Here is a 57671-nt window from a genome sequence, read left to right as displayed (position 1 = left end):
GTTTGAATCCCTTGGCCGGACTCTGGTTTATGTAACAATAGACGGACAGGCGGCAGGGCTGCTTGCCGTTTCGGATAAAATAAAAGACGGTGCGGCGGTCCTCGTGGAATATGCCGGAAAACTGGGCATGGAGGTATTCATGCTCACCGGAGATACAAAAAAGGCAGCCGAAGCCGTGGCGCATGAGGCGGGGATAAGGCATGTCATAGCCGGAGTTCTGCCGGACGGCAAAAAGGACGTAATCGAAAAACTTAAGGCAGACGGCAGAACCGTTGCCATGGTGGGGGACGGAATAAACGATGCGCCTTCTCTCGCCCTTGCGGATGTGGGGGTAGCCATGGGTACGGGTACTGATGTGGCCATAGAGACATCGGGCGTTACACTGCTTAAGGGTACGATGAAGGAGCTCGGAATCGCCCTGAAAATAAGCAGAAGCGCAATGACTAACATAAAGCTCAGTCTGTTCTGGGCACTGATATATAACATAATGGGAATCCCCCTTGCGGCAATGGGCTATCTCAGCCCGGTTATTGCGGGTGCGGCTATGTCGTTCAGCTCGGTTTCTGTGGTGCTGAATGCGCTGCGGCTTAAGAGGTGGAGCCCTGATAAATATTTAAGGAGAGTGCATTAATGGAAAAAGCGGAACTTAAAGTTGACGGAATGAAGTGCGGACACTGCAAAATGGCAGTGGAAAAAGCCCTCGGCGGCGTTGCCGGTGTGGCATCGGTTAAGGTGGATCTCGCCTCGAAGTCGGTAGAGGTTGAGTTTGACGGAGCAAAGGTGAGCCTTGAGGAGATTAAGGAAACGATCACTGACGAAGGTTATGAGGTAAAATCTTGAAACACGCCGATACTCTGGACAGGCTGAAAAAAATTCAGGGGCAGATAGGCGGCATAATCCGCATGGTGGAGGACGGCTCATACTGTATAGACATAGTGAACCAGATCTCCGCCGTGCGGGGCGGGCTTGACAAGGTCACGCTTATGGTTCTGGAAAAACACCTGAAAAGCTGCGTTTCCTCCGCCATCAAGGAAGACCACCCTGACGCCGCCATCGAAGAATTGATGGGCACTATCCAAAGATATATAAAATAATTAAAGCCCTACAGTTCCATGGATGGAACTGCGCCGTGCGCAGCGAAGCCTTGCTTTGCAAGGCGCGAGCGTGTATTCAAAATTTCCATGGATGGTAAATTTTGAATAATCAGGGAAAGAGTCTGCGCCGTGCGCAGCGAAGCCTTGCTCTGCAAGGCGCGAGCGTGTGTAAAATCAGGCAGGATGCACTGATTTTACTATCAAGTCGAAGAATTGATGGGCACTATTCAAAGATATATAAAATAGTTTAACCTCCGCAGCCCTCACAAATGAGGGTCTGCGGAAGATTTTTCAGATACTGCTGCTTTCTGCCCTAATTAAACTGATAGCCGCATACTTTGTGTGAGCCGCTGTAGTAATCCTGCCACCCGGTAGTCTGGGTCTGAATCATCTGGGCTACGCCGTCCACAGTTTCGGATACGCCGATGGATGTGAGATACTGCTTCACGCTTGTGGCCGTTGTTCCGTAACGGATTACAGCAACAATAAGATCCCCTATGCGGCTGTTGGTATCCCCGCCCATTTTATGGCCCGCAATGGAGATATTAAACTTAGAAGCGTATTTATAAGCCTGTCCGGCAGAGGCAAAGGCAAATCCCCACCATGAGCCGCCCACAAGTGTTTCCTGAGCGATGAGCTTGATCAGATAAGCCGCATCGCTTATCGCAGACTGAGCAAGGGCGCTGCCGGGTCTCTGATACCAATGGATATTCCAGTGGTCCGCCACCTGTCCGTGTACAGCCCATTCGCTTACGGCAAGTCTTATACCTCTGCCGAATCTGGGGGTTCTGAGGCTGCTCCACGGGCTCTTGTTGCATATCCCTGATGTTGCTCTGACAGATGTATCATCATGGGAGTGGAGATCCTCCATTGTGATTTTCTGATAAGGTGTCCGCACAGTCCTTGCCGCAGTTGTCCCGGAGAGAGCTGAACTTCCCGCTGCGGAAAGATTGTCTGATAAATCATAGGTTCCTGTGGCGGTAGCGCAGGATGATTCCCCGTCCACCAGCACAATTTTCCCGTCTTTATCATGAAGACATGCGGCTCCGTGCTCGTCCCCCTCATTTGCGCCGTCAAGGTCATCGTTATATGTATGGGTGTAGTATTCGTAATCCGTATCAAGATACCCGCCGCCTGTAATATTGGGTATTATGAGTGCTGCCTCCGGCATGAGCGCATCAACAGCCATAAGGCAGTCAACGTCTTCATTCATTTTAGCTGTTCCGTGTATCCTTCCGAGGGTTGATGAAACCAGGTTTCCGGAAGCGCCGAACACAAATTTTGCGTCATATGAGGGGATCTGATGGCTGTTCAGATTTTCCAGAAACCATATAATCAGCCCGAAGTTCCGCGCGACTGCTTTTTCCTCCTCCTCGCTGACTGTATCGCTGTTTTTCGTGAGGAGTGCTCCTGCGTGGCTGTTGCTTAAGTCATCCACAAAGAAAACAAGGCTGGCGCTTATTGCATAATCCCATTCCGCTGCGGCAGGGTTGATAAATTCGCTGAAACTGTCATCTGCCTCAATCTCAGTTACTGTATCAGAACAGGCAGAGAGATCAGGATTCTGCGATGTAAGCTCAAAAGGAAGAATAATGTTAAGGGTAATGACCGATTTCTGAACTCCGGTTTCGGTGTAAACCCCGTCTGCCACGGAGATGGATTTAAACTCAACCGAGTGAAGGGTATTCAGGGATGCTATATCATTCACACCGCTGAAAAGAGGGAAGTTTCCGACAGCCTGATGGAGCTTGGCGGTCACCGAAGGGTGAGTGAATATTTCGTCAATAAATTCCGTGATGCTGTTCTCGTATCTTGCTGCTGCGCTTTCGCCCAAAGTTTCTTTAAGGGCTTCCCTGTCAAGTCCGAACGCCCAGCCTGCCATATTATCTCTGGCTGCGTATGAGGCGTAATCAGATAAGGGCGAATCGCCTATCTGTCCGCTGAGAAGGCTGGTCTGTGTGAGGTTGAAAAGGCCTGATGAACTGAATGTTGCGGTATGCCCCGTTTCCGGTTCAGGCAGCATGGAATATACTGACTTCTCACCTTTTGAAGAGCCCGATCCTGAGCCGCATCCTGCGATAAGTATTTGCAGACAAATTAGAAAAGCAATGAAGACATTGACGTGTTTTCTGTGCATTGCACACCTCCGGTTATGAAGATGATACCATATTCCATGTGGTTGTCAGGAAAATGACATATTTTTTTTCACGGAGAATGCATAAAAAATGCCGGTCGCATTGGGGGCGCGACCGGCCAAGCATGTGTGTTAAGGAGGGGAGGGAAAATTTCCTTGTTTATAAGATTGGTTCCGGTCTTTTATTTGTCAACAAAAAAAGTCCGAATTAAACGGAAAAATTTGCACACTAACTTTTCCTGTTCCTCATAAGCTCTTTAAATCACGAAAAATGTGGTGTAAACTGACTAAGTTATTACTCCTCCGGAGGGGAACATGCCTAAGATAGACGCATTTTTCAACCATTTGATGAACGAGGGCGGCAGTGACCTGCACCTTTCCGCAGGTGTGAAACCGCAGATGAGAAGGCACGGCGAGCTTACGGAAATCCCCTTTAAGTATGATAAACTCACCAACGAAATGCTTACGGAGCTTCTTTCAGAGATATGTCAGGAAGAGCAGTGGAAGAAGTTTCTTGATAAAAAAGATCTGGATTTCGCTTACGAGATTCCCGGTAAGGCGCGCTTCCGTGCCAATTACTATTACCAGAAAAGGGGCATGGGCGCTGTTTTCAGGATAATTCCCGATACTGTCCTCACTGTGGAGCAGCTTGGTCTGCCGCAGCAGGTGCTGAGGTTTGCAGATTACAGCAGGGGACTTATCCTTGTTACCGGAGCGACGGGAAGCGGCAAATCAACCACCCTTGCCGGAATAATAGACTACATCAACAAAAACAGGCCGGATCACATCCTCACTGTTGAGGACCCGGTGGAGTTTGTGCATAAACCCGCCAGATGCCTCATCAACCACCGTGAAGTCGGCGCACATACACAGAGCTTCGCCGCTGCCCTTAAGGCTGCGCTCCGTGAAGACCCTGACGTTATTCTGGTGGGTGAGATGCGCGACCTTGAAACCATCGAACTTGCCATAACAGCCGCCGAGACGGGACACCTTGTCTTCGGCACTCTGCATACCAATTCCGCCGCAAAAACAGTGGACAGGATAATAGATGTTTTCCCCGAAGGCAGACAGGCGCAGATCCGCGCCATGCTCAGCGAATCCCTGAAAGGCGTTGTCTGCCAGCAGCTTTTCAAAAGGACGGACAAACCCGGCCGTGTCGCGGCACTTGAGATAATGTTTGTGAACAGCGCCATAGCCAACCTTATCAGGGAAGGCAAAACCTTCCAGATTCCATCCAGCATCCAGACCGGAAAAGCCGAAGGGATGCAGCTTATGGACGGGGCAATCAAAGACCTGCTTACTGCGGGCAGGATCTCACCGGAGGAAGCATACGCCAAATGTTTTGACAAAAAGGCGTTTGCCAAATATCTGGATACTCCCCCTGCGGAAGCTGAGGGTTAATGGACGGACTCACACTCACTAAAGCCGTCCGTCTGCTCAATGCCGAGTTTGCCGGGAGCAAGCTGAACCGTATCGGCGTTACGGATGATTCGCTTTATCTGTCCCTTTACTCTGAGGGAGCAAAATATATCCGTATCCGCTGCGGCGATTCACCGGCGCTTTTCCCTGCGGACAAGTGTGACGGTTCACAGTCCGACAGGCTGGATGCTCTGAGCGGGGCCACGCTTAAATCCATAGACTGCCGCAGGTATGACCGTCTTGTGCGGTTCACTTTCCTTAAGCGCCGCCCCAGCGGAAAAATCATCCAGTACAGGCTTATGGCTGAGCTCATCGGCAGAATGTCCAACGCAGCCGTGATTGACGGTGAAGGGACTGTGCTTTTTCTGCTGAACAGAAGCAACGCCGATGCGGACAGGGCGTTCGGCATAGGTGAAAAATATGCCGCGCCGAAGGCAAACAAACGTCTCAGTCTGGAAAATCATGAAAACTGCGGAAACTTTGCCGAGCTTGCGGGTTTTTATCCGCTCACGGTTAAGCATGCGGAAAAGCTGAGGGCATCGGGTTTTTCGTTTGCAGAAACCTGTATGTACATAAACAGCTGCATCCTTGATGATGACAGGTTTTACATCACGGAAAACGGAAAAGTGATCCCTTTTAAGTCTCCGGAGGCGGAGGAGAGTATAAACCTTGCTCAGTATGCCCGTATTCTCAGCGGGGATGCGGAGATAAAAAAGAGCGGCGCAGCGAAGAAGCGTCTGCTGAAATTTTATGAGAAGCAGCGCAAAAAATATACTTCTCTCATGGCTGAGCTTGAAAAGGAGCTTAAGGAAGCCTCGCTCTGGAGGGACACCTATGAGAAAGGCATACTGCTGCGTGACAACCTCGCTGAGATAGACGGACGCACAGGGGAGATGGAACTCAGTTTCTACACCGAAACAGGGGTGGAAAAGCGCATATTCGTGATACCCGAAGGCGAAAACCCTTCCGCCCTCACGGGAAAGCTGTTCAGAAAAGCGGCTAAGATGGAGCGCTCCGTTTTCAGGATAGAGGAGAGAATCAAAGAGATAGAGCAGTTTCTGGAAGGCATAGAGGAGCAGATCTATTTCATAGAAAACTCCGCCGGCGAGGAGGAGCTTTTAGCCCTTGAGGATGAAATGCGCCGAGGTGACAGAACAAAAAGCAAGCAGGAGATAAAGCAGAAGCAGTTTATGTGCTTTCAGCTTCCCTGCGGCAAGGCATACGCCGGGCGAAACTCGGTCACCAACCATCGTCTGGTTTTTCAGTTCGCCAAGCCTGATGATTACTGGTTCCATGCGCAGAAAATACCCTCCGCCCATCTCATACTCCGCTGCGAAACCCAGCCGGATGAGGATGACATACTACAGGCCGCCGCCATAACCGCCGCTTTCAGCAAGCATAAGGGCGAAGCTAAGGTAACTGTTGACTACACAAGGAAAAAACACGTTAAAAAGCCCAAGGGCACACCGCCGGGCTTTGTTATTTATCATAAATTCGGTTCGGTAACTGTTCAGCCTGCGCAGGAAGAGGAGCTTGACAGGCTGAAAACGGATTAACTTTTTGCTTTTATTGGAAAATAGCTATTTAGGTGTTAGAATTATATAAATATTTATTTAAGGTGAAAGGTGTCAAAATCCAACTCTCTTGGCAGAACATATTTTCTGACAAGTCTTGCCGCTGTTTTTCTGTTCGTTATTCTTTTTTCCTCGTTTCTTGCCTATCACGAGTATAAGGACTTTGCCGTCAAAAGCGCCGAAGTTGATGAACGGCTGCTGAGGGAAGGGAAGGAAAACCTCCAGACAATGACTTACCGGGTTGCCACGTTCATTGAAAATGAAAAAAGCCTCGCAGAGGAAAAACTGAAAGCGCAGGTGAGAAACAGGCTGAACTACGGTTACGGTTTTGTGGAAAACGTCTATCTCAAATACGGGAAAACAGAGCCCAGAGAAAAAGTCATCCGGATGATAACCGAAGTTTTCTCTGATTTAACATTCGGTGCGGACAGCTATTTCTTTATATTCGATAAAGACTACAGGCAGATACAGGGCGACTTCGGCCTGCCGCATGATATAAATCTTTCTGAAATGACGGACTACAGGGGCAGATACGTAATCCGCGAAATAAAAGAAACTGCCATGAAGGGCGGCGGTTTTGTAACCTACCAGTGGAAAAAGCCCGGCGTGAGCGACTTCTCCTACGGAAAAATCTCCTACGTAAGGTATTTTGAACCCTATGGACTGATTATCGGTACAGGCGGCTATGTTCAGGATGTTGCGGAGGATGTTAAAAGGGAGGCCTTACAAAGGATAGAGCACCTAGTCAGCAATGATAAGGCATTTTTCTACATTCTGGATAATTCCGGCCGCGTACTCAGCCATTCCGATGCGGGGCTCATAGGCAAAAAAGCAGATGAAGCAGATAACCCTGTGAAGCAGAGGGCGCTTAAAAGCATTCTGGCATTTGCAGAAACTGACACCGAAGGCTATTACGGTTTTGACTGGGTGCGTGACGGGGCGGGTTCCCCTTCCTCCATGGCATCCTACAACCTTAAATATCCTGAATGGAACTGGGTAATAGGCTCTGCGATATATGTTGATGATGTCCGCAGAATAATAGACCAGGACAAACATGAGCTTCAGATGGGTCTGCTCAGGTCAATGTCCATAGTAGGGCTTTCATTTATAATTGTTTTCGCGACAGCGTATTTCATCGCCAAGCGCTTTTCCGGCATGCTTGAGGGCGAGTTCCGCAAGTTTTTGGACTTTTTCTCCGGTGCGGCGGAAAACGGCGCTATTATAGATGCAAAGAGCATGAAGTATGAGGAGTTCAGGCAGCTTGCCGTTTACGCTAACCGGATGAATGAGGAAAACAGGCTCAACACAGTGGAGCTTGAAAAGGCAATGGACGCGGCGCGTAAAGCGAGCAGCACCAAGTCCGAGCTTATTTCACATATCAGCCACGAGCTGCGCACACCGCTGGCAGGTGTTCTTGGCTTTATTGAGCTTCTGGACGGAACAGAGCTTGATAAAATTCAGAAAAGATTCCTGCGCATCATAAAACACAGCTCAAGCAACCTTGTGGGCGTTGTGAACGATATACTTGATTTCTCCAAGCTTGAGACCGGAAGCCTTGACCTTAATTACGACAGGTTCAGCCCGCTCAGCACATTCGAATCCATGAGCGAGCTTTTCGGCTTCATGGCTTCGGAAAGCGGTGTTGAGTTCGCATTCTATATTGATCATGATATTCCGGCGGAGCTTTCGGGTGATGTGGTGCGAATCAGTCAGGTTCTCTCAAACCTTGTGGAAAACGCTGTCAAATTCAATTCTCCGGGCGGTTACGCAAAGCTTGACATCACCGCTGTGACAAAGAGTGACGGCTCCGTCCGCCTCCGTTTCAGTGTGGAGGACAGCGGCACAGGGGTCAGCGAGGAGAAAGAGGCGGAACTGAGAAAGCTTTTCTCCGAGTATGATACCGAAATTGCCGAAAGATTTGAAGGCTTGGGCGGCATAGGGCTCAGTGTCTCATCTGACATAGTGAAGCTCATGCACGGTGAAATAGGTTTTTCAAGACCTGAGAAGCAGGGTTCAGTTTTCTGGTTTGAGCTTGATTTCAGAGTGATCAGCCCCAAACCTGCTGTGGATGCGGAACGGGTGCGTGATTGCTATTCCGCTGTTTTCGTCAGTGATGAAATGGGTGAACCTGGCGTGACCGAAAACCAGATAATGCGTTATCTTGAGGCCTTCGGCAATGAGGCAGCGTATTTCTCATCCCTTGAAGATATTGAGAAACTTCCGTTTCTGGATGTGGTGTTTTATGTCTATTCTGAAAACACAAAGGATAAATTTCTCGAAAGCATCCGCACACACGAGGGTGTGCCTATTGTCCTTGTGATGGATATGCATAAACGCTTCGAAGAAGAGGGGCTGAGAAAACGTGCATCCTCGGTTCTGCTGAAGCCTATAGGAATTTCAGATATTTATGAGTCCGTTTATATCGCAATAAGCTACATGAATGATGAACCCGCCGGAGATGAAAAGCAGACAGGCAGAACCGCCGTATTTCACGGCACGGCTCTGGTTGCGGAGGATAACCCAGTGAACCAGAAAATGGTCAGGCTGATCCTCAAGGAGCTTGGGCTTGAGAGCGTCTGTGTGGACAACGGGCGCAAGGCAGTTGAGGCGTTCAGACAGGGCGGGTTTGATATTGTGATAATGGATATAAACATGCCGGAACTCGGCGGAATCGAGGCGGCAAAGCTGATAAACGAATATGAAAAAATAAATTATCTTAAGCATGTGCCCGTTATCGCCCTCACCGCATACGCCATAAAAGGGGACAGGGAGCGTTTTATGGAGGCCGGAATGGATGATTATCTTGCAAAGCCTGTGGGTATTGATATTATGAGGGAAACATTACAAAAACATTTGAAGGGCGGTAATAACGGATGAAAGACACTCCTCTTTTTAAAAAAGCTCTCTTTCTCGCTGCAAGGCGCGCCATGCTTGAGAACGAAATGATTGTCCGCGAGTTTGTGGAGCACAATCTTCCTGCGCACTACACCGAGCAAGACATGGAGGAGCTCTGTGAGCTGCTTCTCAAAATTTTCGATAACGATCTTTTTGATATAGTCATGGGGCAGAAAACCTCGGAGCAGTTCGAAGGTCAGTACAATGTGCGTCTGCTTAAGGATATTGAGAAATACGCCGCAATCTACCGCGAGAATAAAAAGATAAAAAAGTAACCCTCCGCCGGGGCTTGTTTTTCAGAGCATATGTGCGTATATTTATCCCCGTTCTTACTTTTTTTAACAGGTGATTTATGTATCAGGAAAGGTGGATGCTTGTCCGCGAGGACATGACATGGGACGAAGTGCGCCCTGAGGAAAAGGGGGGCGTGTTTCATATTCATATTTATAAGAAGAAAAAGGATCTGGAATGCTCTCTTGCGGCAAAAAACGAAACCACAAAGGTTTACAGACTTAAAGATATGATAACTGACGAAATTTATGATTTGGTGGACTTCGCCGAAATGGACAGAATGTTTGAGGAAAACAAAATCATCTTCCGCAACCGCAGAGGGCTTCATAAAGAAGTCCGCAGGTATATAGACTTCAGCCTTACATGAAAAAACGCATAGGCTTCACCACCACAATCCCCGTTGAAATAATCCTCGCCGCCGGGCATGTTCCGGTGGATCTCAACAATATATTCATAACCGACAAAGACCCGACCGCCTTTATTGACTACGCGGAGACGGAAGGCCTTCCCCGCAATATATGCGCGTGGATCAAGGGGATATACACCGCTGTGATAAGGGGCAGTATTGATGAGGTTATCGCCGTGACTGAGGGGGACTGCAGCAACTCCCACGCACTGGCGGAGCTTTTCATGGAGCACGGAATCCCCGTTCACAGCTTCGCCTACCCCTTCGGCAAGGAGGACAGGCGGAGCTTTCTTGAGCGTGAGTTCAGGTCGCTGGCAAAGTCCCTCGGCACAACATATGAAGCCGCAGAGGAATACACAAAGCGCACAGACCCCATCCGTGCGAAGCTCCGCAGGCTGGACGCTCTTACTGCACAGGAAAAAGCATCAGGGTTTGAAAACCACCTCTGGCTTGTGACCTCCACCGATTTTAATACGGAGCCTGTTTCATATGAGGCGGAGCTTGATGCGAAACTGGCGGAGATAGAGATGCGCAGCAGCGCAGGACGGAAGATACGCATAGGTGTTCTGGGCGTTCCCACCATATATGACGATATGTACGGCTTCATAGAGGAGAAGGGGGCATCCGTTGTTTTCAACGAGATCCAGAGGCAGTTCGCCATCCCCAGCACAAACCCTGACTATATAGCAAGATACGCCGAATACACTTATCCGTATGATGTTTTCGGCCGCATACAGGACATCAGGCAACAGACGGCAGAGCGCCGAATAGACGGACTGATACACTACGTGCAGTCGTTCTGCTACCGCCAGATGCAGGACATCACCATCAGAAAGCATATGGACGTGCCCGTGCTCACGATAGAGGGAGATTCCCCCTCCGGCATAGACGCACGGACGAAAATACGCATAGAATCATTCATAGAGATGCTGGAGGCACGGAAAAATGACCGTTAAAGCGGGAATAGACCTCGGCAGCAGATACGTTAAGCTCGCCTTTCTGAAAGACGGCGAAATCACATACCGCAGGTGGGATACGGCGGAGTTTTACCGCTCATTCGTCAGGCGCGGGGCGGAAGGACTGGTCATAGATCTGGACGCTGCCGGACTTGAACACGTAGATTCAATAACTGCAACGGGTTACGGCCGCAACCTGCTTAATTTTGCAAACGCTAACGTAATCTCCGAGATAAAAGCACACTTCAAAGGCGCTCTTGAAGCCACAAAAGAGAAGGACTTCGTTCTGGTGGATGTCGGCGGGCAGGACAGCAAGGTTATCTGCGTGCAGAACGGATATATTGAAGACTTCGTGATGAACGATAAATGCGCCGCAAGCACAGGACGCTTTCTGGAGAACGCATGCGGCATACTGCGGATAACTCTGGATGAGCTTGCGGAAATGACCGAAAACCCAGTAAAGCTCAGCTCCACCTGCGCCATATTTTCCGAAAGCGAAATAATCGGCAAAATAGCCGAAGGCTACACAACAGAGGAGATCGGGGCGGGCGTTAACGAATCCATAGCCCGCAGACTGTACCCGCTTATGAAAAAATTCAGAGCTGAGAAAATCTTCGCCGCTGGCGGCGTGGCGGCAAACAGTGGGCTTATTCACTTTCTCAGCGAAATGGCGGGACGCAGGATAGAGGTTCTCCCCGACAGCCAGTACAACGGATGCAGAGGTTGTCTGGGGTATTGAGGTTTCTATCCTTCCACGGAAGGATAGAAAGCGGCTTTTTTGTCCTTGTCAAGAAGGATAAAGATACTTATATTTATCCTTGTATGGGAGGATAAATATGAGAGAAACCTTTAAAACCCTTATCACTGACTTTCAGGAACGCAAACCGGATAATATCATACCCAGAGAATATGATATTCCCGTGGACAGTGAAAAGATAGTCTCTCTGGTAGGTGTACGGCGCTGCGGAAAGACAAGTATTCTTTTTGATATTATAAACTCCCTCAAGAAAAAGGTTCCTTCCGAAAATATAATCTATGTAAACTTTGAGGACGACCGCCTGTTTCCTACAGAATTGGGCGATCTGAATCATATCATGGAGGGTTATTATGAGATGCATCCTGAAAAAAGGCATGAAACAGTATATGTCTTCCTTGATGAGGTGCAGAACATTGCCGGATGGGAAAGATACGTGCGGAGAATATACGATACTCTGAACATACGGGTTTTTGTTACAGGTTCTTCCTCAAAGCTTCTCAGTAAGGAAATAGCCACATCGCTCAGGGGCAGAACCCTCACTTATGAAATTTTCCCTTACTCTTTTGCAGATTTTATAAAAGCAAAAGGTATAAAGGTCAATTTCAACAGTTCAGATTCCGTAAGCTATATAAAAAACGCTCTTAGTGAGTATCTCACAGACGGCGGATTTCCCGAAACAGTATTGCAATCTGCTGATATAAAAAGACGTATTCTCAGGGATTATCTGGATCTTATAGTCTATAAGGATATAGTGGAGAGATACGGAGTAAAAAATAATAGCCTGCTCAAGCATATAATTAAATACAGCTTTTGCAATATAGGCACACTTGTGAGCCTGAACAAGCTTTACAATGATCTGAAATCACAGGGGTATAAACTCAGCAAGGATACAGTTTTTGATTATTATTCATATCTGGAAGACGCTTATGCTGTTTTCAGCATTCCTGTTTTCAGAAACAGTATAAGGGAAGAAAACCGCAACCCCAGAAAAATATATTCAGTGGATAACGGTTTTAAGGGAGTTTACGATGCTTTTGTTACGGACGATTTCAGTAAACTATACGAAAATGCCGTGTTTCTGCATCTTCGCAGACAGACGGCTGAGATCTACTACTACAGCGGAAAACAGGAAGTAGATTTCTACTGCGTTGCAGAAGGTAAAAAGACTCTGGTAAATGTCAGCTATAAAATTGACAGCCCCAAAACAAGAGAACGTGAGCTAAACGGGCTTCTTGAAGCAATGGAATATTTTAAAATGAGCGAGGCTTATCTTATCACTACTGATGAAGAGGAAACATTTCAGCAAGATGACCGGACTATACATATTCTGCCGCTCTGGAAGTGGCTGCTGCGGTGATCTCAGGTTTTTGGCGTAACAAATGCAAAACGCTTTTATGCGATTGAGAAAGTTTTACAGGCCGTCCTAGATTATTTCGATTATCCATGACAGCCCCGAAAATAATCACAACGGCTTTAATGCAATATTCTCTGCACACCTTTGCTGACTCCATTCATCTGTCAAATTTTCCCTTTATAACTGGAATATGCTGCCAATCAACAGCTTTTTTAGCTCTCTCTGATGATAATCAGATAAAATTCCCTTTATAACGGTAAAATACTTGTTTTTTTATTGCTTCTGGGTTAATAATATCTATAAACATGAAATTTTCCCTTTATGGAGGGTATCTGTATGGAACTTGCTGAGATAATTAAAGATGCAAGGAAGGCGGCAGGGCTGACACAGAAAGAGCTTGCGGAACATGCCGGTGTTGCGAAAAACCTCATTTATGACCTTGAAAAAGGCAAAATGACAATCAGATACGAAAATATTTTAAAGGTTCTGCACATCCTTAATATTAAAGTGAAATACATTTCTCCGTTAGGCGGTAAAGATGCGTAAGGCGCTTGTATACCAACAGGGGATACCTGCCGGATTTCTCACTGAGACTGAACGCGGGTACGAATTTCAATATCTTCCTGATTATGACGGAACAGCAGTTTCGCTCACACTTCCTGTGGCAGGTAAATCTTATCAGTTTGATGATTTTCCGCCTTTTTTTGACGGACTTCTGCCGGAGGGTTATCAGCTTGAATCACTGCTGAGAAGGCTCAAGATCGACCGCAATGATTCTTTTTCACAATTAATGGCTGTGGGGGCTGATCTTGTCGGTTCGGTCACTGTGGAAGAGGTGGCGGAATGAGATGCCCGGTCACCTACGAAGAGACGAATTACAGATACAGTGAAGCGGGTTTGAAAACCATTAACCGTAACCTGAAAGAACTGCATGATCTGCCTTACACGAAAGATGAGCTCCGCATTGAGGCAGCGGCAAGGTCTGAAAAAATGTCTATTCAAGGTGTTCAGCCGAAGCTGTCCGCAAGGCTGAATGTCAAGGGATGCGTTTTTGAGCTTACGGACAGGGGCGGGCAGTATATTCTAAAGCCGCAGTCTGCCGGTTACCCTGAACTGCCTGAAAATGAAGATCTGACAATGCGGCTTGCAAAATCTTACGGGCTGGATGTGCCGCTTCATTTCATGATTTACGGCAAAGACGGTGCACTCACGTATGTAATTAAGCGTTTTGACCGTGCTGGGAAAAACAGGAAACTGTCTGTTGAGGATTTTGCCCAGCTATCCGGAGCTACAAGGGATACCAAGTACCGCTCCAGCATGGAGCAGGTGGCGAAAATAATAGAAAAATACTGCACTTTCCCGCAGATAGAAAAAGAGAAGCTTTTTAAGCTGACCCTGTTTTCGTTTATCACAGGAAACGAGGATATGCACCTGAAAAACTTCTCTCTGATATATGAGGGCGATAAAGTTCAGCTTTCACCAGTTTATGATCTCCTCAACACAACCGCAGCTGTTCCCAACCCCATAGAAGAGCTTGCATTGCCGCTTAATGCCAAAAAGAACAGAATAACCAAAGCCGACCTTGTGGATTATTATGGGAAAGAAAGGCTTGGTCTGAATGAGAGGGTGATCGATAAGGCACTGTCATCGCTTAAAGCTGTTTCTGCCGGCTGGGGAAAGACAATTGAAATCAGCTTTCTTTCCGCAGGCATGAAGGAAAAGTATTTAAGGCTGCTCACGGAACGCCGGGAAAGATTATTTTAAATTAAGGAACGATGTAGTCATTTGTAGTCACTTTCGGTTGGCGCAGGTTCCCTTTCTCGTCCCCTGTAAATAAAAAAGCCCCTGACTGATGTCAGAGGCTTTTTCATATGCCGAGGGGGGGACTCGAACCCCCACAGGATTAACTCCCACAGGTACCTGAAACCTGCGTGTCTACCAATTCCACCACCACGGCTTAGCATAATAGGGAAAGAAATATTATGATTTCCTTAATCCGTTGTCAACAGATAAATCCCTTATCTTTATTTATTTCCCGATGCCGTGAAAGCATTTTTCCACATGTTCCTTCGGAAGCTGTTTCCCTGCGAATGCTGTGGCAAGTGTAATCAGCGCCGACACGGGCAGACCTATCACAAGCGGGTCAACCGCCGCCCAGATAGTGCCCTCCGCCAGAGAGTTCACGCCGAAAACCGCCTTGCAGATCATCATCGGCCCTGAAACCTTGTCATGCACAAAGAAAAGCCAGAAAAAGCTGATTATTGTGCCTGCCGTAAAGCCTGTGAATGCGGAGAATTTCGTGATCCGCCTTGAGTATATCGCTCCGAAATACAGCGGCAGGAAGGCTGCGGCGCATATGCCGAAGAATATGGCGGTTCCCCTTGCGATTATCGCTGTTCCGCCGTCAAAGAAAAGCGGCAGCCCCCATGCAAAGAAGTAGCTGAGCATGATCGTGAAGATTATGCCCGCTTTTGTGATAAGAACCGAATTGCCCGATTTCCCCAGCCATTTTTCATAGATATCCCTGCCGAGGGAGGTTCCCATGGCATGAAACTGTGAGCTCAGCGTACTCATTGCCGCTGAAAGCATGGTTATGGTGAATATAGCGGTAAACCACTGGGGCATAGCCTTGCTTATATAGAGAGGGATAATCTCCTCCACATTTTTGTTGGCGGCGATGAGCGATATTTTCCCCGCCGTTTCCTCATTCATATAATAGAAATACACATTTGACAGTGCGCCGACTATGAACGCCACTCCCACAGCCACAAGAACGAACACCCCTCCTATGAGCACGGCACGGTTAAGCTCCCTGTTGCTTTTAACGGTCATGAAGCGGACGATAAGCTGAGGCTGAGCCAGAACGCCTATCCCCACGCCCATTACCATAGTGGTAACCACCGTCACCCAGAAGGGGGAGCCGAGGGTGGGAAACGATGTCCATCCTGTGTGCCCCTGAGCGCCGAATATGCTCACGGCAATGTCCGCCATGTCTGTAAGTTTCTGATGAGCCTCGACTACTCCGCCCATTTTCCAATAGGTGAAAAAGAGCAGAATGATCATCCCCGCAAACATCACAGAGCCCTGAAAGGCATCTGTATACATAACACCTTTCAGCCCGCCCATTACAACGTAAACTGCCACTATAACAGTAAGAAAAAACAGCGCGGCGTTATAATTAACGCTTAATATCTGCGCTATGAACTTTGCGCCGCCCATGAGAACCACGCTGGCGTAAAGGGGCATTGCGACGAATATGAGAAGCCCAGCGAGCCCCTGAAGTGTGCGGGACTGAAAACGCAGACCTATAAACTCAGGGAAGGTATGGGCATTGAGATTCAGCCCCATGACCCTTGTGCGTCTGCCGAAAAAGACAAAGGCGATAAAAACGCCCACGAAAATAGTAAGAACAGTAAGCCAGAGAAGGCTCATGCCGAAAACAGCCGCCGCGCCGCCGAAACCCACAATCGCCGAGGTGGAGATAAACGTTGCGCCGTATGACATAGCCATCACGAAGGGGTGGATCTGCCGTCCGGCGACCATGTAATCCGCAGTGCTGACAGTGCCTTTATAGGCCTTAACAGTGAGCCAGCCGACTATGGAAAGATAGATTATGACAACAAATGTAAGAAGAGGCAGACTCATTTCCATCAGAGCGTCTCCTCAACTTTTCTTTCTTCCTCAGCCCATGCCTGTTCCTGAATAAATTCCTCATCGGTCATGATGTAGCCTTTGTTCCAGTTGATTATTCCGTAAATGATGCAGAGCACGGCGCTGAGAAGCATGAGAATAAACCCCAGCGGAACCGCCCATCCTGATAAACCGAGCATGTAAGCCCCCAAGAAAACAAATTAAATTTCGGAAGCTTACATTTTTTGAGAATTACAGACAATAAAAAACTGTCACTCCCGGACAGTGACCTTGCCGAAATGGGATTCAAAGAGGGTTTTCAGCGAATAAAACTCTGCCTTGGTCATAGGCGGAGAGAAGCGTTTGTCCAGAAGCGGCGTTGATCTTTGAAGAAACTGTAAAGCCAGAGGCACATCCCGCGCAAAGTCCGCCAGCCAGAAGAGTGATTCCTCATCCGGCTTTTTCCATGCGGTATAGCGCAGTTCAAAGGGTATGCCGCTCTCCTTGAGAGCCCGGATAGTTTTCACAAAAGGCTCGGTGGAGCGGGCTGAGCGGGTCATGTATTCTATGTCCTCCGCGCAGAAGCCTTTTATGTCCACCGCTGCGTAATCGATAAGCCCTTTTTCAAGGAGCGGGAACAGCCTTGCCGGGGCAAAGCCGTTGGTGTCCAGCTTGATCTTGATTCCGTCATTTTTGAGAAAAGTGACAAAATCCGTGATATGATCTGAAAAAAGAGGCTCGCCGCCTGTTACGGCGACGGCCCCTATATTTCTTACAGCCATATAAGAAAGAAACTCGGATGACTTATTGTCCCTTTTTCTGCCGGTTACCAGAAGGGGGTTGTGGCAGTATCTGCACCTTAGGTTGCAGCCGTGGGTGAAGACAGTTGCCGCCACCTCTCCGGGGTAATCTATGAGACTGACGGGCGTAAAGCCTGCAATAAAGAAGTCTGTGTGACTCATTTGGAAACTCTGAAAGTCCCCCTGTTTATAAATTCCTCTTTTTTCCCTTCGTTCCAGTGGCTTGTGGGGCTGTGGTAGCCGACCACTCTGCTGTAGACATCGCAAGTTGTGCCTTTCACTTCTGCCATTTCTTTTTCCAGTGCTTTGATTTTCTCAAGCTTTTCCATTTTGTGCCTCCTTGCGCTTTTATGTATTTAAGGTCTTATATTTCGGCCTTAAGCTTTTCCAGTTCTTTAAAAATTTCCGCCTTTTTCTCCTCAGCGCAGAGCGGGCACTCAGGGTGTTTGCCCTTGAGGTAGCCGTGCACCGGGCATACGGAGAATGTGGGGGTTATTGTTATATAAGGTATTTTGTAGCAGCATGTTATTTCTTTCAGCAGTTTGCCCACTGCCGAGGGATCGTCTATGGATTCCCCAAGGAAAACGTGGAACACGGTTCCGCCTGTGTAAAGAGGCTGGAGCCTGTCCTGATGATCCAGCGCGGCGAAGAGATCTTTCGCCTTCTCCACCGGAATCTGCGTGGAGTTGGTGTAATACGGGCGGTCAAGGGAGCCGGATGTGATAATTTCCGGATAGTCCTTGATGTCACGCTTGGCAAGGCGGTATGAAGTGCCTTCTGCGGGCGTTGCCTCAAGGTTGTAGAGCATGTCGTCATCTTCCTGAAACTGTGCCAGCTTGCCGCGCATGAAGTTAAGTATCTTTTCGGCGAATTCAAGGCCTTCTTTATTCATAATATCCACACCGATGAAGTTCAGCGCAGCCTCGTTCATGCCTATTATGCCTATGGTGTTGAAATGGTTTTTCCAGAACTGGCCGAAACGGGCATGAATGTCCTCAAGGTAGAACCTTGCATAAGGATAGAGCCCGTTTTCTGTCAGCTTTTCAAGGGATTTGCGCTTTATCTTAAGGCTGTCGCGGGCAAGCTCCATGAGGGAGGAAAGCCTTTCGAAAAATTCCTCCTCGCTGCCTGCGGTATAGCCTATTCTGGGCAGGTTTATGGTTACAACGCCTATGGAACCTGTAAGCGGGTTAGCGCCGAAGAGACCGCCGCCGCGCTTGCGGAGTTCCCTGTTGTCCAGACGGAGACGGCAGCACATGCTGCGTGCATCCTCCGGGCTCATGTCACTGTTTACAAAGTTGGCAAAGTACGGGATTCCGTATTTCGCCGTGATTTTCATCAGCTCAGCCACTATGGGGTGTTCCCAGTCGAAATCCTTGGAAACGTTGTAAGTAGGTATGGGGAAAGTGAAAATGCGCCCTTTGGCGTCCCCCTCCATCATGACTTCCATGAACGCGCGGTTGATGAGGAACATCTCCTCCTGAAACTCGCCGTAGGTTCTGTCAGTCATTTCACCGCCGATTATCACCGCCTCATCCCTGTGGGTGGAGGGAACGTACAAGTCCATGGTGAGGTTGGTGAACGGAGTCTGGAAACCCACACGGGTGGGAACGTTAAGGTTGAAGACGAACTCCTGCATAGCCTGTTTGACTTCCTTGTAGGAGAGCTTGTCATAGGCTATGAACGGGGCAAGATATGTGTCGAAGTTGGCAAACGCCTGAGCGCCCGCCGCCTCCCCCTGCAATGTATAAAAGAAGTTGGCTATCTGTCCCAGCGCTGTGCGCAGGTGCTTGGCGGGTTTGCTCTCCACCTTGCCCGCAACTCCGCGGAACCCCTTCATCAGCAGGTCTTTTAAGTCCCAGCCGCAGCAGTACACCGCGAGCAGACCGAGATCGTGTATGTGGAAATCCCCTTCCGTGTGCGCTCTCTGCACTTCGGGCGGGTAGATTTTGTTCAGCCAGTACTTGGCGGTTACTGTGGATGAAATGTAGTTGTTCAGCCCCTGAAGAGCATAGGTTGTGTTGCTGTTTTCGTTTACACGCCAGTCACTTCCGCCGAGATATGTTTCCACTATGGATTCAAACCCCTCCATGCTGTCGGTGAGCGAGCGCATATCTGCACGCTGTTTTCTGTATATTATAAATGCTTTGGCAGTTTTGGCATGCCCCTGTTCAATGAGCACCTTCTCCACGCAGTCCTGTATCTCCTCAACAGAGCAGGAGCCGTAGCGCTCATAAGCATCGGTGAGCTTTCTGGTAACTATAAGGGAAAGGGCGGCGGCATTGTTTCTGTCGGTTCCGCCGACAGACTTTGCGGCCTTGAAAATGGCGTTTGCTATGCGTTCCTGATCAAAGGAAACAAAGCGCCCGTCACGTTTCATAACTTTTTCTATCATATAATCAATCCTCCGTAAAATAAGCGTAGTTCGAGCGGGAGGATGTTTAACAGCTAAAGATTATATGCGCTGAAATAACGGCGGCGTGTGATAATCTCATCCATCCCTCCGATGGGCAGTTTATTCCGCGGGGCAGGTATCCTGACTTGCCGTCGTCCTACTTGCTCAGCCTTCCCGTACATATTACAGTGGCGAAGAAAAGGAGCGTTCGTCCGGCTCACAGTTGCGGGGGCAGTGACGGATTTTAACCGCGCTTCCCTGAATCCCGTTGAGTTATTCTGCTATGAAGAGATCGATAAGTCAACCCTGATTTGGGTGAAAGGAGATAAAAAAGCTCCTGATTAAAAAACAGCCGTTTCTCAAGCCCGCCCCCGCCATGTTTTCAGGAGACGGCGGGCATTTGTCAGATGTAAATTCGTGTTCGATTTTTGCAATATTATATCTTTTAAGATGCAATTTCAAGTGTATATTATATTATATATGCCTTATAAGATAATGTATTGAATCAGGGGATTACTGTATTCTTAACAGTATGAACAGGATTGAACAGGTAAGGAACAATATTCTTGAGGCTATTGCGGAATCCGGTCTTTCACGGCTAAAGGTGACAGAGAAGGCGGGTATATCATACCAGCATCTCACGCGCTTTCTTAACAACAGCACCGGCGGCGAGATAGGTATCGGCATACTGTACAGGTTGGCGGAAGTTCTTAATGTTCCAGTGAGCTATCTTCTTGGAGATACTGATAAATCAGGAGAATACAAACTCACCTCATGCGGAGCGCAGATCCCCCCTGAGTGGGATAAAGTAATGAAAACCGTGATGAAGATGGATGAGCGGGAGCAGGAGAAAGTATATAAAATGCTTTCAACCTTTATTGAACTGATGAAGTGATGCGGTCATCATTCAGCTTTTCTTTATGTTAGATATTCTGGTTTTTCAGGCATGATTGCTGTGTTAAAGTTTGAATTAATAAACACAAGGTTATTTAATTTCCAATTCTCAGTCTGTATGTTATTGGACAAATTCTGTAAAAAAACCATAATATTGCTACATTTCGTCTAAAATACACTTGACAATCAAATTACGATATACAATTATATACAAAACATTGAAGAGGTGTATTTTGAGCAATATTGCAAGTGAGTATTATAAGAAACGTCCAGAGTTCTTTCATGCAATGAGAAATAATTGCGCAGATGCGTATCTTAAACTCTCCCAAACATATAGAAGAGTTACAGGTAATAGCCGTTCTGAGGCTAGAAATGATGAAATTAATCACAATCTTGCTCAACTGTCTGCCCTTCATCGTGGTATAGAGTATAGAATACTAAAGCGTTGTTGTTATGAGGCTTTTATACTTCATGACGATATTCACAAAGTTATGTTAGTTGTAAAACGTGAGTCAGCAATTGATATGCGTAGGCGTGATTACGATAGGTTTCGAAAAAATTGGCTTGCTATGTTGCTAAAGGAAGTCAGAAACCCTGAGCACAAATATAAACAACTTTCTTGGGATGAAGATTTTGAGGACTATGTTGAACCACACAAATTGCTTCCCGAAAAGTATAGGGATTATACTTTACTTTTTGTACTCCATTATGGCGACGTGGAGCTTAACGGAATGCAAATTATTTATACGGATGAACGCTTTGAAGTTTTGGAAAGATGTGATATAGATTTTGTTCCAGAAATCTCTAGCAAACCTGAGGAACTCGTGGAACTCAAATTGAAAGGTAATTTAAATGTCACTAAAGATAGGAAAAAGGCTTAAAATAGCAAGAATATACAGAGGGCTTACGCTTTCAGAGCTTGGAGATAAGGTCGGTATAAGTAAGCAATCATTATCGCTATATGAAAAAAATCAAGGTGCTTTAGATTTGGAAAAAATTGGTGCTTTAGCAAAAGAGCTCAATTTCCCTTCAAAATTTTTTATTCAAGATGAAGATATTGTAGATGAAAATACAATAATATATTTTAGACGTAAAACAACAGCAAGAGAAACAGATATTGCAAAACAAAAAATTAAGACAGATTTTTTATTTAAGATTTATAGATATTTGGTTGAATATATTGAGTTTCCTCGGTTGAATATTAAGAAATATGATATAGAGTCATGCCCTGCTCCTAAATATGTTGCTGACGATATTCGTAGGTATTGGAATTTAGGTAACGCTCCTGTTGGTAATTTAAAACATACTTTAGAATCCAATGGTATTCCTGTTGTTTTGTTAACTTCTGACAGAAAAATAGATGCATATAGCACAAAAAAAGATGATTATTGCATGGTTATACTAAATGAACAACAATCTGAATCCAGAGCATTATTTGATATGGCGCATGAATTAGGTCATATATTAATGCATCCTTGGCAAGAAAGCACTGAAAAGCTATCAGATGAGGTGTTCAAATTGCGAGAAGAACAAGCCGATGCTTTTGCTAGTGCTTTTTTGTTGCCAGAGGAAGAAATTAAAAAAGATTTTGTCAATCTAAATCCGTATAAGCTTCAAACTTATCGTAATTTAAAACGTAAATGGAAAGTATCAATACAAGCATTAATCATGCGAGCAAGTGATTTAGGCATAATAGATAACGAAATTAAGACCAAGCTGTATAAGCAAATCAGTACTTATAAGTGGAGATTATGGGAACCTGATGATGTTGAGTTTAATATTAAAAATACATTATTGAAGCAAGGTGTAGAACTATTAAAAGAAGTATATTCAAATGATTTTATTATGAATGACATGGCAGAAAAAGGATTTTATGTTTATCCCACTGAAGTTGAGTCTTTGTTGGGATTAAGTCCAAATACATTAGCCGTTAAAAAGTCCTACCTTGTGAATCTAAGATGAAAACGGATGCATATTAAGTGCAGCGCATTGGTTTCATCAAAGTAAATAAGCCTACCAAAATAAAGAAAGTGCTTTTTTGAAGCCGTATTCGGCATCACCTCTGAGAATGATGCCGAGGAAGCTTTATGTTTTTTCAGTAGTTGATTCCGGCCGCCTGAACGCTTTCCGGGTCGTGGCTGTGGCAGGGGGTTACGCCGTATGTCATGTCGCAGTTCGGGCATTTTGCCTCGAATGTTTCCATGGTGAAGCTCTCCTCGCAGTTGGAGCAGTGAATAACCATGGGCATAGGCATGGGCATTGAACCGTAGCCCATATGTCTGAGCTTGTTGACCACCTGTTTTCCGTTTTCAAATGTTCCTGAACATCCCTGATGCATATTCTATACCTCTCTATATTTTTCCGGCTTTGCCGTAATGCTGTACGTGTTTACGGTGCATTTCCTTCCATGGAAAATGCATTAGACTCTCCGCATCCGCCCAGAGCGAAGAATCCTTGTCCATTTAACCTTTCTTTGTTTTGAAAGAATACATCCGTTACGGTATAATTTACTTGATGGAGATCAAAATATGCAAAAAAATCTTTATCGTTTTAATTTTATATATTATAGTGCCTTTGTTAGGCAATATTGACAAATCACATTAGATTATTATTTTTATAACGGTTATTAGATAATTTTTCATGGAGGTAAGCATTGAAAAAACTGCTTCCGCTGTATATTAACAGGCTCAGCCCCTGTTACAGCCGTGATCATCTCGGCAACCACGGCTGCTACGCCAGAAACGATATACCCAGATTTCTCCACCTCACAGCCCTCGGCAGGTTTGACGAAGCCTTCTACGTGCTCAAGGAGACAAACCCTTTCAGCTCTGGCTGCGGCAGGTTCTGCGACCACCCCTGCGAAACGGCCTGTAACCGCACTAAATACGACCAGCCTGTGGACATAAAGGCGCTTGAACGCTTTGTTTCCGATGCGGGGTATGAAAAAGGCCTGAAACCGAAAATGACCGGAGAGGCGAAGGATAAAAAAATAGCCATAGTTGGCTCCGGCCCCGCAGGGCTCTCATCCGCATATTTCCTTGCCCGCTGCGGCTACAGGGTGGAGGTTTTCGAGAAGCATGAGGTCGCAGGCGGCCTCCTCACCGAGGGAATACCCGCCTACCGCTACCCCCGTGATGTTTTTGAAAAGGAACTGGCCTTCATAAAAGAGACCGGAGTTGTGATACACACCTGCGCAAATATAAATAAGGAAAGCTTCAAGGACTTAGCCGGAAACTACGATGCGGTGATAGTCGCCACCGGAGCCCACAAACCCGGTGAACTGGGTATAGAGGGCGAACAGCTTGACGGGGTGGAGAACGGTATAGCCTTCCTGAAAAAGGTAAACCTCGGACAGTTTGAGAAGCTCGGCATAAAAAAAGGCGAGAAGATAGGCGTAATCGGCGGCGGATATACGGCGATGGATGTTGTGCGCTGTGCTGTCCGCCTCGGTGCGGAGCCCACAATGGTTTACAGGCGAACATCAGCCGAAATGACCGCTCATCAGGGCGAGGTTGAGGAAACAAAGCGCGAAGGCGTGAAGTTTAAATTTCTCAGAAGCCCGCTTAAGATAGAAAAAACGGAAGACGCTCTCAGGCTCACTGTGCAGAAGATGAAGCTCGGCCCCGTGGACGAGAGCGGCCGCTCCAAACCCGTGGCCGTTTACGGCGAGACTGAAACCTACCACTTTGACCGCATAGTCCTCGCCATAGGCGACAAGCCGGATCTCTTCTTCGTGGGGGAGAAGTTCACTGTGGATTTCCCCAGAATGATCTGCCGCGACCTGCCGGAGGATGTGCAGAGCAAAATCTTCATAACTGGTGACGCCGCAATGGGCGCAACAGACAACACCGGAATGGTGGTTCGTGTGGTGGGGCTTGCGCAGGACACTGTGAAAAGCGTGCGCGAATACCTCGGCGAAACAGTGGAAACTGATAAAAACAGAAAGACAGCCTTCTACAATACATTGAACACTAAATATTTTGAAAAGAGCGGCAGACTGATAGAAGAAACAGTCCCCCTTGAGAAGAGGAACGGAAACTTTGATGAAATAGTGAAAACAGTTGATGCCGACCTCGCTCAGCTTATGGCGGGAAGATGCTTCAACTGCGGAATCTGCATTCAGTGTGACTGGTGCTGGCACTACTCTGACGGCAGCCTGATCAAGCTCGATAGGGAGTGGACACCGGAGAAGGATGCCTTCTACTATGAATTTCTCACGGAAAAAGTAAGCGATGCCACCTTCAAGAGTGTGGAAGCCTGTCCCAGAGCAGCACTGAGCATATCCTCCGCAGGGAGCGCAACTGAGAGCCTCCGTGAAGAGCAGTACATAACGAAAAGCGAACTCGAAGGGGGAAACAGATATGATAACTGACGGACTTTCCCGTTCGGGAAATTTAAGCGTATTCGAGTTCTCCGGCGGAGAGGAGGGGCTTGCCAGAGGCGCATGCGGCCTCCTCGGAGTAGTTGGCGATTTCAGCCTTGAGGCGGTGCTTAAGGCGGCAAGATGCCTCCAGTACAGAGGCCGTGCCGGAGCGGGCGTAACCCTCAAGGGGCTTTATAAGGACACCAACTTCTACAACTTCCACATAATGTTCCGCAGCAAAGAGAAGATAGACGAGCTTGAAAACGTTATCGGAAGTTGGGGTGTGCGCATTCTGGACAAGTTCAACATGGTGCAGAAGAAGTATTACTACGACTACGACCTGCCCATAATTATGCATTACGCTGTTGTTCCCCCCTCTCTGGATGAAATGATGTACAGGGAGAAGATGAGCGATGAGGCGCTGTACATGGTGAAGATGGTAAGCCGCTTCAACACTGCGTTCAAGGACGATGCGCGCATCTTCTCAAGCTCCAAATACAACGGAACTTTCCTGACCGCCTTTGAGCTTCAGGACACCATAGATATTTACAACCTCCACCAGTTTGAGGAGAGCTATTACGAGGCATGCCTCATTCACCTGCGCTGGCCCACGAGCAAGGGGCAGGGGCTTTGGTGGGGGCCGCAGCCAATCTCCCTCGGCGAGGTGGCGGGTGCGCACAACGGACACCTTTCAAGCGATGTTTCCAACGCAAGGGCGCTTGAGCAGCTTGACATCCACCTTCATGTGGGCACGGATTCCGAGGCTTTGTTCCTCCAGACGGAATATCTGCTGAAAAAGGGCTATTCCCTCAAAGAGATAGAGTGGATAATCTGCCGTAAGTTCCCGCAGGAACTCGCTAATATGAGCGCAGAGGATCTAGCACGGTATAAGGAGATTCTGGGTAATCCGGTGCTTGAGAGAATGAAGATCTCAGGCCCCGCAACGGGGATAATCCTTGTGGATGATGTGATGGTCGGCCTTACGGACAGGGATCACCTGCGCTCATTCAGCATAGGCATAAACGACAAGGTGGCTCTCATGGGGAGCGAGCAGAGGGCTGTCATAAGCGCTGCTTACTTCATGAACGAGGAACTCACGATGAGCGACCCCGAAGCGGGAAGAGTAATCGGCTTCGAGGTTAAGGACAAGAAGGTGAAACGCCTTGACTACGGGTGGAAGAACAATGCTTGAATATAAAAAAGAGATAGTCGTAAAACGGTCAATAAGATACACGGAACCCTCAGACACGGGGATATTCGCTCAGGGCGCAAAATACTGGGTGAAGGTCACTGATGACGCAGAGGAACCGGGCAGAGGCTGCGTACACTGCGCAACCTGCGTGGAATCCTGTACCCACAACCTCACAAAGCCCGAATCCGGCACAGGGGTTTTCAGCATGGAGACACGTTATCTCGATGCGGACGGAAACCGGGTCGAGCCGGAGGAGAAGGACAGTGCGGCATTTCTGGAGAAGATACTCTGGATCAACCCCGATGAGTGCTGCAACTGCAAAAGATGCGTTAAAATGTGCCCCCAGCGGGCGATCAAGGTTACGCACAATCCGGATTATCAGGAGATAGGGGTCACACTCTCAGGCTCCGAGGCCATAAACAACATAATCAGCCGTGCCGCGGGCAAATCAACCGTTTCCAGCGCACATCTGGGGAAATATCCTTCCAAAATGGATCAGGACTGGCTGATTGATGCGGCGGAAATCCTCTCCCCTCAGCGTGACCACCTCCACGAGTTCGCAGGGCAGATGCGTAAGATGACCCTCGGCAAGAGGAAAGCCCGCTTCGTGTGCGATACGCCGATATTCGATGTTCACCAGAGCTACGGCTCAAACAGCCATGAGGCGATACTGGCCAGAATGGCCGCCAGCATAAAACTGGGCAGACCGTTTTTCACAGGCGAGGGCTACATTCACCCGGATATGATGCCCGCCGCCAAACACTGCATACTCCAGTTCGGCTCCGGCGGTTACGGCCCATGGCTTGAGCTTGACAAGTTCGCCGGAATCTCCATGAAATACGGGCAGGACGCCAAAAAAGGGAAAGGCGGCAGGCTTCAGGACAAGAAAAACGATTACGAAATAGCCCTGCTCCGCTGTGTGGAGGCACTGCGCCACCTCACTGCGCCGAACCCCCAGCACCTTCAGTACTCCATAGAGGAGCTCCCCATGAGGGTGGAATCACTCCGTATGCTCCTTGGGGATGACAAGCTGATAGGTGCTGATGTTTACGGCACTGCGTGGAACTTCCCGGAAATAGCAGTGGCGATCGCAAAGGCGGGCTTTGACTACATTACAATAAAAGCCGGAGACGGCTCCACAGGAGCAGCGCACGCTGTTGACCTGAAAAACCGCGGTCTGAACGTGGTTTACCTTACCCATATGGCAGATCTTGCTCTGCGCAGAGAGGGGCTGAGGGAGGATATATCCATCATAGCCGAAGGCGGCGTGATGGACAGCTTCCACGCTTTTCTCGTAATGCTCGCAGGGGCGGACTTCGTGGGGATGGGCATGCGCCATCTGCATGTTCTGGGCTGCACCCTCTGTCAGAGATGCCACACAGGGCAGTGCGCATGGGGCATAACATCCAGACCTTACGGACACAGGATAGACCCCGAAACCGCCAGCGACAATATAGTCAGAATGGTGCACAGCTTCCACGAGGATATGGAAGGGCTCTCCGCCGGACTCGGAATGAGCACCCATTCGGATGTTGTGGGCTCCCGCCGCTTCCGTTACCACGGTGCTGATCCGCTTCTGTTTGCCACCTTCGGCCAGAAGGATTTCCCCAAACAGGTGCAGACGGTGATAATGAAGGAGAGCAGAAGCAAGGTCTTCATCCCCGAAAAGGAAGCCGCCGCAGCGCTTAAGGACAAGTTTGAGACGGTTCTGGCGAAGATAGAAGGGGACAGCCTCACCATTGACATAGGCTTTGACCAGATAGAAAGCCTTGAGCTTAACTTCATGATGAAGGAAGCAGTGCGCAGAGGCGTTAAAAAGTTCTTCCTTGATAACGTCATGGGGCAGAGGGTCATAGGCACAGGGATCAGGTGTGATGAGATAACCGTCCGCGGGCTTGTGGGCAACCACTCCTTCGCCTTTGTGAACGGAACAAAGATAAATGTGATTCCCAACCACTCCACAGTGACTACGGTTCCCGCCAACGCTCAGGTGGGCGTGGCGAACACCGCTAACCCCGGCGAAATAAACATAGCCGGAGATGTGAGCGACCTTTTTGCCGCTTACTCAGTGAGCGGAACTTACAGGGTCGCCAAAAGCGGCGGCGTGAGGAACCTTCTCCTGATGAAGGCGGGCGTTCCGGAGGAATGGAAAAACATAGACACCGAAAGGTTCGAAAATGCGCCAAAAGATGAAATTCTCCGTGAACTGATAATGAAATACCAGCGCAGAAGGGCACTGAGAAGCAGAATGAAGTGGACAGATTTCGTTAAGCTCGCAGAAACCAAACTGAAAAAACGCAAGCCTCCTGTTGTGGTTTACGGCCTCGGCGGTGAGAGACGCATGGGCGACTACTTCATGGAGTACGCTCAGGGCGGAATCGGCGTGGTGCTCAATGTGGCGGATATAGCAAACCCCATCGGCTATTATGTCTGCAGCGGAATGACCGCAGGCGCGGCATATATCAGGGGCGAAATCCTCCCCGAACAGCTCGGAGCGGGTGTGCGCAAGCTGGATTACCTCACCCCGGAGGACAGAAACTTCCTCAAAAAGCAGATAGAGGAGTTCATCGCGCAGTTTATCGATACGGACATAGACGAAAAGTACAATACACAGCTTAAAGCCTTTGCGGAAAGCTATGCCAAAGATCCTGAGAAGATTTTCTCCGGCTTCTGCAAAATCATTCCCAAGGCCACAGCCGCGGAACATAACGAATAATATCAATCAGACCGCCCCTGCGTATGTGATGCCGGGGCGGTTTTCTTTTTAAAGGGGGCATTGCATGCACTCGCTGAAAAGGTTCGGACCCGGTGTGGATGCGGCGGAATATGTGGCGGATTACTGGCACTTCCGGTCAGACTCTGCGGAGGCAGCAGAAGTTGAGATCTTTCCTGACAGCTATTTCAGCCTTATTTTTGACCTCAATTCCCCTGAAAACACATTTCTGACCGGAACAATGAACCGCACCGCAAAAACGTTTATAGACGGCGGCTCACGCCTTTTCGGTGTGCAGCTGAGGCCGTTTCTCGTTCCCGCTCTCATCAGGTGTTCCGCCGCAGGGTTTGTAAACGGAGTGCTGGGCGCTGACTTCATAAAAACCAGGGTAAGTGAAATATGCGGGCGGCTGAGCGACTGCCGCACGGAGAGCGAAATGGCCGAAACTGCCGGAGCGCTTCTTCTCCCTCTGTTTGAGGATGCGGGAGCGGGCAACGGAACTTTCCGCAGAGTGTCCGAGGCGATGCTGAACGGCAGCGCACCTTCCACTGTACGGGAGGCAGCATTCCATGCGGGAATCTCCGAAAAGCAGCTTGAACGGTATTTTCTTCTCCATACAGGTCTCGGCGTGAAGGAGTTCAGCCTCCTCACTGCGTTTGAGCGAAGCTGCCGGATGCTTGAAAGCGGTGTTTCCCCGGTTTCATGCGCCTATGATCTCGATTTTTATGATCAGTCACATTTTATAAAGAATTTCCGCCGCTTTGCGGGTATTACCCCCACGGAATATCTGAATGTCGGATTTTTACAATACAGCGGTCGTGCATAGGGCTATTATTCTGCGGTGAGGTGAACTATGAAGCTGGCTTTAACTGCCGTATTTGTTAAGGATATTAAAAAGTCCAGAGAGTTTTACTCAGGTGTGCTCAGACTTGAGGAGCATATGGACAGCGGCGTGCATCTTTCTTATAACTGCGGACTTTCACTCTGGCAGGAGGATTCCGCTCTGGAAACGATTCACGGGGGAAAATCTCAGCCCGGAAGCGGAAACAGGTTTGAGCTCTGCTTCGAGAGCGAAGACCTTGAGACTGATTTTGCCCGCGTTAATGACAGCGGCGCAGAGGTAATCAGCCCAGTTGCCGAACAGCCATGGGGGCAGAGGGTTTTCAGGGTTTATGATCCGGATTGGCATATTATCGAAGTGGCTGAACCACTGACAATGACCGTTAAACGGTTTATTGCAGCCGGGTTAAGCGCGCAGGAGATAAGCGCTAAAACAACTATCCCTCCGGAAATTGTTGAGCAAATGGCGAAGTAGAAAAGGCTGTGCGGGGTGCTGCTCAGCAAAACCGGGACTGCCGCGTCGCTTCCGCTCCTCGCAGTGACATATTAAACTGCCGTCCGTCTGAGTGCTGCTCAGCAGCACTCCTGTTCGCACTTGGTCATGGCGTGGATCGCTTCCTCATCGCCGGTTTCCTCGAAAAAGTCCATGATGAAAGGGGCATTTTTACAGACTATGTAAAGCAGCACTTCCCTTGAGTCAAGCTTGGGGTCTCTTGAGTAGTATGCTTCCGGTATAAGGCTTATGAACTTGTCCCAGAAGGCGTTGCTTGTGTCAGTTTCTTTCAGCACCCGCAGCAGGTTGTCCACCACTGCGCATGCGTTCTCAAAACAGTTTATGTTCTTGAAACTCGTGTAGCTCTCGTCAACATTGATATTCTTTTTGCAGTTGCACATCAGATACTTCCTCCCTCAAAATAAGCTATAAGTATATAAGGTTTTGTGGATTTTTCCATGATTTTTGAAAATAAACATTAAGCCGGAGCTGTGCTGAGAGGAAAGATTAAGCACCCGAAGAGAGAACCGCTGCGGGCGCCTGTCAGAATCTATCTCGCTATTGCGAGCCTCAGATACTCTTTGAAGATGCATTTATCCATAATGAAGGGGACATCCGCCTGCTTTGCAATCTGCTCCGCCTCGCTGCTTATAACATCCTCCTGAAGCCAGACAAGCCCTGCTCCCTTGAGCACTGCCTCCCGCACCACTTCCGCGGCGAATGCGCTCTGGCGGAAGACATCCACAATATCAGGCTGAACGGGAACTTCCGCCACGCTGTCGTATGTGGGCACGCCGAGAACCTCTTTCTCCAGAGGGTTCACGGGGTAAACTGTATATCCGTTTTTCATCAGAAATTTCATAATGCCGTTGCTGGCTCTTTCGGGTTTGTTGGATGCTCCGACTATAACCACGGTCTTTGCGTCTGTCAGGAGAGATTTAAGCTGGTCATCGGTTAAATTAGTCATGGATTCCTCCGTTATTTTATATATATTATGATCTACATAAACCTGTGATGTGTCAAGGAAGGATATGAAATGATACAGAGCCTTTACAGCTCCTCATCCGCACTGCTGGCCTATTCCAAAGCGCAGGACGCAACTGCGCACAATATCGCCAATGTCAGTACGCCTGCTTTTCAGTCCTTCTCCTCAACTTTTTCCGAGATTGCTAATCAGGGCGGGGTGAAGCTGAACACTGTCCGCACTGATCAGGGCACGGGCTACCTTATCCCCACGGGCAACCAGCTTGATTTCTCCATAAACGGAAACGGCTATTTCAAAGTGACTGATGCCGAAGGAAACGAGTCTTACACCAGAAGGGGAGACTTCTCCGTAGATTCCGGCGGCAACCTTGTCACGAGGGACGGCGGCATAGTGGCCGCAGGTGTAGCGGACGGCGGGCGGCTTGAGATAGCTGACAACGGCGAAATCTACTCTGACGGAGCCTACAAAGGCCGCATAGAGGTTGTTGACAGAAACGGCGAACCCATGCCCGAAGGCTCCTTCACTGTCGAGCAGGGAATCCTTGAGGCATCAGACACAAACATGGCCAAAGAGATCGTAGACAGCATGGTCTACCTTAATTCATATAAGGCAAACATCGTCACCGCCCAGACCGCAGATCAGATGCTCGGAACCATCATCGACATGATGGCGTGAGCGGACACTGACCTAGCCTATTATTCTTAAAATATCTTCAAGCACGTCTTCAGTGTCTTCAACACCGAGGGAAAGACGAACGAGAGAATCGCTAATACCCCGCGCAGCTCTTTCCGCAGGGGGCATGGCAGCGTGGGACATCATAGGCGGATATGATATTATGCTTTCCACTCCGCCGAGGCTTACGGCAAATGCCGCATACTCCATCTCTTTCAGCAGCCTGTGGGTGAGTTCAGCATTTTTAAGCTCAAAGGAGAGAACAGCGCCCGCACCGTCACTCTGTGCTTTGTTTATTTCATATCCTTTATGGCTTTTCAGACCGGGATAGAAAACCTGCCTGATGTTCGGGTGTTTTTCCAGCGCTTCGGCGATTATCTGCGCCGATTTCTGCCCCGCCTCCATGCGCACACCGAGAGTCTTGAGTCCCCGTATCACAAGCCAGCAGTCGTTAGGGGGCAGAACAGCGCCCACAGAGTTCTGTATGTATTTTATCCTTTTCCCCAGCGCCTTGTCCGCAGTCACGGCAAATCCGCAGAGAACATCGCTGTGCCCGTTGAGGAACTTGGTTCCGCTGTGAAGCACTATATCGCACCCAAGCTCCAGCGGCCGCTGGAGGTACGGGCTCATGAATGTGTTGTCCACAAGTGTGATCAGGTCATATTTTTTTGCCAGAGCGCTCATAGCCTTAAGATCCGTGATTTTCATCAGCGGGTTTGAGGGCGTTTCAAGGTACAGAGCCTTTGTTCTGCCGGGGATTACTGCCTTTTCAAAGGCGTTCACATCCGTAGCATCGGCGAAGGTGGCCTCTATGCCGAAACGGGAGAGCAGGCCTGTGAGAACTCGCCATGTTCCCCCGTACACATCTTCGCATACCACAAGGTGATCACCGGGTGAAAATATCATCAGTGCGGCTGATATGGCTGCCATGCCGGAGGCAAAGGCGTATCCGTGTGAGCCGCCTTCAAGATCCGCTATGATTTTTTCCAGCGTCTCCCTTGTGGGGTTGCCGGAGCGGGAGTAGTCATACTCTCCGAACTCGGTCACTGATTTCTGCCTGAATGTGGATGCGTGTATAAGGGGTACGCTGAGCGCGCCCGTGTGCGGGTCTATGTCGTAGCCTGTGTGAACAAGGCGTGTGTTTCTTCCTGCTTTTTTTCCGGCCATATTTTATTCTCCGTTCTCAATTGCCTGTCTGAGGTCATCAATAAGGTCTTCCGCATACTCCACGCCTATTGAAAGGCGGAGCAGCCTGTCAGTCACTCCGAGGCGTTCTCTTATCTCCGGTTCTATATCCGCGTGGGTCTGCACAGCGGGGAAGGTGATCAGAGATTCCGTTCCGCCGAGGCTTTCTGCGAAGTGGAAAACCTTAACGCTTTTAAGAATCTGCGGCACAAGCGCAGGTTCGTCAACCTCAAATGATACCATGCCGCCGAAGGATTTTGCCTGTTTTGCCTGAACATCGTGCCCTTTGTGGTTTTTGAGTCCGGGGTAGAAAACCTTTTTCACCCTTGGGTGTTTTTCCAGAAATTCTGCTATCTTCCGCGCGTTTTCCGCCTGCTTTTCGATGCGCAGATGCAGGGTTTTGAGCCCTCTCAGCACAAGCCACGCATCATTCGGGGCGAGGACTGAGCCCACTGAGTTCTGGAAGAAGAACAGCCTGTCGCCCAGTTCCTGAGTTTTTGTCACCAGCACCCCTGCAACCACGTCATTATGCCCGCCGAGGTATTTTGTGGCGCTGTGCAGAACTATATCCGCACCCAAGTCAAGCGGACGCAGGGCACAGGGGGAAAGGAAGGTGTTGTCCACAACAAAAGTGATGCCCCTGTCGTTTGCGAGCCTTCCCAGCGCCTTAATATCCGCCACTTTCAGCATGGGGTTGGTGGGCACTTCCACAAAGAGCATTTTGACGGCTTTATCCTCAAGCGCCGCCTCAACCGCCACCGTGTCTGCGGTGTCAGCATACACTGCCTCAATGCCGTACTGAGCGTAAACTTTCTGAAAAATGCGGTATGTTCCGCCGTACAGATCTTCGGTTATCACAACCTTATCTCCGGGTGAGAGAAGGCGTATTACATTATCCACCGCCGCCATTCCGGAGGAGAAGGCAAGTCCTCTTGCTCCCCCCTCAAGCTCTGCCATTGCGGTTTCCAGTGCCTGTCTGGTGGGGTTTGCCGTTCTGCTGTAGTCAAAGCCCGTGCTCTCTCCGAGAGCCGGATGGCGGAATGTGGCGCACTGGTGGATGGGTGTGCTGATTGCTCCTGTGTGCGGGTCTCTTCTGCTGCCCGCCTGTGCGAGAATGGTATCTATATTTAAATTTTTCATGAAAACACCTTAGTTTATTATGTTATGAATATCCGGCTGCGGTTACCGTGGGGAGTGTCCTGCAAGGGAGAAAATGCCTATGCTCAGCGCATTCGTGCGCCGTATACGGCAATTTCTTCCGTGCGGGTATTAGCTGCTGAGGGGAAGGTGGTGGGCGGGCAACTGATTGATAATGCGTTTGATTTGGTCATAAATACCTCCTGTGAATATAAAAATACCGGGCTGAGGCTTATCAGGCGCACAGCCCGGCGTATTTCCTTAAAAAGGTCTTCTTCCGTTAAGCCGTAACTTCGGGGTCGGCGTACAGGGTTGTGGAAAGGTAACGTTCCCCTGTATCGGGGAAAACCACAACAATGAGCTTTCCTGCGTTTTCGGGTCTGGATGCCACTTCCCTTGCTGCATGGAACGCAGCGCCGGAGGAGATTCCCACAAGGAGTCCGTCCTCTCTGGCGAGAAGTCTGGATGCGGCGAAGGCCTCAGTGCTTTTTACCCTGAAAACCTCATCTACTGCCGTTTTATCAAAAACCTGCGGAACAAAACCTGCGCCTATGCCCTGAATCTTGTGGGGTGCGGGGCTTCCGCCTGAAAGAACGGGGGATTCGTCCGGTTCAACGGCTATTATCTGAACGGAGGACTTTTTCTGCTTGAGAACCTGTCCCACCCCTGTGATTGTTCCGCCTGTGCCAACACCGCCGACTATTATGTCAACCTGTCCGTCAGTATCGCGCCAGATCTCCTCCGCTGTTGTTGCCCTGTGGACTGCGGGGTTAGCGGGGTTGTTGAACTGCTGGGGTATGAATGAGTTGGGCGTTTCCGCGGCGAGTTCCTCCGCCTTGGCCACTGCTCCCTTCATCCCAAGGGGGCCGGGTGTGAGCACGATTTCCGCTCCGTATGCCTTGAGGAGTGAGCGGCGTTCAATGCTCATTGTTTCGGGCATGGTGAGTATTAGCCTGTAGCCCCTTGCCGCGCTGACGAGGGCGAGGGCTATGCCTGTGTTGCCGCTTGTGGGTTCTATGATAACAGTGTCCTTATTGATGAGGCCTGCGTCTTCTGCCGCTTTTATCATCGCAAAGCCGATCCTGTCCTTCACGCTGCCGCCGGGGTTGAATGATTCAAGTTTAGCCGCGATTCTGCCTTTAGCTCCCTGTGCTGCGCGTCCGATAGCCAGAAGGGGTGTGTTGCCGATTAAATCCGTGAGTGTCTCTGCTATTCTTCCCATTTGGTTTCTCCTTTTGTATATTAATTCGATAGATTTTATGTAGTTTTAAGAAAAATAGATCAGAAGAACGGTTATGTCAATAGTATATTTTAGCATGGAGTAAGCTTCCGCAGTTCCCCGGCATGAGGCAATGCACAGGGAAAGCGGAAGCGGGAGAACTCACCGCTGGGCTTCGTCAGCGGTGTTCATGCTCTTTTTTATTCCGTGCTGCCGCCATGTGTAGTAAACGGCAGGGATAATTACAAGGGTGAGGAAGGTTGAGGTGACCATTCCGCCTATCATGGGCGCGGCTATGCGCTTCATAACATCAGCACCGCTGCCTGTTGCCCACATGATGGGGATAAGGCCTATAATAAGGGTGGCAACGGTCATTATCTTGGGGCGCACCCTCTGCACCGCTCCGTAAATAACAGCGTCATGCAGATCTGCGAGGCTGTTCATTTTTCCGGCGTTCATGCGCTCGTCATACGCTTCATCCAGATAGACAATCATTATTACCCCGGTCTCAGCCGCAACTCCGGCAAGTGCTATGAGCCCCACCCAGACCGCGACCGAGAGGTTGTAGCCGAGGAAGTAAAGGTACAGAAACCCGCCTATCAGGGCAAAAGGCACGGAGAGCATCACTATTGCCGTCTTGGTGACGGAACGGAAGTTCAGGTACAGGATAACGAAAATGAGCACAAGGGTCAGGGGGACTACTATGTTAAGCTTCTCCTTCACACGCATCATGTACTCATACTGACCGCTCCACTGCATTATGTAGCCCTGCGGAACTGTGACAGCGCCGTCCACCGCCTTCATTGCACGCTCAACATACCTGCCCACGTCCACGCCTGTATCAGTATCAACATATATATACGAGACAAGCAGTCCGTTTTCGTTTTTGAGCATGTCAGGTCCCGGCTTCATGTAAACTTCCGCCACTTCGCCGAGGGGAACATAGCCGCTTCTGCCGCCCGCTTCGCCTGAGCCCATGCCGCCTGATGCCTGTGTGTCGGCACTGGCGTTCATGCCCACGGGGATAAGCACGCTTTTGATCGACTCAATGTCCGACCTGAACGATTTTTTGTAGCGCACGGCAACGGGGTAGCGCTCCCTGCCTTCCACGGTTCTGGTAACAGGCATGCCGCCGATTGCGGATTCTATCACCATGTTAACATCCTCCACCGTGAGGCCGTGCCTCGCCAGCCTGAACCTGTCCGGCTCTATGTAGAGGTAGTAGCCGCCGTCAGTGCGTTCGGCGTAAACGCTCCTTGTGCCTTCAACTGTTTTCAGCACCTCTTCGAGTTTTTGCCCCGTTTCCTGCAGAATGACCGGGTCAGCGCCATATATCTTTATCCCCACAGGGGTTTTTATCCCGGTGGAGAGCATGTCTATTCTTGCCTTAATGGGCATTGTCCATGAGTTTACCCAGCCGGCCACCTGAACTTTGCTGTTTAATTCCTCAATGATTTTGTCCCACGTCATCCCCTCACGCCATTCGCTTTCCGGCTTGAGGGTTATAACTGTTTCAGCCATGGAGAGCCCTGCGGGGTCTGTTGCGCTCATGGCGTTGCCCGCCTTGCCGAAGACAGTTTCCACCTCCGGCACGCTTTTGATAAGCCTGTTCTGTGTCTGGAGGCTTTTTGCCGCCTCCGCGGCGGATATTCCGGGGAGGGTGGTGGGCATATAGAACACCGTGCCCTCGTTCAGTGTGGGCATGAACTCAGAGCCGAGCTTTTTCACAACAGGATATGAAGCGGCAACGGCTATGATTGACAGAACAATCACAGCATACCTGAACCTGAGCGCCAGATGCACAAAGGGGCGGTACAGAAACACAAGAACCTTTGTGACGGGGTTTTTGTCTTCCGCCAGTATTTTGCCTTTGATGAACATAACCATCAGCGCCGGAACCAGAGTCACCGAGAGGAACGAGGCAAACAGCATGGCGAATGTCTTGGTGTATGCCAATGGCTTGAACAGTCTGCCCTCCTGAGACTCCAGCGTGAACACCGGCAGGAACGACACGGTTATGATAAGCAGAGAGAAGAACAGAGGCGCGCCGACCTTCTTGGCGGCGTTTATTATGGTCTCCACCCTGTCCGCATTCGGGTTGTGCTCAAGCTGTTTATGGGCGTTCTCCACCATAACTATGGCCGCATCCACCATTGCGCCTATGGCTATTGCTATGCCGCCGAGGGACATTACATTTGAGGTGATGCCAAGATGGCGGAACATCACGAAAGACATGATTATGGCAACGGGGAGGGTGATTATCGCCACCAGAGCAGAGCGGAAATGGAAAAGGAACACCACGCACACAAGGCTGACTATTATTATCTCCTCTATCAGCTTATCCCGCAGGGTTTTGATGGAGTTGACGATAAGCTCCGAGCGGTCATAAACAGGGACAAGCTCCACCCCTTCGGGGAGAGTGTTCTTAAGCTCCTCGGCCTTCGCCTTGACGCGTTCTATAACCTCAAGGGCGTTCTCACCGTAGCGCATAACTATTATGCCGCCCACGGTTTCCCCCTCTCCGTCAAGATCGGCTATGCCTCTGCGCATGGAGGGGCCTGTCTCAACCGAGGCCACATCGCCTATCAGCACCGGAACACCCCGATCATCAAAATCGACTACTGTATTTTTTATATCATCAATGGATGAGATGTACCCCAGCCCCTTGATCATGAAGTCCCGCCCGCTGAATTCCACGGAGCGTCCCCCCACGTCACGGTTGCTGTTTCTCACCGCCTCTGTGATCTTCGTTATCGGAATGCCGTATGCACGGAGCCTGTCCGGATCAAGGTTGATCTGGTATTCCTTTATGTGCCCGCCCAGTGACGCCGCTTCCGCAACACCTTTTACCTCTTCAAAGGCATATTTCAGATACCAGTCCTGAAGGGAACGCAGCTCCGCGAGGTTGTATCTGTTCTGTGTGTCTTTCAGCGCGTACTGGTATATCCATCCCACGCCCGTTGCGTCAGGCCCCAGAGAGGGGTTGACATCCGGCGGAAGCTGGCCGCGTATCTTGCTTATGTATTCGGAAACACGGCTTCTTGCCCAGTATATGTCCGTGTCGTCCTCGAAAATCGCGTAAACATATGAGAATCCGAAAAACGAATAACCCCGAACAACCTTCACCTTCGGTGCTGCAAGAAGGCTGCTCACCAGCGGATAGGTTATCTGATCCTCCACAAGATCAGGGCTTCTGCCTGTCCACTCGGTGAAGATTATGACCTGAACATCGCTCAAATCGGGGATAGCATCCAGAGGGGTCTTCTTAACAGACCACACCCCCCAGCCTGTGATAATGAGGGTGAGGAGGATTATGACAAACTTGTTTCTGGCCGAGTATTCAATGAGCTTTTCTATCATGTCAGAACCCCTTGACAGGGCTTATGCCTTTAAGCTGAGCTTCCGAATCCAGCAGGAAGTTGGCTCCCCTTGCCACTGTTTCCCCTTCGGAGAGCCCTTTGCGCACCTCGGTAAAACCGTCAGTCTGCGCACCGGTGAGTATTTCGCGGGGTTCAAACCTTCCTTCACCGAGACTTACGAAGACAATTTTCCTCCTGCCGTCATCTATAACAGCATCGGACGGAACCGCAAGAACTCTGCCCGCAGGGAATTCAGCGAGAATCTCAGTGTACATTGAAGGTTTCAGCAGACCGCTTCTGTTATTCACGAGAAAACGCACCTTGAGGGTTCTGGTTCTCTGTGAAACTTCGGGGTAAATATAGTCCGCAGTGAGCTCGTAAATCACGTTGGGTATTCCCGCCAGAGTGACATTGGCTTTGCTGCCGACCCTTATGTGTTTCAGCTCCTCCTCGTAAACATCCGCTATAATCCAGAGATTGGCGAGGCTCACGGCACTGAAAAGCTCCATGCCGGGCTCAGTCTTCATCCCTTCGCTTACATTTTTGGCTGTCACATAGCCGGAGGCGGGGCTGTAGAGCGTTATTGTTCTTTTCGATCTGCCTGTTTTTTCTATTTCCTGAATCTGCTTTTCCGTAATATCCCAGTATTTAAGCCTTTGTCTGGCGCTTTCGGTGAGGCGTCTTGCGTCTTCGGCGAAAATGTTTCCGTATGCCCCGCCGGAGGAGGGGCTGATGTTCGCAGAATGCTTAAGAAAAGCCAGATACTCCTCCTGAGCGGCTACCGCCTCAGGGCTGTATATTTCGGCGACACGTTCACCCTTCTTCACGTTTCTGCCCCTGTAGTCAACATATAGCTTCTCAATCCATCCGCCGAACTTGCTGTTAACTGAGAATGAGGATGTCTCGTCCGCCTGCACTATGCCCGGCAGCTTCAATTTCTTTACAGATTCGCGGTATTCCGCCTTTGCGGGCTTTACGCCGAGTTTCTGTATAAGTTCGCCGGAAAGCTTTATCGAGGGTGCGTCCTCAAACATGCTGAAATCGTCAGCATATGCGGCCGGAGCCAGAAGAAACGCCGCCGCAGCAAAGGGTAAAATTGTTTTATTCAGGTATCTGCGTGCCATAGAGCGTTCCTCCGGTAAGTGTATTGAGCGCACTGAGTTTTTTCTGCCTCAGGGTGCTCTGTTCAAGGTATTTCATTTCGTATTCTATTGATGTGTTCACAGCGGCGATGACTTCCGATGCGGGCATCATCCCCTGACGGTAGCCCGCGAGACTTGAATCCCTCAAGAGACGGGATTTTCCAATGACTCCGCCCCTGTAAAGCTCCATTATCCTTTCCGCCGCTTCTGCCGAGGCCACAAACTCCGTCACCATACTTCTCAGCTCGTGGCGCATATCTGCCAGAAGCGTGTCCGCCTTGTATTTTTTAGCCCGTGCGGAATCCGCCGCAGGCTTCTGTTTTGTTTTATAATAGAGGGGAAGGTTGAACGCCACGCCCACTGTCCAGACATCGTCCATTTCGCTGAATCTCGGCTCGTAGCCGGCGGTGATTGTGAAGTCCGGGTACATCTCCAGCTCCTTCATCTTCACCTCTGCCTCCATCTCCTGAACCTCGCTCTGCATAGCCCTGACTATCAGCGAGTTGCTGCGGGCGAGGGTGTATATTTCCTCTGTGGTTTTCTCAAGGGGGAGCTCAGGAAGCTTAACAAACTCACCGGAAACGTCCGAATCCTCCCCTGTAAGGTGAGCCAGAGAGGTTTTTAACATTCTCTCCTGCTCCTCAAGCATTTCCTTTGCCTCAAAAGCCATGTATTTTTCACGCTGGAACATCAGCACCTCCGCCGATGAACCCTGAGCAGAACGGAATCTGGCATCCGCCGCAGCCTCCAGCAGGCTGAGGAAGCCTATTTTGGAATCCAGAAGCCTTTTCGATTCCTGAATGCGGTAAAGATCGAGATAAGCCGCCCTTATGTTATAGATAATGCTGAGTTTTTCATTTTCTCTGCTGATCCCGGCTGTTTTTGTTCTGAACTCTGCCTGTCTGGTCTGCGCCTTGAGCTTTCCCGGAAAGGGGAACATCTGGCTGAACATCACCGTGAAACGGGTCATGCCCGCCATTTCGTCACCGAGGGTGATTCTGTCTGTGCCCTCGTTTATGTAGCCGAGGCTCACCATGGGGTCGGGCAGACTGCCCGCCACGGATTCCAGAGCTTTGGACGCTTTCACTTCATATTCCATGGACTCAAGCCTTGTGTTTTTTGATAATGCCTTGGCTATGAGGCTGTCTATATCCACAGTTTCGGCCTGAGCAGTGAAGCCTGTTAAAATCAATGCCGCGGCAGCGGCAATTGCAGTAATTCTCATTTCCCTGATCCTTCTTTAAAAAACAGGCGGATTCCGCAAGTTACGGAACCCGCAGTTGACAGTTATCTCACGTCCACGCTGAAAGAGACCCTGTTCATGGTTTTTGAAGGAGGAGCTACAAAACGCACCTCCACGTTCCACGGGCCTGTCATACTGAGGTCAAGGACTGCCGAATATGCGCCGTTTTTGAATTCCGCCATGGTTTTGTAGTCCATAGCGGGCATGCCGGGCATAGCGGGCATGGAGTAGTAAACGGCAGCCTTCGCATCCTGAACGGCTTTGCCGTCCTTATCCCTGATTACGATCGAAACGGTATTCTTGCCTTTAACGGGTGGGTTCCTGTCCAGAGAGGACACAACTGTGAAATCACCTGTCTGTTTTGTGATTTCGAGGGGAGCCGCAAATGCCGAAACAGCGAGAATCAGCATGAGAGCAGCGGTTAAGATTAGTTTTTTCATTGATTGCCTCCTAAGTGCAAATCTTTAATGCGCCCGCATTAAGCACGGGGTTGTAAAAATTTTCACTGCTTTCCCATGGGAAAACAGAGGCTTTCAGGACTTTTTGTTCGGGGGAGAACATAACGGTTTCCGCAAACCGTTTTACTATATAAAATCTATAGTTTGAGTGTTAATATACTATGCCGGTAATCATACAAAGTCAATAGGAAAAAAGAAGCGGGCGGGGCAGTTCATATCTTGCTCCTTATCCAGCCTCTGCCCAGAACCATGTCCCCGTCGTAAAGAACCACGGCCTGTCCGGGTGCTGCCGCCTTTTCGGGCGTTTCGAAATCTATTCTGTAAGAGCCTGATTTTCCGGCGAAAATTTCTGCCTTAACCGCTTTATGCCTGTAGCGGATTTGGGCGAGGCACCTGAATCCGTCCGCAGGGTTGAATCCCTCCCGCCATGTCCAGCCGTCTGCGGTGATGGAGGAACTCAGAAGATTTTTCTGCTCGTCCGTGATTATCACACGGCTGTTTTGTGCATCTATTTCCTTTACCCAGAATCGCTTAAAGGTAGTCAGACCGAGGTTTCGCCTCTGACCTACGGTAAAGTTATGAAGGCCGCTGTGCCTTGCCATTAACTCCCCCTTGTCTGTGATCACTTCGCCGTGTCTGGCGGGTGAGCCGAACCTGTGGCGGAGCATTTCGGCGAAGCTGTCAAACCCGCCCACAAGGCATGCATCCTGACTCTCAACGCTTTCTGCTGAGGGCAGGTTCAGTTTGCGGGCGTATTCCCGCACCTCCGGTTTGTCCATGCCGCCCAGCGGGAAAAGTGAGCGTCTGAGCTGTTCTCCCGTCAGCCCTGCGAGGAAATAGGACTGATCCTTGTTTGCGTCTTTCCCTCTTTTCAGCACGGGCAGACCGTTTACGAAGTCAATCTGTGCGTAATGCCCTGTTGCGATGTATTCCGCATTCAGGCTGCGGGCAAAGTCCTGCAAAATGCCGAACTTCACATATTCATTGCAGAGAAGGCATGGGTTGGGTGTTCTGCCGGAGTCGTATTCTCTCCATGAGCTTTCCAGAACTGTTTTTTCGAAATCCTTCACGCAGTCATAAACATAATGGCGGATGCCGAGAGCGTTTGCGGTGGAGCGTGCCTTCGTCATGCCGTCTATTCCGCAGCAGGAGGGGCTGTCTGATGCTTCGGAACATTCGTGGAGCTTGAGGGTTACGCCTATTACCTCGTAACCCTGTTCGATGAGCATTGCCGCCACCACGGAGGAATCGACACCGCCGCTCATGGCGGCAACCACACGTTTTTTCACCATGTTTTCCCTCTCATCGAGCTTACAGTGTCCGCAACTGTTTCCGCCGCTCTGACTATCTCCTCTTCCGTTGTGCCTCTGCCGAGAGAGAAGCGCACAGATGCACGGGCATCCCCGTCAGAGAGCCCCATGGCTGTCAGCACGTGGGAAGGTCTGAAATCCGCTGAACTGCATGCCGAACCGCCGGATACGCACAGCCCTGCCAGATCGAGGTTTATTATAAGCGAATCCCCTTTGAGGCCGCTGAACGTTATGTTTGATGTGCCTGAAACTCTGGGTGAGCCCAGCCCGTTTATGCGGCAGTCAGTCACCTTTGCCGTTATCAGTGATTCCAGCATATCCCGCAGACGGGCAATCTCCGCTTCGTCCTTTTCCATGCGTTTCTCCGCTGTTTCACAGGCTTTTGCGAATGCCGCAGCCAGAACTGTGCTTTCCGTGCCGGGGCGCACAGCCTTCTCCTGACTGCCGCCCTGCATGAGAGGGGAGGCTTTGAGTCCTCGCCTCACGAAAAGCGCACCTATGCCTTTGGGTGCGTACATCTTATGCGCAGAGAGGGTGAGGATGTCCGCACCGAGCTCACGGACGTTTATCCTTATTTTTCCTGCCGCCTGAACAGCATCAGTATGAAAAAGCGCTCCTGCGGCGTGTGCCGCCTCCGTCGCTTTCCGCACAGGCTGGATAACCCCTGTGTCATTATTGGCAAGCATAACGGAAACGAGGGAAACCCCCGCAGGGATGTTTCCGGCGCTCACTATGCCGCCTGAATCAGCAGGGAGGTGATGAACCCTCACCCCCTTTGCAGCGAGGTATTCAAACGGTTTCAGAACTGAGCTGTGCTCAATGGCGGAAACAGCCGCCGAGCTTCCGGCGAAGCTGTGAACGGCTATGTTATTCGCCTCTGTTCCGCCGGAGGTAAAGATTATCTCATCAGGAAACGCACCGATAAAAGCCGCCACCTTCGCCCTTGATTCGTCCAGAAGACTGCGCGCCTTCTGCCCCTCTTCATGGAGGCTTGAGGGGTTTCCGTATATCTCCAGAACTCGGAGCATTTCCTCTCTGACTTCCGGTGCGATGGGCGTTGCGGCGTTGTGGTCAAGATATATCATCAATTTTCCTTGCAATATCTGCTATAAAATATATATATTTACTGGATGAAAATAGATAATCCCTGAAAAGGTGTCAAGGTTAATTGCGGCTTAATAATTCAGAACCGCTATTTGTTGACAACTATTAGCGGATTATGTACATTTCTGTAACTGAGAAAGGATTTGTTTTATGTTTTCAATGAAAACCGTTTACGGCCTGAAGGCTCTTCAGTATCTCGCCGTGCACGGAGCCGGAAGGCATGTGCTTATATCTGAGGTCGCTGAAAAGGAAGGGATTCCCAAAAAATTCCTCGAAACCATACTGCTTACCCTTAAGAATGACGGTCTTCTCATCAGCAAAATAGGCAAAGGCGGCGGCTATCAGCTTGCTGTTGCTCCTTCGGAAATAACCATGGAGCGCATTATCCGTGCCCTTGAAGGTCCTGTGGCCCTTGTTCCCTGCGTTACGGATGAAAACAGCAGCAAGTGCGACTACTGTGAGGATTTTGCCACCTGCGGCGTGCGCCTTTCCATGACCCGCATTACCGACAAGCTCATTAACGTTATGTCCCAGACCACTCTTGCCGATATGCTGGAGGATGTTGAAAGGGCGATTCAGAGCAAAAGAAATATCCACAACTACGTCATATAGCCTTCATTAACTCCCTGTTTTGGTGTATTCTTACTTGATATTATTTTTTTCAGGGGGAAACACATGAGACGCACAAAAATTGTGGCAACACTGGGGCCTTCCTCATCAGATCCGCAGACAATCTCCGAGCTTATTGACGCAGGGCTTAATGTTGCCCGCCTGAATTTCTCCCACGGGGATCACGAAAGCCACGGCAAAATGATTGACCTTATCCGCTCAATCTCGGCGGAGAAAAATACATGCGTAACCATACTGCAGGATCTCTGCGGGCCGAAGATTCGCCTCGGCATCCTCCCTGACGAGGGGGTGGAGCTCAGAAAAGGGGAAACCTGCATTCTCGCATCCGAAGCTTATGCCGAGGAAGGCGTTCTGCCTGTTCAGTATGACAACCTTGAGGCGGATCTTAAAAAGGGCGACCGTGTAGTCCTTGCGGACGGAACAATGGAGCTCCTCGTTGAAGCCGTAAACGGCAAAAAAGTTACCTGCCGGATTGTGCGCGGCGGCAGAGCCTTCTCCCGCAAAGGGGTCAACATGCCCACATCAAACCTCAGCGTAGTCGCTTTCACCGAGAAAGACCGGAAAGACCTCATGTTCGGCCTTGAAAAAGGGGTGGATGTGGTGGCGCTCTCCTTTGTCCGCAGTGCGTCAGATCTGGTGAAAATCCGCTCCATCCTCTCAAAAGAGAAAAACCAGCCCATGCTCATAGCAAAGATTGAAAAACCTCAGGCTGTTAATAATATAGATGAGATTCTGCCCATGGTGGACGGCGTGATGGTTGCCAGAGGCGACCTCGGCGTGGAGATGCCCCTTTTTGACGTACCTGTGATCCAGAAGCAGATAATCCGCAAGGCGCGCAGGGAAGGCAAGGTGACAATAACCGCAACGCAGATGCTGAAAAGCATGGTGGACAGCAATCTCCCCACAAGGGCGGAGTGTACGGACGTGGCAAACGCTCTCTTTGACGGAACATGCGCCGTTATGCTCTCGGAGGAGACAGCCTCCGGCAAATATCCCGTTGAGGCGGTGAAGGTTATGAATGCCCTTGCCAGAGCCACGGAGCACCATGTAATCAGCGAATACAGCATGAAGAGCGATGAGCACACCGCAGATAAAAAGAATATAGCTTGGGCAGTGGGGCGTTCCGCCTGCTGGCTTGCAAAGGATCTGGAAGCGGGCGCAGTGGTGGCGTACACGGAATCGGGCTTCACAGCGGCAAGCGTGGCAAGGTTCAGACCCTCCGCACCGATACTGGCGCTCACCCCGAACAGGCGCACATTTACCAAGCTGAACATGCTCTGGGGTGTTGTTCCAGGACTGACGGAAGGGTTTCATGATATAGAGGAAATGTTTTCCACAGCGGCTGAGATAGCAGTGGCGAAAAGGCTGGCGAAGAAAGGGGACAACATAGTTATAACAGCAGGTGTCCCGCTGGGCGTAAAAGGCTCAACAAATATGGTAAAGGTTTACGAAATTTAGAATATTCTGCCGTATATCCCGGCACGGACGGGGATAAGCACCTCGTCCGCTTTCGGCAGTGAGGGGGAACAGGGTTTTTCATCCTCTTCCAGCATAATTTCCAGAAGATTATTGAGAACCTCCTCGGCAGTTTCCAGCGCCTCCTCATAGGAACGGCTTTCGGCGCACAGTTCCTTAAAGTCCCTGAAACTTATGCGGTACATGTCATTTTTCGGTTTTATCCTGCACGGATAAGCGAGCTTCATTCTGATACTCCCTTTTTAATGGTTATAATAAAGTATAGTCTCTGTCATGGGCTTTTCAAGCAAGCCTTGCTTTAACTCCGCATTTTGTTTAATATCGCCGCATAAATACATGGAGTATTAAATGGCTGACATAGCGATAGAGAGGATCTCCTTTCAGCTTGCCCCTTCTGCGGAAAGGGAAGTGAAGAAAGGACATCCGTGGGTTTTTGATAAAGGGATCATCAAGCAGAACAAGGACGGACAGGCGGGAGCCTTTGCCGTGATATATGATAAAAACCGCGGGTTTGTGGGGCTGGGGCTTTATGACCCGGATTCACCCATCCGCATCCGCATGCTGCACAGGGGCAAGCCTGTCACCATTGATGCGAACTGGCTGAAAGATAAAATAAGCGCATCCATATCCGCCCGCAGGAAGATTTTTGCGGACGAAAACACCACGGGCTTCCGACTTGTAAACGGTGAGAATGACGGTCTGCCCGGAATAATAGCGGACTATTATGAAAAGACACTGGTCATCAAGTTTGATTCAGGGATCTGGATTCCTTATCTGGAACTGCTCACGTCAATTTTTGATGAACTGCTCAGGCCGGAATGCATAATCCTCCGCCTCAGCAGAAGCATAGACACCAAAAAACTTCCCGAAAAGGTGCGTGACGGAGCTGTGCTGAAAGGCACTGCGCCCAAAGGTGCTGTGATTTTCAGGGAAAACGGCATCCTCTTTGAAGCCGAGCCAATTCACGGGCAGAAGACAGGCTTTTTCCTCGATCAGCGTGACAACCGCTCAAAGGTTGAAAGGTATGCCAAAAACCGTGATGTTCTCAATGTTTTTTCATATACGGGCGGCTTTTCGCTCTATGCGGCCAGAGGCGGGGCATCCTCCGTCATAAGCCTTGATGTGAGCGAGCCTGCGCTGAAAGCGGCGGTAAGAAACTTTGAACTGAACAGGGACGATATATTGATCTCCGAATGCAGGCACAGCACAATCTGCATGGATGCCTTCGAGGCATTGACGGAGCTTGCCAGACAGAAGAAAAGGTTCGGCATGGTCATTGTTGATCCGCCTTCGTTTGCCCGCAAGCAGTCGGATGTGGAGAGCGCTGTATCAGCCTACCAGAAGCTCACCCGCCTTGCGCTGGGTGTTCTGGAAAGCGGCGGCATACTGGTTTCCGCCTCATGCTCCGCCAGAGTTCCGTCCGATATGTTTTTTGATGCTGTCACAAGGGCTGCGGCAAAAACCGGACGCCCATTGCAGATAATGCAGAAAACCGGACACGCCGCAGATCACCCCGTGGGTTTTCCTGAGGGTGAGTATCTGAAATGTCTGTTTGCTTTTACGAAGTAACCTCCGGGTTTACTTCGCAAAAGCCTTTATAATATCCTCTTCCTTTCCGGCGACAATGAGTTCGTCCCCCTCATGCAGAACCATGTTGGGGTTGGTGATTATGCTTGTCTTGCTGCCGTTTTTCTTCACCATCACGGCGTTAATCTGATACTCCTTCCTTAAGTCAAGCTCCAGAAGGCTTTTTCCTTCCATGCGGGCCGGTATGGCGACGCTGATCAGGCTTACATCACCGTCAACTGTGAGTATCTCCATCATATCCGGTCTGCTTATTCTGTCGGCGAGGCGCTTTGCCACCTCTCTTTCGGGGAGGATTACCTCATCCGCGCCTATTTTAAGGAGAAGCTCCTCATGGATCTTCCTGTTTGCCTTGGCGATTACGTGCTTGCAGCCGACTTTCTTAAGATCAGCCAGAGTAAGCAGAGCCTGTTCAAAGCTGCTGCCTATGCCGATTATGACTATGTCAAATTTCTCTATGCCGAGTTCAGTGAGCGTGCCGTGATCCGTAACGTCAGCTATCACCGCTTCGGTTACGTTATCCTTAATCTGCTCCACTATTGTTTTGTCCCTGTCAACGGCGAGAACATTATGCCCCTTTCTGCTAAGCTCAGTTGCGATGCGGAAGCCGAATATTCCAAGCCCAAGAACCGCTATGTCTTTTTTCATTTTCATCACCCCAGAATGAGTTTTTCTTCAGGATAAGATATTTTCGATTCCTTTTTTCTGCCTGTCATTGCAATGAGTATGGCGCTTGGCCCGACCCTGCCTATGAACATGCATGCTGTTAATATAAGTTTCTCCGCTGTGCCAGCTTCGGATGTGAGACCGAGGGAGAGACCGACCGTGCCTGTGGCGCTGACAACCTCGAACAGAACACTGAGGAACTGAGTTTCCCTGAAAAGCAGTATCAGTGCGGAGGCAAAGCAGACAACCACGGAGTAAAGGAATATTATTGTAAATGCTTTCAATATGTTGGACGGAGGTATGGTTCGCCCGAAGACCCGTACCCCTGTTTCCCCCTCCACGGCTCTGCGGACTGAGACAGCGGCGAGAAACGCTGTGGTGGTTTTGATACCGCCCCCTGTGGAGCCGGGGGAAGCGCCGATAAACATCAGGATTATCATAAACATAATGCTGACGCTGTGCATCCCGGCGAGATCCACGGTGTTAAAGCCTGCTGTCCTTGTGGTGACTGACTGAAAAAGTGAGTCGATGACGCTCATCTGACCGTATTCGGTGAGGTAAAGAAGCACTGCACCGCCGAAACTGAGGAACGCCGATATGCCCAGAACTATCTTTGTATGTATGCGGAGTCTGGTTTTTTCTTTTACTTTGCGCATGAGGTCAAATATCACGTAAAACCCAAGCCCGCCTGCGGTGATCAGAAGCATTACGATGGTTTTAACCATGCCTCCGGAGTTTGTGAGGCTTGCGTCAAATGTACTGAACCCTGCGTTGCTGAAGGCTGAAACTGAATGAAATACCGCCAGATACAGCGCATCGTAAGCATTATGGCCGTCCATGATGAACCCCGGCCAGAGCAGAGCAGCACCGGCAGCTTCGCATATGAACGTGTATGAAACTATATAAAAAAGAACGTTTTCGATCTCCCGCAGGTTATAGCTTTCCGCCAGCCGGGATGCCATAAGCCTTGTGCCGAAATCCAGATCTCCGGTGATGAAAAGGAGGAGGGATGAGCTGAGCGTCATTATCCCCAGTGCTCCCAACTGAATGAGCAAAAGCAGAATTGCCTGTCCGGTGAAGGTGAAGTCGGACACGCTCATGACAGAAAGCCCGGTGACGCATACGGCAGAGGTGGACATGAATAGCGCATCCACAGGCGAAAGCCCGCCTTCCGCAGTTACAAATGGTGTCATGAACAGCAGTGCACCGGCTGCGATGAGCGTAAGGAAGGTAAGGATAAGATAGCCCTGAGGCGAGGGACGGCGTTTCTTCATAAAAGTTTATAGCATTTTCCGCATATTTTTTACACTCAATTTTTCTTTATATTTCCAGTCTCTTATAACCGCAGGCATACAAATAATCTTTTTAAAACAAAATACTGCTATTTACATTTTAAAATATTTTCAGTAGAAGATAGAGCCTTCAATTTCGGCTGATTACGTTAGATATGTCCGTGAGGACAGATATGAAATCATGAAACATGAAATAAATTCAGGAAAAATCCCGCATGGCAAAAGCATTTAACCAGAAACTCAGGAACATTGCGATCATAGCGCACGTTGACCACGGCAAAACAACCCTTGTGGACGCCCTTTTCAAACAGGCAGGCGTTTTCAGGGAAAATCAGGCGGTGGACGATCGCCTCATGGACAGCATGGATCTTGAACGCGAACGCGGAATCACCATCGCAGCAAAAAACTGCTCTGTCAGCTATAACGGAGTAAAAATCAACATACTCGATACCCCCGGCCACGCCGATTTCGGCGGCGAGGTGGAAAGGGCGCTTTCAATGGTGGACGGCGTTATTCTTCTTGTGGATGCCTCGGAAGGTCCTCTGCCCCAGACGCGCTTTGTTCTCGGCAAGGCGTTTGAAGCCGGACATAAGGTCATAGTGGTAATAAACAAAATTGACCGTCAGGATGCCAGACCCGATGAAGTGCTTAACGAGGTCTATGACCTTTTCATCGATCTCGGCGCGGATGACGAACAGATAGAATTTCCCCTCTACTACGCCATAGGCAGGGAAGGCATATGCCAGACCAAGCTTGAGGAAAGAGGAACTGACATGCGCCCGCTCTTCGAGGCGATCATAAATCACATCAATCCCCCTACTTACGATGATACGGAGCCTTTCCAGATGCTGGTGAGCGACCTGAGCTACTCAGACTATCTCGGCAGACTGGCGGTGGGCAAGGTTATAAACGGTTCATCCCACACAAACGAAAACCTTGTGTGCATAAATGAGAAAAACGAGCAGCTTCCTCTCCGTGTCAGCAAGGTGCAGACATACGAAGGAACAGGCATGAGAGATGTTGAAAAGGCTGAGCCCGGCGACATTATTATCCTCTCCGGTATAGAGAACATCATGATCGGCGACACAATCTGCACCAAGGAAGCTCCCAAGGCGCTGAAAAGGATCAAGATAGACGAACCCACTGTTTCAATGAAATTTTCCATTAATACCAGCCCCCTCGTGGGCAAAGAGGGCAAGTTTGTTCAGTCCTCCAGAATCCGCGAGCGCCTCTTTAAGGAAGCCATGAAAAACGTTGCCATAAGGGTTGAGGAAACCGACTCCCCCGACAGTTTCATAGTTAAGGGCAGGGGCGAGTTCCAGATGGCGATCATAGTTGAGACCATGCGCCGTGAAGGCTTTGAGCTCTGCATAGGCAGACCTGAGGTTATCACCAAAACAATCGACGGCGAGTTCTGCGAACCTATCGAACAGCTTTTTATAGACTGCGACGAGGCGTTTATCGGTGTTGTAACCGAGAAGCTCTCCCTGAGAAAAGGGAGGCTGACCAACCTTGTGAACAACGGAACAGGCAGGGCGAGACTCGAATTTTCCATCCCCAGCCGCGGTCTTATAGGCTACCGGGATGAGTTCCTTTCAGATACAAAAGGCACAGGCATAATGAACTCACTGTTTGACGGCTACGAGCCCCACAGAGGCGAGATAATCTCCCGCTTCACAGGCTCCATAGTTTCTGACCGCGCAGGAAAGGCAGTGGCTTACGGGTTGTTTCACCTTGAGCCCAGAGGCGTTCTTTTTGTGCGCCCCGGAGAACCTGTTTATGAGGGGATGATTATAGGCGAATACAACAAGGATAATGACCTTAATGCCAACCCCTGCAAAGAGAAAAAACTCACCAACATGCGTGCATCCGGAAAGGATGACGCGGTCACTCTCACCCCCGTTATGCCCATGACGCTGGAAAAGGCGATCCATTTCATTGCGGAGGATGAGCTTGTGGAGGTGACGCCTCTCTCAATCCGTTTGAGAAAAAGGATTCTCTCTCAGCAGGAGAGGCACACAGACAGATCAAGGAAACTTGCTTCCAAGTAAGAATCATAAGTTCAAAAACCCGCTGCCGGCGAATGGCGGCGGGTTTCCTTTCGGCATCATATAAAACAATTAGATATAATTATTGAGATTGCGAAGCCTGCTCCCAAAGGCTATTCTTTATATAGCAACCACGTTTCATTATTATTCAGGGATGTACATATGAAGGGTTTTCTGCGTTTCGGCATTCTTATTATCCTCTTTACTGCGGCGTTTGCCGCTCTCTATGTTTCTTACGCCGAGGTTCGCAAAAAGAGCCTTGAAAAACTGTCTGAAAGGCAGATGCTCCTCGCCAAACAGGCAGTAACGGGTATAGAGGAGTTCTTCAGCAGTTATACAAATATGTTCATGCAGTATGCCCTTGCCCCGGAGATGGTCAATTTTGATAATGAAGGGAAGCGTCTCATCCGCACCCTTTACACATTCAACAAAAGGCAGTTCAGGGCAGTAACCAGATACGATGAAAACGGCATGATTATTTACACATTTCCGGAAAGGCCCGAATTGGTTGGAACAAGTGTGGCGGATCAGGCGCATGTGAAGCATATTCTTAAAAATAAAGAACCTCTCTTAAGCGATGTTTTCATGGCTGTTCAGGGGTACCAGACGGTTACTCTGAATATTCCGGTTTTTGACGGAGCGGTGTTTAAGGGTGTTCTGGCTGCTTTGGTGGATTTTGAGTACGTTGGGGCAAAATACTTAGGCAGTATAAGCATAGGCGAAACAGGCTATGCGTGGATGATTGATAGAGAAGCGAACCTTATTTTCAGCCCCGCTCACGGGAAAAATCTTATAAATGTTAAGTTTGAGGCTGACAAATATCCTGACTCCAAAGAACTCGGAGACAAAATGCTCAGCGGGGAATCAGGTTTCAGCACCTATACATATGATACTGTTGCAGGAGACAGGGTGATTCCCGTGAAAAAGCTTGCAGCATTTATGCCTGTGCATGTTCTGGGCAATTTCTGGTCTCTGGCGGTTGCCATACCGGAGGATGAAGCATATGACGATCTTTCCGGTTTTTATCAGAAAATGCTTTTTATCATGGCTGTGATGTTTGCTGCATTTGCGTTTTACATAAATGTGGTTTTCAGGATGATGAAGCTCTCCCTTATGAATACTGAGCTTGCCCAGCGTGTGGCGGAAGAGGTGGAGAAGAGGAAGGAGCAGGAGAGAATGCTCCTCCAGCAGGCGAAGTTCACCTCAATGGGTGAGATGATAAACGCCATAGCCCACCAGTGGCGCCAGCCGCTCACAGCTATAGGCTTCGGCATTCAGGAAATGGGGGAAATGTCCAAGGAGAGACACCACACTGACGAATACATTGACGACTATGTGAGGTTCCTTATGGGAATAGTAATGCATATGTCTGAAACAATTGATGATTTCAGGAACTTCTTCCGCCCTGACAAAGACAGGGTTGAGCTTGACATCAGGCGTACAGTCATGGCTGTTCACAGTATAATAAACTCCCAGTTTTCGGCAGCGGGGATAAAAGTGACTATTCTGTGTGAAACACCGGGGCGCAGATATGAGGTTCATTCCGAGAAGGATATAACAGATGAAGATACGGAGCTCTATACTGTGGAGGGGTTTGAAGGTGAGGTTAAGCAGGTTTTCCTTAACATTCTCCAGAACGCCCGTGATGCGATAATACCCAGAATGGAGCTTATAAATATGGGGCAGGGGAGCGTGGCTGTGACCATTACTCCTTTCAGCAAATATATAGATATAGACTTCACCGACAACGGCGGCGGAATCAAGGCTGAGTTTCTGGACAAGGTATTTGACCCCTACTTCACAACAAAAGGGGAATCGGTCGGCCTCGGTATAGGGCTTTTTATGTCAAAAACCATAATTGAGGAGCATATGAGCGGTTTCCTCATGGTTCGTAATGTTAAGGACGGAGCCAGATTTTCCGTTCGACTCAACAGGAAATACCCCGATATAACGGAAGGGTGACGGTATTTTTCAGGAAATATGCAGTTTTGTTTTAATTTTAGTAAATATTACGTTGCAAAATCTGTGATAATGTTTATTGTGTAATCAACAGGACGGTAGTATAAGAATTTCCCCCAGATGATTTCCTTATCCTAGAGTAAGCATCCCCCGCAGTGATTTGTATTCAGCAGAACAAGTGTGAGCCGGTCGGCTGCTTCAAGCGTGCCTGAAAAAATATAGTGAGATAATAATGAACGAAAACGAGACAACAGGCTTCGAGCACTTCGGACTCAGCGCTGAGGTGATGCAGGGCATCATCGAATGCGGATTCAAATTACCCAGCCCCATCCAGCAGCAGGCCATTCCCCTTCTTCTTGAAGGAAAAGACATGATAGGCCAGGCGCACACGGGAACAGGAAAAACTGCGGCTTTCGGATTACCGTCAATCAGCCGCCTGAAAAAGACAGGCGAAGTTGAAATGCTTGTCATCACCCCCACAAGGGAACTCGCCATGCAGGTGAGCGACGAACTCTACAGATACGGCAAATATGCCGACATCAACACAACAACAGTTTACGGCGGACAGTCATATTCACGCCAGTATGAGCGCCTCAGAAGAGGAACCCCCATAGTGGTTGCCACTCCCGGCAGGCTTCTTGACATACTTTCATCAGGCAAAGTGAAAAGCTTTGCTCCTTCGATAGTTGTTCTGGATGAAGCGGATGAAATGCTGGACATGGGCTTTCTTGAGGATATTCAGAAGATTTTCACCTATCTTCCCGAAGACAGGCAGACACTTCTCTTCTCCGCTACTATGCCCGATTCCATAAGGAAACTGGCTGCGACCATTCTCAAGGATCCCGCTCACATAAGCGTGATGAACAAAGAGAAAACAGTAAGAGACATCGACCAGAGATACTACGTAATAGAAGAGCAGGAAAGGGATGACGCCATCATCCGTCTTATAGACAGCTTCGAGCCTACCCGCTCTATCATCTTCTGCCGCACAAAGAAAGAGGTGGAGCGCATATGCACCACACTTATAGGCAGGGGATATTCCGCAAAAGGCCTTCACGGAGATATGGAACAGCACCAGAGGGAAGAGGTTATGACCTCATTCCGCGACGGACGCATCTATACCCTCGTGGCTACTGACGTTGCGGCCAGAGGGCTCGATGTTAAGGACGTTACTCACGTCTTCAACTACCACATGCCTTTTGACTCCGAAAGCTACATCCACCGCATAGGCAGAACAGGCAGGGCAGGAAGCAAAGGTATAGCAGTCACTCTTGTTACTCCTCAGGAGCTCAGAGGGCTTAACCGCATCCAGCGCAGCATAGGCGATGTAATGACGCAGAAATTCGTTCCCACGCTTCAGGAAGTAAGGGATGAAAACATAGCAAAACTCGTGGACAAAGTTGCTGCCTGCGAAATAGACAAAAAAGCAGCGGAAGTTCTTGAAATGCTCACTGCTGAACACAGCGAAGTAAACATAGCCCTTAAGCTTGTTTCCATGCTCCTTGATAAGGAAAGCTTCGCAGGGCCCAACCATATAGGTCTCAGCCAGAAAAGAATCGAAAGAGTTTTCGAGGACGAAAAACGCGAGCGCTCAGACAGGTCAAAAGGCAGAGGCGGCAACAGACGCTCAGCAGGCGGCCGCGACCGTTTCAGCCGTGACAGAAGCGAAAGAAGCGGCGATTCCAGAGGCAGCGGCTACAGCAAAGAACGCTCATCCTCAGACCGTTTCAGCAAGGACAGAAGTGAACGTCCCGCTGGCGACAGATTCAATAAAGACAGAGGCGACCGCCCCGCAGGCGACCGTTTCAGCAAGGACAGAAGCGAGCGTCCGGCAGGCGACCGTTTCAGCCGTGACAGAAAAGAAGGCGAGCGCAGCGGCGACCGTTTCAGAGATAAACCCCGCTCCGCAGACAGCCAGCCCCGTCAGGGCGGCTGGAACAAATTTGACAGAGAGCCCCGCCCCGAAAGGGAAAAAAGCGGCGGTGATTCCTTCTGGAAAAAGCGCGGAGATAAAAAAGACTATTAAACTCATAACCTCCCTTCGGGGAGGTTTTTTTGTGCCTGATTCTGCTCTCTCATGTTAAGCTTGTATAAAAAGCGGAGGCGGATATGGGCAGACACGGCGGATTCTCGGAGGAAAGGGCGCATGCCTTGTTCTCTCTTTTTTCAGGCTTTATTGAGGGAACAGACGGCAAAGAGCTTTTTGATGCATATAAGCCCAAGCTGGACGGCATCACCCCTCTGGAAGTTCTTATAATGGGGGAGCGTCTTCTCAAAGAGGGCTACTCCGTTGAGAGCATAAAGAAGCAGGTCGAGAAGGTTTTCAACATCATAATCCCCGCCCTCAAAGAATATGAATGGGACGAGCCCGACGAAGAGAGCGCCGTCCGCTGGCTTATGGAGGAGAACCGCGCTCTGGCTTCCCATATGGACGGCATGAAAGGGAAAATAAGAGAACTGAGCAGTCTGGAACTTTCGTCAGTGGCTTATTCGTCGGTTTATTCATCCCTTAAGAAAGACTTCCGCAAGTTAAGCGAATTTGAGCCGCATTACCTCAAAACGGAAAATGTTCTGTTCCCTTTTCTGGAGAAACACCAATATTTTGAGCAGCCGCTTAAGGTTATATGGTCGCTGGATGACGACATCCGTGCGGTGATAAAGGAGATAAATACCGCGCTGGACTCCGCGGACAGCCTTGGCATGAACGAGCATATAATCATAGGCAGACTTTTTATGCTGATGATGCGCATGACATATAAGGAGAATCTGGTAATTTTGCCTGCCGCTGCGGAATGTCTGAGCGATACTGATAACTCAAAAATGCTGGAGATGTTCTCTGAGGTAGGCTTTGCCTTTGTGCACCCGCCTGAAAGCTCTGCCGCCCCGCAGGAGGATGCGGAGTACTGCGGCGGGCTTATAAAAATGGGCGGAACCGGGGTTCTCACAGTGCATCAGCTTGTCAGCATGATGAACAGCCTGCCGGTGGATATTACCTTTGTGGATGAGAATGATGAGGTGAAATATTTCTCCGCCCCTAAGGAGCGCTTCTTTACCCGAAGTCCCGCAATCATCGGCCGTAAAGTGCAGAACTGCCACCCGCCGGACAGCATAGATACCGTGAACCGTATAGTGGAATCTTTCAGGAACGGGAGTGAATCCGAGGCAAAATTCTGGATAAATCTCAGGGGAAAGATGCTTCTTATATGCTATTACCCAGTGCGCGATGCTGACGGAAAGTATCTGGGAACTGCCGAGGTAACACAGGATATAACGGAGATACGGGAACTCAAAGGTGAGAGGCGGTTGCTTGAATGGGACAAAAGTTAGTACAGAACAATTCAGTACAGGAAAATATGTAAAAATGATTTGACAGCAATTTATGAAAAAGACCTTGAAAATCTGCCTCTGATATTGCAAATTAAATTCTTTGTCTGATCCGATAATGCGGTTAACCAGAGGTAAGTTGATGCAGTTTAAGTTTTTACATAACAATCTTAATGTTTTTGATCTCGGTAAAAGCCTTGAGTTTTACAAGAAAGCCCTCAGCCTGACTGAGGTTCGCAGATACAATCAGGAGGACGGGGATTTCATACTCGTTTATCTCGGTGACGGTGTGACCCCGCATCAGCTTGAACTCACGTGGCTGAGGGACAGGGAAGAACCCTACGACCTCGGAGAAAACGAGATACACATAGCCTTCGGCGTGGATGATTTTGAGGCCGCTCACAAACTGCACTCCGAGATGGGCTGCATCTGCTTTGAAAATAAATCTATGGGCATCTACTTCATCGAAGATCCGGACGGCTACTGGGTGGAGATTATTCCTAATAATAAGTAGTTATCAGTTCCATGTATGGAACTGCGCCGTGCGGAGCGAAGCCGTGTTTATCACGGCGCGAGCGTGTGCGGAAAAAACACAGGATGTAGTTTTTGGAGCGTCAAGTGAGAGATTGCTTCACTCCTGCGGAGTTCGCAATGACGCAAACAGTTCCATGTATGGAA

General features: G+C 49.4%; 52 protein-coding genes, 1 tRNA gene and 1 riboswitch (1 of these 54 running past the window's edge). Of the genes, 31 read left to right on the top strand and 22 right to left on the bottom strand.

The features are described 5' to 3' along the window. The 3 genes in view from OSQ85_RS08085 to OSQ85_RS08075 are tightly spaced (each overlapping or abutting the next) and all read left to right on the top strand, a layout consistent with a single transcriptional unit that may run on beyond the window. Nucleotides 1–631, top strand: the end of a protein-coding gene (locus OSQ85_RS08085) for a heavy metal translocating P-type ATPase (RefSeq protein WP_265822348.1). The gene continues 1535 nt to the left of window position 1, outside the view; the window shows 631 of its 2166 coding nt (coding positions 1536–2166); the start codon falls outside the window, past its left edge; the stop codon is at nt 629–631. Next, nucleotides 631–840, top strand: a complete 210-nt coding sequence (copZ, locus tag OSQ85_RS08080) for a copper chaperone CopZ (RefSeq protein WP_265822347.1) — start codon at nt 631–633, stop codon at nt 838–840. The genes OSQ85_RS08085 and copZ overlap by 1 nt, the downstream gene beginning before the upstream one ends. Continuing rightward, nucleotides 837–1094 carry a metal-sensitive transcriptional regulator gene (locus OSQ85_RS08075; RefSeq protein ID WP_265822346.1) on the top strand — a complete coding sequence of 86 codons (258 nt, stop codon included), beginning with the start codon at nt 837–839 and terminating at the stop codon, nt 1092–1094. Before copZ ends, OSQ85_RS08075 begins: the two co-directional genes overlap by 4 nt. Nucleotides 1095–1407: 313 nt before the next feature. On the opposite strand, the gene OSQ85_RS08070 is transcribed toward OSQ85_RS08075, so the two are convergent. Further along, nucleotides 1408–3231 (bottom strand): hypothetical protein, encoded by a 1824-nt coding sequence (locus OSQ85_RS08070; protein ID WP_265822345.1) that lies wholly within the window; start codon nt 3229–3231, stop codon nt 1408–1410. Between the two features lie 312 nt (nt 3232–3543). Here OSQ85_RS08070 and OSQ85_RS08065 point away from each other — a divergent pair, with 312 nt between their 5' ends. The 11 genes from OSQ85_RS08065 (at nt 3544) to OSQ85_RS08015 (ending at nt 14644) form a co-directional block, all read left to right on the top strand. Further along, nucleotides 3544–4629 carry a type IV pilus twitching motility protein PilT gene (locus OSQ85_RS08065; RefSeq protein WP_265822344.1) on the top strand — a complete coding sequence of 362 codons (1086 nt, stop codon included), beginning with the start codon at nt 3544–3546 and terminating at the stop codon, nt 4627–4629. After that, nucleotides 4629–6203: an NFACT RNA binding domain-containing protein gene (locus OSQ85_RS08060; protein ID WP_265822343.1), complete on the top strand. Its 1575-nt coding sequence runs from the start codon at nt 4629–4631 to the stop codon at nt 6201–6203. The genes OSQ85_RS08065 and OSQ85_RS08060 overlap by 1 nt, the downstream gene beginning before the upstream one ends. Before the next feature lie 69 nt (nt 6204–6272). After that, nucleotides 6273–9098 (top strand): cache domain-containing protein, encoded by a 2826-nt coding sequence (locus OSQ85_RS08055; RefSeq protein WP_265822342.1) that lies wholly within the window; start codon nt 6273–6275, stop codon nt 9096–9098. After that, nucleotides 9095–9391: an FAD assembly factor SdhE gene (locus OSQ85_RS08050; RefSeq protein ID WP_265822341.1), complete on the top strand. Its 297-nt coding sequence runs from the start codon at nt 9095–9097 to the stop codon at nt 9389–9391. Before OSQ85_RS08055 ends, OSQ85_RS08050 begins: the two co-directional genes overlap by 4 nt. 77 nt (nt 9392–9468) lie before the next feature. Then, nucleotides 9469–9774 (top strand): hypothetical protein, encoded by a 306-nt coding sequence (locus OSQ85_RS08045; protein ID WP_265822340.1) that lies wholly within the window; start codon nt 9469–9471, stop codon nt 9772–9774. Continuing rightward, the gene (locus OSQ85_RS08040; RefSeq protein WP_265822339.1) at nt 9771–10769 is read left to right on the top strand and encodes a 2-hydroxyacyl-CoA dehydratase family protein; all 999 of its coding nucleotides are present in this window, start codon (nt 9771–9773) and stop codon (nt 10767–10769) included. The genes OSQ85_RS08045 and OSQ85_RS08040 overlap by 4 nt, the downstream gene beginning before the upstream one ends. Continuing rightward, nucleotides 10759–11508, top strand: a complete 750-nt coding sequence (locus OSQ85_RS08035; RefSeq protein ID WP_265822338.1) for an acyl-CoA dehydratase activase — start codon at nt 10759–10761, stop codon at nt 11506–11508. Before OSQ85_RS08040 ends, OSQ85_RS08035 begins: the two co-directional genes overlap by 11 nt. A 97-nt stretch (nt 11509–11605) precedes the next feature. Continuing rightward, nucleotides 11606–12883 (top strand): ATP-binding protein, encoded by a 1278-nt coding sequence (locus tag OSQ85_RS08030; RefSeq protein ID WP_265822337.1) that lies wholly within the window; start codon nt 11606–11608, stop codon nt 12881–12883. Between the two features lie 333 nt (nt 12884–13216). Further along, complete coding sequence (locus OSQ85_RS08025) at nt 13217–13426, top strand: type II toxin-antitoxin system Y4mF family antitoxin (RefSeq protein WP_265822336.1); 210 nt, start codon at nt 13217–13219, stop codon at nt 13424–13426. Then, complete coding sequence (locus OSQ85_RS08020) at nt 13419–13727, top strand: HipA N-terminal domain-containing protein (RefSeq protein WP_265822335.1); 309 nt, start codon at nt 13419–13421, stop codon at nt 13725–13727. Before OSQ85_RS08025 ends, OSQ85_RS08020 begins: the two co-directional genes overlap by 8 nt. Further along, nucleotides 13724–14644, top strand: a complete 921-nt coding sequence (locus OSQ85_RS08015) for a HipA domain-containing protein (protein ID WP_265822334.1) — start codon at nt 13724–13726, stop codon at nt 14642–14644. Before OSQ85_RS08020 ends, OSQ85_RS08015 begins: the two co-directional genes overlap by 4 nt. 108 nt (nt 14645–14752) lie before the next feature. Here OSQ85_RS08015 and OSQ85_RS08010 read toward each other — a convergent pair. From OSQ85_RS08010 to OSQ85_RS07985, 6 genes are all read right to left on the bottom strand, one after another. Continuing rightward, nucleotides 14753–14837, bottom strand: a tRNA-Leu gene (locus tag OSQ85_RS08010). A gap of 71 nt (nt 14838–14908) precedes the next feature. Beyond that, nucleotides 14909–16525, bottom strand: coding sequence for a sodium:solute symporter family protein (locus OSQ85_RS08005; RefSeq protein ID WP_407649347.1), 1617 nt, complete (start codon nt 16523–16525; stop codon nt 14909–14911). A gap of 5 nt (nt 16526–16530) precedes the next feature. Beyond that, nucleotides 16531–16710: a symporter small accessory protein gene (locus OSQ85_RS08000; RefSeq protein WP_265822332.1), complete on the bottom strand. Its 180-nt coding sequence runs from the start codon at nt 16708–16710 to the stop codon at nt 16531–16533. Between the two features lie 72 nt (nt 16711–16782). After that, nucleotides 16783–17472, bottom strand: coding sequence for an anaerobic ribonucleoside-triphosphate reductase activating protein (locus OSQ85_RS07995; protein WP_265822331.1), 690 nt, complete (start codon nt 17470–17472; stop codon nt 16783–16785). Next, nucleotides 17469–17639 (bottom strand): anaerobic ribonucleoside-triphosphate reductase, encoded by a 171-nt coding sequence (gene nrdD, locus OSQ85_RS07990; RefSeq protein ID WP_265822330.1) that lies wholly within the window; start codon nt 17637–17639, stop codon nt 17469–17471. Before nrdD ends, OSQ85_RS07995 begins: the two co-directional genes overlap by 4 nt. 35 nt (nt 17640–17674) lie before the next feature. Beyond that, entirely contained in the window at nt 17675–19705 is a 2031-nt protein-coding gene (locus OSQ85_RS07985) for a ribonucleoside triphosphate reductase (RefSeq protein WP_265822329.1), read from the bottom strand. A 114-nt stretch (nt 19706–19819) separates the two neighbouring features. Further along, nucleotides 19820–20029: riboswitch (cobalamin riboswitch) on the bottom strand. 208 nt (nt 20030–20237) lie between these two features. On the opposite strand from OSQ85_RS07985, the gene OSQ85_RS07980 reads away from it, so the two are divergent. The 3 genes from OSQ85_RS07980 to OSQ85_RS07970 all read left to right on the top strand — a co-directional run bounded on the left by OSQ85_RS07980 (nt 20238) and on the right by OSQ85_RS07970 (nt 22561). Continuing rightward, nucleotides 20238–20600 (top strand): helix-turn-helix domain-containing protein, encoded by a 363-nt coding sequence (locus tag OSQ85_RS07980; protein WP_265822328.1) that lies wholly within the window; start codon nt 20238–20240, stop codon nt 20598–20600. Nucleotides 20601–20832: 232 nt separating this feature from the next. Next, nucleotides 20833–21480, top strand: coding sequence for a DUF5986 family protein (locus OSQ85_RS07975; RefSeq protein WP_265822327.1), 648 nt, complete (start codon nt 20833–20835; stop codon nt 21478–21480). Next, on the top strand, nt 21452–22561 hold the full coding sequence (locus OSQ85_RS07970) for a helix-turn-helix domain-containing protein (RefSeq protein WP_265822326.1): 1110 nt from the start codon (nt 21452–21454) through the stop codon (nt 22559–22561). The genes OSQ85_RS07975 and OSQ85_RS07970 overlap by 29 nt, the downstream gene beginning before the upstream one ends. A gap of 133 nt (nt 22562–22694) precedes the next feature. Here the strand turns inward: OSQ85_RS07970 and OSQ85_RS07965 are convergent, their stop codons facing one another. Continuing rightward, nucleotides 22695–22937 carry a hypothetical protein gene (locus OSQ85_RS07965; RefSeq protein ID WP_265822325.1) on the bottom strand — a complete coding sequence of 81 codons (243 nt, stop codon included), beginning with the start codon at nt 22935–22937 and terminating at the stop codon, nt 22695–22697. Nucleotides 22938–23252: 315 nt separating this feature from the next. Here OSQ85_RS07965 and OSQ85_RS07960 point away from each other — a divergent pair, with 315 nt between their 5' ends. From OSQ85_RS07960 to OSQ85_RS07940, 5 genes are all read left to right on the top strand, one after another. After that, nucleotides 23253–24971: an FAD-dependent oxidoreductase gene (locus tag OSQ85_RS07960; protein WP_265822324.1), complete on the top strand. Its 1719-nt coding sequence runs from the start codon at nt 23253–23255 to the stop codon at nt 24969–24971. Continuing rightward, nucleotides 24961–26154, top strand: coding sequence for a class II glutamine amidotransferase domain-containing protein (locus OSQ85_RS07955; protein WP_265822323.1), 1194 nt, complete (start codon nt 24961–24963; stop codon nt 26152–26154). Before OSQ85_RS07960 ends, OSQ85_RS07955 begins: the two co-directional genes overlap by 11 nt. Beyond that, nucleotides 26147–28870, top strand: a complete 2724-nt coding sequence (locus OSQ85_RS07950; protein ID WP_265822322.1) for a glutamate synthase-related protein — start codon at nt 26147–26149, stop codon at nt 28868–28870. Before OSQ85_RS07955 ends, OSQ85_RS07950 begins: the two co-directional genes overlap by 8 nt. A gap of 64 nt (nt 28871–28934) precedes the next feature. After that, on the top strand, nt 28935–29693 hold the full coding sequence (locus OSQ85_RS07945; RefSeq protein WP_265822321.1) for a helix-turn-helix domain-containing protein: 759 nt from the start codon (nt 28935–28937) through the stop codon (nt 29691–29693). A gap of 27 nt (nt 29694–29720) precedes the next feature. Continuing rightward, the gene (locus OSQ85_RS07940) at nt 29721–30182 is read left to right on the top strand and encodes a VOC family protein (protein ID WP_265822320.1); all 462 of its coding nucleotides are present in this window, start codon (nt 29721–29723) and stop codon (nt 30180–30182) included. Between the two features lie 98 nt (nt 30183–30280). On the opposite strand, the gene cowN is transcribed toward OSQ85_RS07940, so the two are convergent. Next, on the bottom strand, nt 30281–30601 hold the full coding sequence (cowN, locus tag OSQ85_RS07935) for a N(2)-fixation sustaining protein CowN (protein ID WP_265822319.1): 321 nt from the start codon (nt 30599–30601) through the stop codon (nt 30281–30283). A 149-nt stretch (nt 30602–30750) separates the two neighbouring features. Beyond that, a complete protein-coding gene (locus OSQ85_RS07930; protein ID WP_265822318.1) occupies nt 30751–31167 on the bottom strand; it encodes a CoA-binding protein in 417 nt (138 codons plus the stop codon). Between the two features lie 69 nt (nt 31168–31236). Between OSQ85_RS07930 and OSQ85_RS07925 the strand changes: the two genes are divergently transcribed. Next, nucleotides 31237–31860, top strand: a complete 624-nt coding sequence (locus OSQ85_RS07925; RefSeq protein ID WP_265822317.1) for a flagellar hook basal-body protein — start codon at nt 31237–31239, stop codon at nt 31858–31860. Between the two features lie 12 nt (nt 31861–31872). On the opposite strand, the gene OSQ85_RS07920 is transcribed toward OSQ85_RS07925, so the two are convergent. From OSQ85_RS07920 to OSQ85_RS07880, 9 genes are all read right to left on the bottom strand, one after another. Next, nucleotides 31873–33024: a trans-sulfuration enzyme family protein gene (locus OSQ85_RS07920; protein ID WP_265822316.1), complete on the bottom strand. Its 1152-nt coding sequence runs from the start codon at nt 33022–33024 to the stop codon at nt 31873–31875. 3 nt (nt 33025–33027) lie between these two features. Continuing rightward, entirely contained in the window at nt 33028–34182 is a 1155-nt protein-coding gene (locus tag OSQ85_RS07915) for a trans-sulfuration enzyme family protein (protein ID WP_265822315.1), read from the bottom strand. A gap of 277 nt (nt 34183–34459) precedes the next feature. After that, the gene (cysK, locus tag OSQ85_RS07910; protein WP_265822314.1) at nt 34460–35401 is read right to left on the bottom strand and encodes a cysteine synthase A; all 942 of its coding nucleotides are present in this window, start codon (nt 35399–35401) and stop codon (nt 34460–34462) included. 159 nt (nt 35402–35560) lie between these two features. Next, nucleotides 35561–38758, bottom strand: a complete 3198-nt coding sequence (locus OSQ85_RS07905; RefSeq protein WP_265822313.1) for an efflux RND transporter permease subunit — start codon at nt 38756–38758, stop codon at nt 35561–35563. Between the two features lies 1 nt (nt 38759). Further along, complete coding sequence (locus OSQ85_RS07900; protein WP_265822312.1) at nt 38760–39881, bottom strand: efflux RND transporter periplasmic adaptor subunit; 1122 nt, start codon at nt 39879–39881, stop codon at nt 38760–38762. Beyond that, the gene (locus tag OSQ85_RS07895; RefSeq protein WP_265822311.1) at nt 39859–41124 is read right to left on the bottom strand and encodes a TolC family protein; all 1266 of its coding nucleotides are present in this window, start codon (nt 41122–41124) and stop codon (nt 39859–39861) included. The genes OSQ85_RS07900 and OSQ85_RS07895 overlap by 23 nt, the downstream gene beginning before the upstream one ends. 62 nt (nt 41125–41186) lie before the next feature. Continuing rightward, nucleotides 41187–41582 (bottom strand): FixH family protein, encoded by a 396-nt coding sequence (locus OSQ85_RS07890; protein ID WP_265822310.1) that lies wholly within the window; start codon nt 41580–41582, stop codon nt 41187–41189. A gap of 230 nt (nt 41583–41812) precedes the next feature. Continuing rightward, entirely contained in the window at nt 41813–42892 is a 1080-nt protein-coding gene (mnmA, locus tag OSQ85_RS07885) for a tRNA 2-thiouridine(34) synthase MnmA (RefSeq protein WP_265822309.1), read from the bottom strand. Next, nucleotides 42886–43995, bottom strand: coding sequence for a cysteine desulfurase family protein (locus OSQ85_RS07880; RefSeq protein ID WP_265822308.1), 1110 nt, complete (start codon nt 43993–43995; stop codon nt 42886–42888). The genes mnmA and OSQ85_RS07880 overlap by 7 nt, the downstream gene beginning before the upstream one ends. Before the next feature lie 169 nt (nt 43996–44164). On the opposite strand from OSQ85_RS07880, the gene OSQ85_RS07875 reads away from it, so the two are divergent. Together OSQ85_RS07875 and pyk are read left to right on the top strand one after the other, a co-directional pair. Next, complete coding sequence (locus OSQ85_RS07875; protein ID WP_265822307.1) at nt 44165–44626, top strand: RrF2 family transcriptional regulator; 462 nt, start codon at nt 44165–44167, stop codon at nt 44624–44626. Nucleotides 44627–44689: 63 nt separating this feature from the next. After that, nucleotides 44690–46102, top strand: a complete 1413-nt coding sequence (gene pyk / locus OSQ85_RS07870) for a pyruvate kinase (RefSeq protein ID WP_265822306.1) — start codon at nt 44690–44692, stop codon at nt 46100–46102. Here pyk and OSQ85_RS07865 read toward each other — a convergent pair. Next, nucleotides 46099–46347, bottom strand: a complete 249-nt coding sequence (locus OSQ85_RS07865) for a type II toxin-antitoxin system HicB family antitoxin (protein WP_265822305.1) — start codon at nt 46345–46347, stop codon at nt 46099–46101. The two genes, pyk and OSQ85_RS07865, sit on opposite strands and share 4 nt — an antisense overlap. A gap of 121 nt (nt 46348–46468) precedes the next feature. Between OSQ85_RS07865 and OSQ85_RS07860 the strand changes: the two genes are divergently transcribed. Next, the gene (locus OSQ85_RS07860; protein WP_265822304.1) at nt 46469–47689 is read left to right on the top strand and encodes a class I SAM-dependent rRNA methyltransferase; all 1221 of its coding nucleotides are present in this window, start codon (nt 46469–46471) and stop codon (nt 47687–47689) included. Between the two features lie 9 nt (nt 47690–47698). Here OSQ85_RS07860 and OSQ85_RS07855 read toward each other — a convergent pair whose 3' ends face one another. Then, the gene (locus OSQ85_RS07855) at nt 47699–48352 is read right to left on the bottom strand and encodes a potassium channel family protein (protein ID WP_265822303.1); all 654 of its coding nucleotides are present in this window, start codon (nt 48350–48352) and stop codon (nt 47699–47701) included. A 5-nt stretch (nt 48353–48357) separates the two neighbouring features. Next, entirely contained in the window at nt 48358–49644 is a 1287-nt protein-coding gene (locus OSQ85_RS07850; protein ID WP_265822302.1) for a TrkH family potassium uptake protein, read from the bottom strand. A 233-nt stretch (nt 49645–49877) separates the two neighbouring features. On the opposite strand from OSQ85_RS07850, the gene typA reads away from it, so the two are divergent. From typA to OSQ85_RS07825, 5 genes are all read left to right on the top strand, one after another. After that, entirely contained in the window at nt 49878–51713 is a 1836-nt protein-coding gene (typA, locus tag OSQ85_RS07845; RefSeq protein WP_265822301.1) for a translational GTPase TypA, read from the top strand. Nucleotides 51714–51872: 159 nt separating this feature from the next. Next, complete coding sequence (locus OSQ85_RS07840) at nt 51873–53672, top strand: sensor histidine kinase (RefSeq protein WP_265822300.1); 1800 nt, start codon at nt 51873–51875, stop codon at nt 53670–53672. 229 nt (nt 53673–53901) lie between these two features. Next, nucleotides 53902–55695: a DEAD/DEAH box helicase gene (locus OSQ85_RS07835; RefSeq protein ID WP_265822299.1), complete on the top strand. Its 1794-nt coding sequence runs from the start codon at nt 53902–53904 to the stop codon at nt 55693–55695. Between the two features lie 83 nt (nt 55696–55778). Then, nucleotides 55779–56996, top strand: a complete 1218-nt coding sequence (locus OSQ85_RS07830; RefSeq protein WP_265822298.1) for a DUF438 domain-containing protein — start codon at nt 55779–55781, stop codon at nt 56994–56996. Between the two features lie 139 nt (nt 56997–57135). Further along, nucleotides 57136–57507, top strand: a complete 372-nt coding sequence (locus tag OSQ85_RS07825; protein ID WP_265822297.1) for a VOC family protein — start codon at nt 57136–57138, stop codon at nt 57505–57507. The last annotated feature ends 164 nt before the right edge of the window (nt 57508–57671 follow it).

Source organism: Geovibrio ferrireducens (assembly GCF_026226615.1).
In the GTDB taxonomy this organism is placed as follows: Bacteria; Chrysiogenota; Deferribacteres; order Deferribacterales; family Geovibrionaceae; genus Geovibrio; species Geovibrio ferrireducens.
This window is presented reverse-complemented; position numbering and strand designations above follow the sequence as displayed.

Excerpts from the sequence above, each read along its gene's own strand:
- copZ (WP_265822347.1), top strand. The coding sequence starts at position 631 with ATGGAAAAAGCGGAACTTAAAGTTGACGGAATGAAGTGCGGACACTGC.
- OSQ85_RS08070 (WP_265822345.1), bottom strand. The coding sequence starts at position 3,231 with ATGCACAGAAAACACGTCAATGTCTTCATTGCTTTTCTAATTTGTCTG.
- OSQ85_RS08065 (WP_265822344.1), top strand. The coding sequence starts at position 3,544 with ATGCCTAAGATAGACGCATTTTTCAACCATTTGATGAACGAGGGCGGC.
- OSQ85_RS08060 (WP_265822343.1), top strand. The coding sequence starts at position 4,629 with ATGGACGGACTCACACTCACTAAAGCCGTCCGTCTGCTCAATGCCGAG.
- OSQ85_RS08050 (WP_265822341.1), top strand. The coding sequence starts at position 9,095 with ATGAAAGACACTCCTCTTTTTAAAAAAGCTCTCTTTCTCGCTGCAAGG.
- OSQ85_RS08045 (WP_265822340.1), top strand. The coding sequence starts at position 9,469 with ATGTATCAGGAAAGGTGGATGCTTGTCCGCGAGGACATGACATGGGAC.
- OSQ85_RS08040 (WP_265822339.1), top strand. The coding sequence starts at position 9,771 with ATGAAAAAACGCATAGGCTTCACCACCACAATCCCCGTTGAAATAATC.
- OSQ85_RS08035 (WP_265822338.1), top strand. The coding sequence starts at position 10,759 with ATGACCGTTAAAGCGGGAATAGACCTCGGCAGCAGATACGTTAAGCTC.
- OSQ85_RS08030 (WP_265822337.1), top strand. The coding sequence starts at position 11,606 with ATGAGAGAAACCTTTAAAACCCTTATCACTGACTTTCAGGAACGCAAA.
- OSQ85_RS08025 (WP_265822336.1), top strand. The coding sequence starts at position 13,217 with ATGGAACTTGCTGAGATAATTAAAGATGCAAGGAAGGCGGCAGGGCTG.
- OSQ85_RS08020 (WP_265822335.1), top strand. The coding sequence starts at position 13,419 with ATGCGTAAGGCGCTTGTATACCAACAGGGGATACCTGCCGGATTTCTC.
- OSQ85_RS08015 (WP_265822334.1), top strand. The coding sequence starts at position 13,724 with ATGAGATGCCCGGTCACCTACGAAGAGACGAATTACAGATACAGTGAA.
- OSQ85_RS08005 (WP_407649347.1), bottom strand. The coding sequence starts at position 16,525 with ATGAGTCTGCCTCTTCTTACATTTGTTGTCATAATCTATCTTTCCATA.
- OSQ85_RS08000 (WP_265822332.1), bottom strand. The coding sequence starts at position 16,710 with ATGCTCGGTTTATCAGGATGGGCGGTTCCGCTGGGGTTTATTCTCATG.
- OSQ85_RS07995 (WP_265822331.1), bottom strand. The coding sequence starts at position 17,472 with ATGAGTCACACAGACTTCTTTATTGCAGGCTTTACGCCCGTCAGTCTC.
- nrdD (WP_265822330.1), bottom strand. The coding sequence starts at position 17,639 with ATGGAAAAGCTTGAGAAAATCAAAGCACTGGAAAAAGAAATGGCAGAA.
- OSQ85_RS07985 (WP_265822329.1), bottom strand. The coding sequence starts at position 19,705 with ATGATAGAAAAAGTTATGAAACGTGACGGGCGCTTTGTTTCCTTTGAT.
- OSQ85_RS07980 (WP_265822328.1), top strand. The coding sequence starts at position 20,238 with ATGAACAGGATTGAACAGGTAAGGAACAATATTCTTGAGGCTATTGCG.
- OSQ85_RS07970 (WP_265822326.1), top strand. The coding sequence starts at position 21,452 with ATGTCACTAAAGATAGGAAAAAGGCTTAAAATAGCAAGAATATACAGA.
- OSQ85_RS07965 (WP_265822325.1), bottom strand. The coding sequence starts at position 22,937 with ATGCATCAGGGATGTTCAGGAACATTTGAAAACGGAAAACAGGTGGTC.
- OSQ85_RS07955 (WP_265822323.1), top strand. The coding sequence starts at position 24,961 with ATGATAACTGACGGACTTTCCCGTTCGGGAAATTTAAGCGTATTCGAG.
- OSQ85_RS07950 (WP_265822322.1), top strand. The coding sequence starts at position 26,147 with ATGCTTGAATATAAAAAAGAGATAGTCGTAAAACGGTCAATAAGATAC.
- OSQ85_RS07945 (WP_265822321.1), top strand. The coding sequence starts at position 28,935 with ATGCACTCGCTGAAAAGGTTCGGACCCGGTGTGGATGCGGCGGAATAT.
- OSQ85_RS07940 (WP_265822320.1), top strand. The coding sequence starts at position 29,721 with ATGAAGCTGGCTTTAACTGCCGTATTTGTTAAGGATATTAAAAAGTCC.
- cowN (WP_265822319.1), bottom strand. The coding sequence starts at position 30,601 with ATGTGCAACTGCAAAAAGAATATCAATGTTGACGAGAGCTACACGAGT.
- OSQ85_RS07930 (WP_265822318.1), bottom strand. The coding sequence starts at position 31,167 with ATGACTAATTTAACCGATGACCAGCTTAAATCTCTCCTGACAGACGCA.
- OSQ85_RS07925 (WP_265822317.1), top strand. The coding sequence starts at position 31,237 with ATGATACAGAGCCTTTACAGCTCCTCATCCGCACTGCTGGCCTATTCC.
- OSQ85_RS07920 (WP_265822316.1), bottom strand. The coding sequence starts at position 33,024 with ATGGCCGGAAAAAAAGCAGGAAGAAACACACGCCTTGTTCACACAGGC.
- OSQ85_RS07915 (WP_265822315.1), bottom strand. The coding sequence starts at position 34,182 with ATGAAAAATTTAAATATAGATACCATTCTCGCACAGGCGGGCAGCAGA.
- cysK (WP_265822314.1), bottom strand. The coding sequence starts at position 35,401 with ATGGGAAGAATAGCAGAGACACTCACGGATTTAATCGGCAACACACCC.
- OSQ85_RS07905 (WP_265822313.1), bottom strand. The coding sequence starts at position 38,758 with ATGATAGAAAAGCTCATTGAATACTCGGCCAGAAACAAGTTTGTCATA.
- OSQ85_RS07900 (WP_265822312.1), bottom strand. The coding sequence starts at position 39,881 with ATGGCACGCAGATACCTGAATAAAACAATTTTACCCTTTGCTGCGGCG.
- OSQ85_RS07895 (WP_265822311.1), bottom strand. The coding sequence starts at position 41,124 with ATGAGAATTACTGCAATTGCCGCTGCCGCGGCATTGATTTTAACAGGC.
- OSQ85_RS07890 (WP_265822310.1), bottom strand. The coding sequence starts at position 41,582 with ATGAAAAAACTAATCTTAACCGCTGCTCTCATGCTGATTCTCGCTGTT.
- mnmA (WP_265822309.1), bottom strand. The coding sequence starts at position 42,892 with ATGGTGAAAAAACGTGTGGTTGCCGCCATGAGCGGCGGTGTCGATTCC.
- OSQ85_RS07880 (WP_265822308.1), bottom strand. The coding sequence starts at position 43,995 with ATGATATATCTTGACCACAACGCCGCAACGCCCATCGCACCGGAAGTC.
- OSQ85_RS07875 (WP_265822307.1), top strand. The coding sequence starts at position 44,165 with ATGTTTTCAATGAAAACCGTTTACGGCCTGAAGGCTCTTCAGTATCTC.
- pyk (WP_265822306.1), top strand. The coding sequence starts at position 44,690 with ATGAGACGCACAAAAATTGTGGCAACACTGGGGCCTTCCTCATCAGAT.
- OSQ85_RS07865 (WP_265822305.1), bottom strand. The coding sequence starts at position 46,347 with ATGAAGCTCGCTTATCCGTGCAGGATAAAACCGAAAAATGACATGTAC.
- OSQ85_RS07860 (WP_265822304.1), top strand. The coding sequence starts at position 46,469 with ATGGCTGACATAGCGATAGAGAGGATCTCCTTTCAGCTTGCCCCTTCT.
- OSQ85_RS07855 (WP_265822303.1), bottom strand. The coding sequence starts at position 48,352 with ATGAAAAAAGACATAGCGGTTCTTGGGCTTGGAATATTCGGCTTCCGC.
- OSQ85_RS07850 (WP_265822302.1), bottom strand. The coding sequence starts at position 49,644 with ATGAAGAAACGCCGTCCCTCGCCTCAGGGCTATCTTATCCTTACCTTC.
- typA (WP_265822301.1), top strand. The coding sequence starts at position 49,878 with ATGGCAAAAGCATTTAACCAGAAACTCAGGAACATTGCGATCATAGCG.
- OSQ85_RS07840 (WP_265822300.1), top strand. The coding sequence starts at position 51,873 with ATGAAGGGTTTTCTGCGTTTCGGCATTCTTATTATCCTCTTTACTGCG.
- OSQ85_RS07835 (WP_265822299.1), top strand. The coding sequence starts at position 53,902 with ATGAACGAAAACGAGACAACAGGCTTCGAGCACTTCGGACTCAGCGCT.
- OSQ85_RS07830 (WP_265822298.1), top strand. The coding sequence starts at position 55,779 with ATGGGCAGACACGGCGGATTCTCGGAGGAAAGGGCGCATGCCTTGTTC.
- OSQ85_RS07825 (WP_265822297.1), top strand. The coding sequence starts at position 57,136 with ATGCAGTTTAAGTTTTTACATAACAATCTTAATGTTTTTGATCTCGGT.